This window comes from Xanthomonas hortorum, assembly GCF_040279205.1.
Classification (GTDB): domain Bacteria; phylum Pseudomonadota; class Gammaproteobacteria; order Xanthomonadales; family Xanthomonadaceae; genus Xanthomonas; species Xanthomonas hortorum_F.
Window position 1 is genome coordinate 172,856 of record NZ_JBEOLS010000001.1, and the last position, 51,749, is coordinate 224,604.

Here is a 51,749-nt window from a genome sequence, read left to right on the forward strand (position 1 = left end):
TCGTCCATGCGGTAGCTGATCTCGCCGGCATCGTGCCGGCGTGCCATTTCCAGCTGCGCGGCGATGACGCCTTGCAGGCGATCGCGGATGCGATAGACCGCACTGGCCAACTGCACGGTTTCGTCCTTGCCGGTGACCTTGATATCGACGTCGAGCACGCCGCGCGACAACTGCTCGACGGCGGCAACTGCCCGCTGGATCGAGCGTGAAATCGCGTTCCCCAGTAGCATCGCGATGCTCACGCCAGCCAGCGCGATCAACCCCAACGCGATCGCCGACAAGGTGATCGCGCGCGTGTTGGTGGCCTGTTGCTGCTGATAGCGCAGCTTGGCGGAGGCGGCCAGCTCGTCACGCAAGGTGGCAAGCCCGGCAAAGGTGGCGTTGGCGTTGTCCTTGACCTGGGTCCGATTGACTTCAGCGCCGCCGGCGATATCGCCAGCTTCGATCAACTCGATCTGGCGCTGCATCCCCGCTTGCATCAGCGCATAGCTTGCCGTGATCTTTTGCAGCTGGGCGGTGTGCTCGGCTTCCTGGCTCAGCAACTGCTTGAGTTCCACGATGCTGGCCGCGACTTGCGTGAAGCGCGTTTGGTTTTCCTGCTTCCATTGCGTGATCAGCTCGGGCGTGCCGATAGCGATCATGCGCAGGATGTTGATATCCACCCGGGTCAGCTGACCGTCGATGCTGCTGGCAAGCGCAGAGCCGGTGAAGTCGCGATTGTAGAGCGTGCCGACATTGTTCTTGGACGTGTGCAGGCTGTTCAACAGGAACAGACACAGCAGGATGCTCGGAATCAGCGTTCCCAACAATGCCAATATAAATTTGCTTTTGATCGTGGGTAGCATGCTGGGACCTGGGGAAGAAGCGGAGGAGTGGGAGGAGCCGGCGAGTGACTGGCCTGCCCGAGCAACCTGAGGCGTTGTCGCCAACGTCGACCGGCCTGCTTGGTTCGCTAGCGCTTGCCGAGGTGTCTCAATCCGTTATCGGCAGATTTCACAAGATCTTGACTCGATGACGAGCTGAGTAATTCGCTCCGTCAGGCCGGGCATCGGTTTTAGTGGCGGCAAGTTCGCAGCTGAGATCTTTCATCGAGTCGAAAGCCGTCTCGACTTCAAGGGAAAGCGATCTTGCCAACGCACTGTCGGCAGCGCTCGGTGATGAAAAAGCATCGCTTCAGAGGTTCGCGCAACGCCTCTGCCATACGGTTCAGTAATGTCTTGGCGAATCTTGCGCGCAGCCGGTACAAACCCGTGCATTGCGGATAGCCTGTGCATCTTGAAAGGGATTGCGTGCGGAAATGACGGAGCAGTTGACCGAGCAATGGATGACGGCAGTGACCGATGCGCTGAGCGAATTGCAGGCATCAAGAGTCGCGCAAGGGGCGATGCTGGAAGCAATGCTTGCTTCGCATCCCGAACCGGCCTTGCTCAGACTGTGCTGGGATCGCCTGGCGGCATCGCTGATTGCCACAGTGGCGCAACGCAAAGCGTCGTCGACAGTGGAAAAACCCATTGAGTCGCACACGTTGGAGCAACTCGCCTTCTGGAACGAGCGGTTCACCCGGTGCTTCCCGCCTGCTTAGGCGGCAGCTACTGCAAGTCGGCCCTGATCGAGGCAATGCGCATCGAAGCGCACGCGCCCATCGCTGGAGACCTCGCACATCGCCATCCACTGCCTGGCGTGATCATGCGCGGCGATGCGGTCGGCGAACGCATCGCCCGGCACACGGTACCGCTGCAAGGTAATGCCGCCAGATTTGCTGAGCAGCAGTTCAGCCGAAAACTGCCCTTGGCCGGGCGTGACATGCGCGGTGAGCTGATAGTCGCCCACGTGCCGAATCGATGACATTCCCAATCGTGATCCTCCTTGACCTTGGTTAATTAGCGCTTTTGGCGTCCATGCCTGCGGGCCGACGCCGATGGTCCATCAGCCTGCAGGCCGCCGATTCTGCCAGAAAATCACTCGCATCGCTGTCAGGAACCACGAGCGGGGCCGTAAGGGAATTCCTTCACTACAACAACGGCGCCCGCTTGGCGAAGCGCTGCGCGCCGACCAGTGCCCAGGCGTGGTCGCTGATCTTGTTGGTCGCGATCACGCAACAGCCGCTGTCGAGACAGTCGTTCCAGTTGTCTTCGCTATTGGCGAGATACGCACGGATGATGACCTCGGGTCTGCCGACGCAGGCCTTGAATGTCTTCATCCATTGATCGCGATCAGAGTGGAAGATGTGGAAGTTGAAAAAGACCCGGTGAGGATCCGAGGGATTCTCGGCGGCATCGGTGTCTTTGTCGGCGAAGCACAGCCGCGATTTCGGCGCGGTCTCCGCATAGGTCTGCTTGTCCTGTTTGTTGCCGGTCACGCAGACAAGAAACGTGTTCTTCAAGTCTTCAATGAAGGGCCAGCCATTCTTTTCGGCGCCAAGTGCCAGCGTCTGTTGTGACCCCATCAGTTCGCCAGGTGTATAGATGCGCGGCAGCCTGTCCTTGAGATACGCATCCAGTTGATCAGGGAAGTCTTTGGTCGCAGTGTGTTTGAGGTCCAGGTGCAAGGTGATCACGTCGTGGCCGTCATTTTCTTTCGACCACACCGCCAGGTCGCTCAAAAAGCCGGAGAGCTGACGGTAGTGCTTATCGTAGGAACCCTTGTGGCCAACCGACCAATCCAGGCCATCGTCGGATTGGGCGATATCCAGTTCCAAACCGCCACACCCGCAATCGTAGTGATTTTTCGGGTTCCAGGTGATCTGCTGGCGCAGGGTTTCGTCGCGCTGATAACTGTTGTGCGAGGCCTTCATGGAGACGTCGTTGTAGCGCAACCGACTGATGCTCACATCCGCCAGGGTGACGTCGATCCGTCTCAGATCGGCGTCGCCGGGCGAGCTGCGGTGGCCCACTGCCGCAATCTGCAGATCGGCCGTTTTCGATGTGCCGGCCAGGCCGCTGCCTTCCTGCGGGTCCTTGATGCTGTTGATGTTGAGCGTCGCGATGACCGTGGAGGTCGCGCTATCGATGAGGTCGATGTCCAACTCACCATGGTGGGCGGTCTTGGCCTTCACGGTATAGGTCTGTTTCGAGTCTGCTTCGATGGTTTTGCCATCGATGGAGTCGCCGTCGCCTTCCACCCAGTAATTCCGGGTTACGTGGGTGACGATGGTGTAGCTGGAGCGGTTGTCGATTGTGACCGTGGCCGGGCTGGACATGGGAATCTCCACCGTGACGCGGGGACGGTCGACTCTACGCATGAATCGGCCTCGATGTCGGGTGCTGGCTTTTGGTAATCGATCGCTAGAAGAAGTCTGCTAAGGCATGCATCGAAATGACATCGATTGCAGAAAGTAACTTCCTGAAAAACCCCGATAGCACGCTTCGTGATTTCCTTGCCCATGGTCAGGAACCTCCTGATTGAGCGCATCGCCGATGGTGGTCATAGTTGTGGCCATGATCGAGCGAGCACCATGACTACGACACATCCTCAACTCATCGGCGCCCTTCTCAAGGGCATGCGTCGCGCCGAGTCCGCACACGCTGCATCGATCGCCTATAGCGCCGGCATCGCCAGGCAGATGAATAGCGGCTACGGCACGCCGGCCGATGCCGGCAGGGTGCTGGAGATGTTTGCGCTCGACCCGGAACAGATTCGAGAGCTGGGCCTGGTGGGGGTGGAGGAGCTGGGCGAGACGGTGTGCCACGCCTGGTCGATCAATGCCGGGGAGCCGGAGCGGGTGATGCAGTGGTTTTCCGCGCCGAGGGTCGAGTTCGTGGGCAAGCACTGCAGCGAGTTGATCCGTGCCGGGCGGATCGGGCCGGTGCTGAGCATGGCCCGGGAGCATGCGCTGCTGGGCCCTCGCTGACCGCTTCCAGACTCGCGCAGGCCACAGCGCTTTACGCTAGCCGGCGCAACGGCAATACTCGTTGATCCGCCCAACGTCAGTTTTGCCAATGCGCCAGGTTCCGCCTGCTTCACCCTCCGCCGCCGCCAAAGCCCAATTGCTGGAAGAGCTGCGTAAGCTCGAACAGGAAGAAGCCCAGCTGAAATATGCCCAGACACTGGAAGCCTTTGACCAGGTCGTCGAAGTGCTGACCCAGTTTGGTGGCCGCTTCAACGCAAAACAGAAAAGCCAGATCGCGTCCCTCGCAATGACCGGCAAGTCCAAGGGCCCGCTATCGTCCACCGGTGAAGTCGTGGCCAAGTACTGGATTCCGCATTCCGGCGAGACATGGTCCGGGCGTGGCCGTACCCCGCGCGCCTTCAAGGCCTGGGAAGGCACCAGTTCGTACAAGGAATGGAAAGCCAATCATCCGGACAAGCGGTTTCCGCTCTATCCAGGTTGAAGCTCTGTTCCAGCTTGAGCGCTGTCTGAATTTGTCTGTTTTTTCGATAAAAGCGTGTTGGTCGTTGCAATGATTGATTGAATTTTGCTGCGCCAAAGTTTGACCGCTTTGTTTAAAGTGCCAAAAGAGAGCGCGTCACCGAATTCTCGCGTGCCTTCATCCAACTGCCGTCGCGGTATCAGCAGGACTGAGAGCGGCTGACAAAACGTAGCAGTAGTTTTGTCGGTCGTTCTGAAAGTCCGCCAGCCATTTGGATCCTGGCATCGTTGATATGGCTGGTTTCTAAAGCGCACAAAAAAGCTCGCTGTCTGCCAGATATCAGCAGACAGCGAGCCTGTGTCACCTCTCGAACAACGTTACTGGTCGCTCTTGCACTCGAAGACCGACACGCTGCGTGGCGGGGCCAGGAACTCGCTGGCGCCGGCCGGCATCATGTCCACTTCCAGTGCTTCGTCGGTGGAGAGCACCAGCTTCCAGTGCACCGGTTCATCGGACGAGGGCAGGGTGAAGGTCACCCCTTCGTGGTAGGCATTGATGACGATCAGCAAGGTGTCGTCGTTGGCCAGTTCCTTGACGCCCGAGGTCTGCGCCTTGCCTTCCAGCAGCAAACCCACCGAGCGTGCACCGGCATCGGTCCAATGCGCGTCGTCCATCTCGGTGCCGCCGGGATTGAGCCAGGTCAGATCGCGCAGGCCGGCCTCCTCGTTGTACTGGCCGTTGAGAAAGCGACCGCGCGACAGGATCGGGTAGCGCTTGCGCAAGCCGGTGAGCGCCTTGACGAATTCGGTCAAACGGCCATCGGTCGGGTCGTTTTCCCAATCCAGCCAGGTGATCTCGTTGTCCTGGCAATAGGTGTTGTTGTTGCCGCCTTGCGACTGTGCGCGCTCGTCGCCGCTCAGCAGCATCGGCGTGCCTTGCGAGAGCAGCAAGGTAGCGAGCAGGTTTTTCATCTGCCGCTCGCGAATCTGCAGGATCTCCGCGTTGTCGGTATCGCCTTCTTCGCCGTAGTTGCACGAGCCATCGTTGGACGAACCGTCCCGATTGTCCTCGCCGTTGGCGATGTTGTGCTTCTCGTTGTAGCTCACCAGATCGCGCAGGGTGAAACCGTCATGCGCAGTGATGAAGTTGACCGACGCCCATGGGCGGCGACCGCGCCGATCGAACAGATCGGCCGAACCGGTAAAGCGGGTGGCAAACTCGGCGAGCTTGCCCTCTTCGCCCTTCCAGAATTCGCGCGCATTGTCGCGGAATTTGTCGTTCCACTCCGACCAACCCGGCGGGAAATGACCCACCTGATAGCCACCGGGGCCGCAATCCCACGGCTCGGCAATCAGCTTGACCTCCGTGAGCAGCGGGTCCTGGTTGCAGGCATCCAGGAAGCCGCCACGCTGATCGAAACCGCTCGGCTCGCGCCCCAGGATGGTGGCCAGGTCGAAGCGGAATCCGTCCACATGCATCTCGCCGGCCCAATAGCGCAGCGAATCGTTGACGAACTGGATCACACGCGAATTGCTTAAATTCAACGTATTACCGGTGCCGGTGTCGTTGATGTAGTAGCGCTTGTCTTCGGCAAGACGATAGTAACTGGCATTGTCGATGCCCTTGAACGACAGCGTCGGGCCCAGCTCGCTGCCTTCGGCGGTGTGGTTGTAGACCACGTCCAGAATCACTTCCAGGCCCTGCTTGTGCATGGCCTTGACCATGTCGCGGAATTCATCGCGATGCCCGCTGGAGAGATAACGCGACTTCAGCGCAAAAAAGCCGATGGTGTTGTAGCCCCAGTAGTTGCGCAGGTCCTTGTCCAGCAGATGCTGGTCGTCCAGATACGCATGCACCGGCAACAACTCGACGGCAGTGACGCCAAGGTCCTTGATGTACTGCAGCACCTGCGGCTGCGCCAGGCCGGCAAACGTGCCGCGTACCGCCTCCGGCACCTGCGGGTTGCGCATGGTGTAGCCACGCACGTGGGTTTCGTAGATCACCGTTTCGTTCCACGGCTTGAGCAGACGTGCGTCGTCTTCCCAGTCGTAGGTGTCTTCGACCACCACGCACTTGGGCATGAAGGGCGCACTGTCGCGCTCGTCGAAGCTCAGGTCGCCATCCGGGTGACCCACGGTGTAGCCGTAGAGTTCGTCCGCCCAGACCAGATCGCCATCCAGCTCGCGCGCATAGGGATCCATCAGCAACTTGTTGTGGTTGAAGCGATGCCCCTCGGTCGGCGCGTACGGGCCATGCACGCGGTAGCCGTAGCGCTGGCCCGGTTTGACGTCGGGCAGATAGCCGTGCCAGATCTCGTTAGTGTATTCGGGCAGATCGACCCGCGTCTCGGTGCCTTGTTCGTCGAACAGACACAGCTCCACGCGCGTGGCATGCGCAGAAAACAGCGCGAAATTGGTGCCTGTTCCATCGAAGAGCGTGCCACGCGGGAACGGGCGCCCCTGGCGGATGCGGGAGGGGTTGGCATAGGCCGCGCTTGCTGGACGTCGCATTGAGAGTCTCGGGTGCGCCGGCATGCCGGCATTAGGGGACTCAAGCATTGCGGTTTTGCCTGTGCAAAACGCGTCACGGCGGCAGGGGCATGGCGTGAGGGCGACATGCGGCAGTCGCTGCGCTCGCCTGATCACTGCGCAGCGCGGCTGGACGTGGGCGTGCCCACGCAATGCTGCGCCGAGTGGGTCGAGCAGCACTGGCGTCGGTGCTTGTTGGCGCATTCGGCACAGACATAGGCACAGATAACGTGCATGCGCGCAGCATCCAGCGCAATGCATGTGCGCATTGCTTGAGCGCCGCGCGGCCGCCCTGCTAGCATCCAGACCACTGAGGTTGCGCAACACTTGCGTCGCTTCGATAGCGTTGCCGAGCAGCTTTCGCCTTTCCCTCCTCGGGGCCGTCGCACACCAGTTGGATCGAAGCGTGCAGGGCAGGGTTGCAGCCCACACGCGCGATCGACTGGCAGACGTACGGACTTGGGTCACTTCGTCACTAGACTCCGACCATGTCCAGGCCGCGCCGCGCACCCTCCGCGATGAAAATCGCCATCCTGTCCCGCAACAGCAAACTGTATTCGACCCGCCGTCTCATCGAGGCCGGGCGCAAGCGTGGGCACACGGTACGCATCCTCGACCCGCTGCGCTGCTACATGCGTATCGCCGCCGATGGCTTCAGCCTGCACTACAAGGGCAAGCCGATCACCGGATTCGACGCGGTGATTCCGCGCATTGGCGCCTCGGTCACGCGCTATGCCACCGCGGTGTTGCGCCAGCTCGAATTCATGGGCAGCTACACGCCCAATCCCTCCGACGCCATCCTGCGCTCACGCGACAAGTTGCGCGCGCATCAACTGCTGGCCGCGCAAGGCATCGACATGCCGGTGACCGTGTTCGGCGACAACCCCGACGACACCCAGGACCTGCTCTCCATGCTCGGCCCGCCGCCGCACGTGGTGAAGTTGAACGAGGGCACCCAGGGCGCCGGGGTGATCCTTACCGAGAAGGCCAGCGCCTCGCGCGGCGTCGTCGAAGCCTTGCGTGGGCTGTACGCCAACTTCATCGTGCAGGAATTCATCGGCGAGGCCGAGGGCGCCGACCTGCGCTGCTTCGTGGTCGGCGACCGGGTGGTCGCCTCCATGCGTCGCCAGGCCGCCGAAGGCGACTTCCGCTCCAACCTGCACCTGGGCGGCACCGCCGCAGTGGCCGAAGCCACGCCGCAGGAGCAGGAGGTGGCGGTGCGCTCGGCGCGCGCGCTGGGCCTGGCGGTGGCCGGCGTGGACCTGATCCGCTCCAATCGCGGCCCGCTGGTGCTGGAGGTCAATTCCACCCCCGGCTTGGAAGGCGTGGAAGGCGTCTGTGGCGTGGATGTGGCCGCCGCGATCATCGAGCACCTGGAGCAGACGGCCCGTTGATCGAGGATTTAACATTTTTATCAAAAAATAACGAAACCCTAATCCTTGCCCCGCTAGCCTCTCCCGACCGTAGCTCCGCTCTCGGCAGTGACGGTGATCGGGATGCATTTTTGGCCCGGGTGCTTAGCGGCACCTGGGCCTTTTTGTGATGGCTTGCCGGGATTGGGGTTCACGTCTACATTTCCTTACTCAATCAGCGACGGAACCACCAGCAACGCTGAGCATCACGCAGTACGTTCGGCGGCCGAATGGCGCCAACTGCTGAAACAACCAAGACGACCGCGCGGCTGCAACGGCACCTTGCCATACGCAGCCGGGTACACGACCCAACAATGAGGTTCCAGTGCGCATTCTAGTAATTGAAGACAACAGCGATATCGCCGCCAATCTTGGCGACTATCTCGAAGACCGCGGCCACACGGTGGATTTTGCAGCTGACGGCGTCACCGGCCTGCATCTGGCTGTGGTACACGAGTTCGACGCCATCGTGCTCGATCTCAACCTGCCCGGCATGGATGGCATCGAGGTGTGTCGCAAGCTGCGCAACGAAGCGCGCAAGCAGACGCCGGTGCTGATGCTCACCGCGCGCGATTCGCTGGACAACAAGCTGGCCGGCTTCGACTCCGGCGCCGACGACTATCTGATCAAGCCGTTCGCGCTGCAGGAAGTGGAAGTGCGGCTCAACGCACTCTCGCGGCGCGGCAAGGGTGTGCACACCCGCGTGCTGGAAACCGGCGATCTGGAATACAACCTGGATACGCTGGAAGTGCGCCGCCGCGGCAAGCTGCTGCAGCTCAACCCCACTGCGTTGAAGATCCTGCAGTCGCTGATGGAGGCGTCGCCGGCCGTGGTCACTCGCCAGGAGCTGGAAACTCGCGTCTGGGGCGAAGAACTTCCGGATTCGGACTCGCTGCGCGTGCATATCCATGGCCTGCGCGCGGTGGTCGACAAGCCGTTCGACGTGCCGATGATCCAGACCCGTCACGGCATCGGTTACCGCATCGCCTCGCCCGATGCCTGAAAGCAATAACGGCGCGCGGCCCGCCCGCAGGCGTGGCCGCTACCGGCGGCGCCTGCGCAGCCGCATCATCCTGTCGTTCGTGCTGTTGGGCTTCTGCCTGACCACGCTGTTTGCCTTCGCCACCAACTGGGCGCGCTCGCGCGTGGAAAACCAGTTGGTCGAAGACGTGATGAACCGCAATATCGACGCCTTCGCGCAGCGCTTCTATTCCGACCCGTTGCGTAACCCCGATCTGCCGGTGCAGCAGATGCGTGGGCGGGTGGTCAAAAGCGACAAGTTCGAAGCGCTGCGCCTGGAGCAACCCGAGTGGTATCAACTGCCCGACGGCATCCACACCATCTCCGGCGTGGACGAGGGCGGCAACGCGTACTCGTATAAGTTGGCTGTGCGCAAGACGCCGAGCGAGTGGTTCTTCCTCGCCTACGACATGACCCAGACCCTCAAGGGCGAGATCCAGCTCAAGCGCACCCTGATGCTCTCAGTGCTTGTTTTCAGCGGGTTTTCGTTGGTGATCGGCTGGTGGTCCGCCTCCAAGGTGATGCGCCCGGTGTCGGATCTGGCCGCGCGCCTGCGTGCCTACCGTGGCGGCACCAGCGAGCCCAAGCCGTTGGCAGCGCACTTCCCCGATGACGAAGTGGGCCAGCTCGCAGAAGCCCTGGACGATTACTCGGCCCGCCTGACCGAAGTGGTGCAGCGCGACCGCGAATTCAACGCCGACGTCAGCCACGAACTGCGTACCCCGCTGGCGGTGATTCGCGGCGCCACCGAACTGCTGCTCAGCAAGCCCAATCTCGACGAAAAGATGCTGCAACGCCTGCAACGCATCCAGCGCGCCGAACTGCAGTGCAGCGACCTGATCGGCTCGCTGCTGCTGCTCTCGCGCAACGAACGCGGGCAGGGCAGCAGCAATGTCGCCAAGGTGGCCGAACAACTGATCGACGCGCACCGCGCCCAACTCGGCGGCAAACCGCTGGAACTGCTGCTGGAAGGCGAGCGCGACTTGGTCATCGACGCGCCCGAATCCGCATTGTCGGTGGCGCTAGGCAATCTGATCGGCAACGCGGTCAAGTACACCCAGGACGGCCAGGTGCGCGTGCGCGTGCTGAGCGATGCGGTGGAAGTGATCGACTCCGGCCCCGGCCTGAGCGAAGAGGACGCCGCCAAACTGTTCCAACGAGGCTACCGCGGCACCCACGCCGGCCACTCGCAAGGCGGCGGCATCGGCCTGTCGATCGTCAGCCGCCTGTGCGACTTGTACGGCTGGCGCGTCAGCGTACGCCCAGGCCAGGAGCGCGGCGTCATCGCAACACTGGCGTTCCATCGCTAACCAACCACCCGCTTGCGTAGGAGCGCACCCGGGCGCGACGGCCTTACAAGTATGGCTCGGCGACGCAATAGATAATATCTTTCCCTACTCGACCCGCAACGCATTGCCCGGCAGTTCAGACCAGTCCACAGGCACTCAACGTTGCAGGTCGGACAGGTCCGATGGCATCAGTTGGCGGTAGTGCAGCACCGTCAGGATTTCCACCTGCGTTGGCGTAACGCGGTAGATCAGTCGGTAAGGGCGTTCCAGCAACTCCCGCACCTCAGCGGGTGCGTAGCGTGGCAGCGCTCTGCCCATCGCGGGCGAATGACCCAGCTCCAATGCGCGCCGCGCCAGGGCGACTGTCACCGCTTTCGCCATGGATGGTGAATGCTCTTTCAGATAGGCCTGGATTTCCAGCAGCCTGACGTGGGCGCTTGGCGTCCAATACACCCTCACGCAGACAATTCAAGCTGCCGAAGCACATCCTCAGCAGCAATCAACTGCCCGCCATCTGCCTCTTCGATCCCCTTTTCAATAGCCCGGTGCAGTGCGGCTTGGTAGATCAGGTCCTCCCAGCGTGCATCTTCCGGCAACGCATCCACCAGTTGGTGAGCTTGCTGTTTGAAGAGAGCGGACATGGCAGGCATCTCACGAAGAGTTGGTTCGATTCTAGTCCCCCAGCTGCGGGAGAGCCAGAACCGCTGGGGACGATCGCCGTATGCGGAGGGCAGTCGCTCATGGCGTGTGGGCGCGTACAACCGTCACAACCAATTCTCCCTCGCGCGCAGTGATTTGCAGCTTGCAACCGACCGCAAACCCCAACTGCTCCAGCCACAGCCCGCGCAAGCGCACGCTGGGAATGCGCTGGCTGTGCGGCCGGCCCGGCTCCGCCTCGTAGAACGCATAACCCACCGTGCAGCGCGTGGGCGTGCGCGCCTTGCGCGGTGGGCGCGGCGGCAGATCGTCCACGCGGCGCCTGGGGCGACGGTCGAAGTCGAGGTTGTCCACATCGAACGTGGGCGATGGAACCAGCCGCACGGGCTGTGCATCGATCGCGCGCTCAGGCTGCTTGGCGGTAGCGGTGCGTTTGGCATCCGGCTTGGACTGCTTCGAGGTTGGAGACTGCGCCCGGCTCATCGCCTCACCTCCACAAACACCATGGGGTGATGAAGCCCACTAATCTGCACTATCGATACATTTGCCATGACAACCCCTCCTTCGAAGAACAGGCACCGTCGCCGGCCAGCGACGGGATGTCGGGAGGTTAGAAACCGCTCATAGCCGGCGGGCGTATTCCTCCCGGAGGAGTGTTGTATTAGCCGCCCTCCCGACGCAGGCATCGCGTCGGCTTGCACCTGCAGGCAGGCACAAAAAACCCACCAGTTTGACGGAGGTGGGTACCGCTATGAGAGGAGTTTCTACGCTCCTTGAGGCAGAGGTTGCTACTGGTTGTTTGGGATGTCAATTGCGGGGAAGTAAATCAGGCGAAAGGTGAGTTCCTTGATTCCGGCTTCGAGTGCATCACGCTGTTAGTGGCGCGTGCCACAGGTACCGGCAGGCCTGCTGTGCAGGAATAGTGGATTCGATGCATTGCATCCAAATCATTTTTCACCGATGTGATGGTGGCCGTGCAGCCGTGGCGCATATCGCATACGGGAGTATCAAACGTTAGTTCTCGATTCGATGGGTTTGAAGCGCCGCTCTGTAATTCGCATCTAGTCGCTGCGCGTGTTGCGCCAGCTGGTCCGTATTGCCCTCATTGCTTGCCACATCATCGGCAATGGCCAGCCGTTGTGCGCGAGAGGTTTGTGCTGCAATCATCTGATCGGCAAGGGCTGACGTACTGCCGTCGCGTTGCATCAGGCGGGCGTGTTGAAGCGCAACCGGTACGTCGACGACCAGGATGCGGTCGAGCCAGGGATAGGTCGCCCGTGCCCCTGCTTCAGCGAGTAAGGGGATTGCCACGATAGCGTAGGGATGATTAGCCGCTTTCGCCGCGCGCTGCAGTTCGGTGCGAATGGCAGGATGGGTGATCGCTTCGAGCGCTTTCCGCTCGGCTGGATCCGCGAAGACGATTTTGCGTAAAGCTTGCCGATCCAGCGTGCCATCCGGCAACAAAATGCCTTGGCCAAAGCGGTTTGTGATGGCATCAAGTATGAGACCAGGCGCCACCACCTGCCGCGCAACGACATCGGCATCGATCACGGGCACACCCAGCTTCTCGAACTCAGCGGCAAGGGCGCTCTTGCCAGAAGCAATACCGCCAGTGAGGCCGACGATGAAATCGCTCATCGCCGTGCCCCGATCAACGCAGGCCTGCGAAGTGCAGGTAGCCGTCCACCAGATCGTTACCCCAGAAGAACACCACCCAGCCGGCGATGGCCAAATAGGGGCCGAACGGGATCGGGGTGGCGCGGTCGCGGCCCTTGGCCACCAGCCAGATCGAGCCGAGGATGGCGCCGACCAGCGAGGAGATCAGGATGATCGGCAGGATGCCTTTCAGCCCGCACCAGGCTCCAAGCGCGGCTAACAGCTTGAAATCGCCGTGACCCATGCCTTCCTTGCCGGTGAGCTGCTTGAACAACCACCACACCGTCCACAGCGAAACATAGCCGACCGCCGCGCCCAGCAGAGCGGGCTTGGCTGGCATGTAGAGGTTGTCCATCGAGCCGACCAGGCCCAGCCACATCAGCGGCAAGGTCAGTTGATCCGGCAGCAGCTTGTGGCGCAGGTCGATGCCGGACATCGCCACCAGAAAGCAGCTCAGCACAATCGCGCCGAAGCCCTGCCAGCCGAAGCCGAAGCGCCACACGCTGGCCACGCACAGGATCGAGGTCAGCAACTCCACCAGCGGATACTGAAGCGAGATCGGCTTGCCGCTGTAGCGCGACTTGCCGCGCAGCATCAGCCAGCTGAAGAGCGGGATGTTCTCCCACCACTTGAGCTTGTCGCCGGTCACCAGGTCGTGAGAGGGCTCTACCACGATGCCCGGCGGCGGTGGCTCGTAGATGTCCGGCAGCTCCAGGATCTCGCGCGCATCGCGCCGCCACTGCCACTCCATGCGCTTGGGCAAGCGCAGGATCACCACGTTCAGGAAGCTGCCGATCAGCAGTCCCAGTCCGGCCGCGGCGGGAAAGCCGAGACCGGGATGCTGGTCGAGAAATGCCATTACGTCTTAACCCACCACTGCGCCAAGTTTGAAGATCGGAAGATACATGCCGATGACCATGCCGCCTACGACCGTGCCAATGAAAACCATAATCATAGGCTCCAGTAGACTACTAAGCGCGTCGACTGCATTGTTGACTTCTTGTTCGAAGTATTCCGCAACTTTAAAAAGCATTGCATCCAGTGCGCCAGCCTCTTCACCGATTGCGGTCATTTGGATCACCATGTGAGGAAATAGATTCACTTGTTTCATTGCCATGTTGACTGGATAGCCAACCGAAACATCATCGCGCATCCGTAAAACTGCTTCTTCATAAAGTTTGTTGCCTGTAGCTCCAGCAACAATACCAAGCGCTTCAACGAGAGGGACGCCAGCCTTAAAAGTAACTGCTGTCGTCCGGGCAAACCGTGCAATTGAGCTGTTATGCATGATTGTGCCGATGACAGGAACCTTTAAAATCAAGCGGTCCATGCCGTGCTGCATGCGAGGGGAGCGTTTATAGGAAAACACAAATCCGGCGATCGTGCCGCCGAGTGCGAATAGCACAACCCACCAGTAGCTCACCATGAACCGTGATGCGGCGACTATCATCTGGGTAAAAGCCGGAAGCTCCGCGCCGAAACTTTTGAAAACCTGTTCAAATTGTGGAACAACAAAAATGAGTAGAATTGCGCTGACTATTAAGGCGACTGCGACCACCATTGCGGGATAAAACAGAGCTTTCTTGATCTTGCCTTTGAGTGCTTCAATATTCTCCTTATAAGAAGCGATGGTATCCAGTACTGTTTCCAGTACGCCAGCACCTTCTCCAGCTCGCACTAGATTGCGATATAACTCGTCAAATTGGACTGGGTGTCTGCTGATCGCCTCATGTAGCGACGAGCCGCCCTCGATGTCGGTTCGAACCTGTCCTACCATTTTTTTCATACGAGGATTTTTATGTCCCTCGCCGATGATTTCTAGAGCACCTACAATGGGCACGCCAGATTTCATCATCGTTGCCATCTGGCGGCTGAAAAATGCTATGTCCTTAGGCGTGATTTTTTTACCTGCAGCTCCAAACAATGGCCTCTGCTTAGGCTTCACTACAGATGGTGAAATGCCTTGCCGACGTAGTTCGGCACGCAGCATTGTTACATTGCGAGCAGGCTGCTCGCCTTTCATTTTGATGCCGCGTTTGTCGGTGCCCTCCCACACGAAAAGCTGTTGGGCAGTAATTCCCGGAGTCTGCTTGTTGAGGGTGCTGCGTGCGACTGCCATAAATTGTCCCCTTCGGCCATCCCCAGGCCGTTGCTTCTCTATAGTAGCGTGTTTAGGTTGCAATGGTTGCTGCGATGGCTGGCAAATTTTGACGAAGGCCTTGGCGCAATGTGACGTTTAGCGTCACATTGCGGGGCTGATCGCAATGCCGGAAGCGTAGTGCGCGCTGCAAGGTAGACCCATGTAATGATGCACTCCTGCAGAGTCTTGAGTTCATTTCTGAGGTTTGGCATGAAATGTGCTTGATTGGGGATGCAGCTCGTAAAGCGTAAGTAGCAAGGCTTATCTATCACTCTCTAGGGGATCTCAATGAAGAAGCAGCAAGGTTTTACACTTATTGAACTAATGATCGTGGTGGCGATCATTGCTATTCTTGCGGCCATTGCTCTTCCGGCCTACCAGGATTACACGATTCGTGCCAAGGTTTCGGAAGGTATCGTGCAGGCATCAGCGGCTAAGTTGGCTGTTGCGGAGACCGCATCATCTTTGAATGGCTTGGCTAACGTGACTGCCGCCAACGCGGGATATACTTTCACCGCAAACTCCACCACTAATGTGGCGAGCATCGGCGTAGGCGCGAATGGCGTTATCAATGTTGTCACGCGTAATACGGGTGCTACCGTGCAGCCAGCCATCCGTTTGACTCCGGCTCAGGCAGATGCAAATGCACCGATCGTGTGGGCCTGCAGCTTAGTTGCCGGTGAGGCGAAGCACGTTCCCGCCACTTGCCGCACCGCTGCTCCTGCTGCTGCTCCGTAAGAGTTGTCGTTAGAATGGCGGGGAAGCATGGCTTCCCCGCCATTCTCTATTATCTGAATCTATAATTTTCTCGCTTGTTTGTACGCTTTTGGCATGATTGGTTAAGGACTGAATGAGACGGTTTTGATCTGCGCCAACATCTAGGGGCAAAAATGAATTCGTTGATGACCGCTAACCTGGCAGGCATAACCGGAATCGCTCGTCGCTTAGTTCAGGACGGCGCGTTGGAGGAGTCCGTAGCACGCACTGCGATGGACCAGGCCAGTCAAGCAAAAATCCCGCTGCCGCAATGGTTTGCGGAAAAGAAGATTGTTTCAGCAGCTCAACTAGCAGCAGCCAATGCAGTTGAGTTTGGTATGCCGTTGATGGACGTGTCGGTGTTCGACGCAAGCCAGAATGCGGTCAAGCTGGTGAGCGAAGAGTTGCTCCAGAAGTACCAGGTGCTACCGCTGTTCAAGCGCGGCAACCGGTTGTTCGTGGGTGTGAGCAACCCGACCCAGACTCGTGCGCTGGACGACATCAAGTTTCACACCAATCTGGTGGTGGAGCCGATTCTGGTGGATGAAGACCAGATCAGGCGTACATTGGAACAGTGGCAGGCCAGCAATGCTGCGCTCGTCTCCTCAATGGGAGACGACGACGATATGGGGGATCTGGACGTCTCCACCGGGGACGAGGACATGGGCACCGGCGGGGATTCCGGGGTCGATGCCAAGGGCGACGACACGCCGGTGGTGAAGTTCGTCAACAAGGTGCTGGTGGATGCGATCCGGCGGGGAGCCTCGGACATCCATTTCGAGCCGTACGAAGACGACTACCGGGTGCGCTTGCGGATCGATGGCCTGCTGAAGAACGTGGCCAAGGCGCCGGTGAAGCTGAGCCAGCGCATCGCGGCGCGCTTGAAGGTCATGTCGCAGCTGGATATCGCCGAGAAGCGGGTGCCGCAGGACGGGCGCATCAAGCTCAACCTGTCCAAGACCAAGCAGATCGACTTCCGTGTGAGCACCTTGCCGACCTTGTTCGGCGAGAAAGTGGTGCTGCGTATTCTGGACGCCAGTGCGGCCAAGCTGGGGATCGAGAAGCTGGGCTATGAGGCGGATCAGCAAAAGCTGTTTCTGGATGCGATCCACAAGCCCTACGGCATGGTGCTGGTGACCGGGCCGACCGGTTCGGGTAAGACGGTGTCGTTGTATACGGCGCTGGGCATCCTCAACGATGAGACGCGCAATATTTCCACGGCCGAGGATCCGGTCGAAATCCGCTTGCCTGGCGTGAATCAGGTGCAGCAGAACGTCAAGCGCGGCATGACGTTTGCTGCGGCGTTGCGCTCGTTCCTCCGCCAGGATCCGGACATCATCATGGTCGGCGAAATCCGCGACCTTGAGACGGCCGAGATCGCAATCAAGGCGGCGCAGACCGGTCACATGGTGTTGTCCACTCTGCACACCAACGATGCGCCGCAGACGATCGCGCGCCTGATGAACATGGGCATTGCGCCGTACAACATCACTTCGTCGGTGACCTTGGTTATTGCGCAGCGTCTGGCGCGGCGGTTGTGCAATCACTGCAAGCGCAAGGCACCGCTGCCGGAGCACGCGCTGCTTGCCGAAGGGTTCACCGCAGAGCAGGTCGCTGCCGGAATCGAACTGTACGAGGCGGTCGGCTGCGATGAGTGCACCGAGGGCTACAAGGGCCGTACCGGTATCTATCAGGTGATGCCGATGACCGATGAGATCGGCGCGATCGTGCTGGAAGGCGGTAACGCGATGCAGATCGCCGAGGCGGCGCAGAGAATCGGCATCCGCGATTTACGGCAGTCGGCGCTGGTCAAGGCGGCACATGGGGTGACGAGCCTGGCGGAGATCAATCGGGTGACCAAGGACTGAGTGGTTGCCCTGTTCTGTCGTTGGCTGAGTTTTGGAAGGGTGTGGCGGCTGTGCCGACGTACCCTCATCCGCCCTTCGGGCACCTTCTCCCGAGGGGAGAAGGGAGAGGCGGTTCCGCTGACTGCGTTGGGGTATGCGCGGTCGGCGCCTTGTCTGTGTAGGTGTTCTTCCGGGTTGAGCTGCTGAGTGCGCTTTAGTTCGGCGTCGTCGCTATTGGCTGGCCGGCAAGTGCGAACTGCGCTGTTGCTCGCTGAGTGATGGGACTAGCGCTTCCTGCATCAAGGTAGAGCGCTCAATCAGGTTGAGCGCTCAATCAAGCGCGTTCGGCGCCCGACCCAATCTCACTCCATCCCCAACTTCTTCAGCTTGTAACGAAGCGCACGAAACGTGATGCCTAGCTGTGCGGCGGTTCTGGTCTTGTTCCACCGGTTTTCTTCCAGCGCTTTCTGGATCGCGGCGCGCTCGAGTTGCTCGATGTAAGAGGGCAGGGCGGCCGAGGCCGGGTCGATGTCGACCACGGCTTCGCGGGGTTCAACGGCGGCGCTGCCGGGGCTGGCGGCGAGGCGGTGGCCGCCGTGGGCGGGCAGGCGCAGATCGCTGGCGCTGATCTGGTCGTCTTCGGCCAGGGCCAGGGCGCGTTCGAGGATGTTTTCCAGTTCGCGCACGTTGCCGGGGAAGCCGTATGTGTCCAGCGCGTCGAGCGCGGATTGGGTCAGTAGCGGGATCGGGCGGCCGTGGCTGCGTGCCAGGCGCGCGATGATGGCGGCGGCCAGTTGCGGCAGGTCGCCGCTGCGTTCGCGCAGGGGCGGGACGCGCAGTTCGATCACGTTGATGCGGTAGTACAGGTCGTGGCGGAAACGGCCGTCGGAGACCAGGTCGCCGAGGTCCTTGTGGGTGGCCGAGAGGATGCGCACGTCCACCAGCGATTCGCTGGAGGCGCCGACCGGGCGCACTGATTTCTCCTGGATGGCGCGCAGCAGTTTGACCTGCATCTGCAACGGCAATTCGGCCACTTCGTCCAGGAACAGCGTGCCGCCATGCGCGGCCTGAAACAGGCCGGGCTTGTCGGCATGCGCGCCGGTGAAGCTGCCTTTCTTGTGGCCGAAGAATTCGCTTTCCATCAATTCGGCGGGAATGGCGCCGCAGTTCACCGGCACGAACGGGCCGGCGGCGCGTGCGCCTTGTTCGTGGATGGTGCGTGCGACCAGCTCCTTGCCCACGCCCGATTCGCCGACGATGTAAACCGGCGCCTGGCTGCGCGCGACCTTCCCGATGGTGGCGCGCAGGCTTTCCATCGCGCTGGAGTCGCCCAGCAGGCGGCTGGCCTGTTCCGGCGGCGGCGGCGGCGGGGCGGGGCGGTCGCGGTTGTTCAATTCCAGTGCGTGCTTGACCAGGCCGCGCAGCACGCTGATGTCCACCGGCTTGCTGACGAAGTCGAATGCGCCAGCCTTCAGCGCTTCCACCGCCAGGTCCATGCTGCCGAACGCGGTGATCATCGCCACCGGGGTCTGCGGATATTGCTTTGCGATTTCGGTGACCAGTTCGATGCCGTTGCCATCGGGCAAGCGCATGTCGGTCAGGCACAGGTCGTAGGGGTTGTTGGCCAGCAACTCGCGCGCTTCGGCCAGGTTGGCAGCGGTGCTGATGCGCAGGCCCATCCGGCCCAGGGTGAGAACAAGCAACTCGCGGATATCACGCTCGTCATCGACAACCAGGGCACTTTTGGGTTCGCTCATGGTGCGCACGATAGCCCAGCGCGATGACGGACGACAATTGTCGTCGGGGTTTGGACCCACGCAGAGCCACCACACACGTCCGTCCATCAATGCGTCGCGCTGTCACCTTGGATCCGCGTTGCAGACAATGCAGGGCAGCAATCACTCACTTCCCAAGCAAGCCATTGGGCCCCTGCAACAGGATCCGGAAACACGCGCCGCCGCCCGGCACCGAGACGTAATCCAGTTGCGCCTGGTTGGCGCGGCACAGCTCCTGGGCGATGTACAGGCCCAGCCCGGTGCCGTGCTCGGAGGTGGTGTAGAACGGGCGGAACAGTTGTGCGGCCACCGTTTCCGGAATACCTGGTCCGCGGTCGATGACATCGATCACCGCCATGCGCTCCAGGCGCTCCACGCGCAGCTTGACCCGCGCCGGTTCGTCCATGACCCGGCCGTACTTGAGTGCGTTGTGGACCAGGGCGGTCAGGATCTGGTGCAGATGCTTTGGGTCGACCAGCGCATGCACGGAGGCGCCCTGGATGCTGGCCTCCAGGATGTCGGTTTCCATCGACAGGGTCTGCCGGTACTCGACCACGAAGCGGCGCACGAATGCGGCCAGATCCAGGTTGTCCGGGTTGGCGCGCTCGCGCCGGGCCAGTGCGAGCACGCTTTCGACGATGCCGTTGGTGCGTTGGCATTGCTGGTGAATGATCTGCAGCAGGCGGCGGTCGGCATCGCCGATGTCCGGGGACTCTTCCAGCAACTGCGAGGCGTAGCTGATTGCGGCGAGCGGGTTGCGGATTTCGTGCGCCAGACTGGCAGAAAAGCGCCCCATCGCCGACAAGGTGAGCGATTCGGCGCGGCGCGACACCACCGTGGCGTCGTCCAGAAAGATCAGTACCAGGTCGCTGTCGGCGAGCAGGCGCACGAAGCGCGGCTGCACTTCCGGGCGGTCGGCGCCCAGTTGCAGAGGGGCCTCTTCTTCGCGCCAGCCGCTGCGCCAGCGTTGCAGGCGGCGTGCCAGTTCCGGGGTGAGTGCGGCCAGCGACAGGTCGGCCGGGGCGTTGCGCTGGTCGCCATCGCCCAGCAACGCCAGCGCCGCTTCGTTGGCCAGGGTGATGTGGTTGTGCGTATCGACGACCAGCACGCCGGTGCGCATGCGGCGGATGATCAGTTCGTTGATTTCGTAGAGATTGGCCACCTGCGCGCCGCGTTCTTCCGCCAGCACCTGGTTGCGGCGCGCGCGCGAGCCGATCTGTTCGCAGATGAAGGCCACCGCGACGTAGCTGGTGGCGAACATGGCCAGTTCGGCCACCGGGCGGGCGGCGCCGCCGCCTTCGAGCAGGGTCCACAGGTATTCCAGCACGATGGCGCCGCTGGCGAGCACCGCGATGCTCATGCCGTAGCGCAGGCGCAGCAGCAGCGAGGCGGCGGCGACATTGAACAGCAACATCATCGCGATGCCGGCACTGGCGCCGGGCAGGGCGTGCGTGGCCAGGGTGGCGGCGAGGATGTCGGCCAGCACCGAACAGAACACGGTGGTGGTCAGCCTGCGCTCGCTGCGGCCCCAGAACAGCAGCGGCACGGCGATGCAGAGGTACCCGATCGCCACACCGGCGGCCAGGCGCGGGTAGCGCGGCTCGGGGATGGCATCGGACAAGGGGCTGAACACCAGTGCGGCGATCAGGCCCGCCACCAGCACCCGGTACAGCGAAAAAAAGTACAGCTCGCGCTGCGGCGCTGACTGGAACCGGTCGATAAGCGATGCGCTGGATGGCAAACCGATTCCCCCGCTGGAACGAGCCGCGAGTATAGGCAGGTGCGCGGTTTACGTAGCACGTGTGCACACTGCGGCGCTGCGTGCAAGCGCTGCAATCGGGCCGGCACGATCGTCGAATTTTGCGCCGCACGGCGCGGTCAGCCACAATAGGCGGCCCGTTCGCGTCTCTTGACGTGCCGCCCTGGCGGTCTGCGTTGCACGCAGCGGTCGTTTCCTTTTCCCACGGTGACGCATGAATTTCCACGAATACCAGTCAAAACAGCTGCTTGCCGAGTACGGCATTCCCGTCCCGGCCGGTAAGGTCGCGGCTACTCCGGACGAAGCGGTCGAAGCCGCCAATTCCCTGGGCAAGGGCCCCTGGATGGTGAAAGCGCAGATCCATGCGGGCGGCCGCGGCAAGGCTGGCGGCGTCAAGTTCTGCAAGACCACCGACGATGTGAAGGCCGCAGCAGCCAAGATGCTCGGCACCAAGATGTCCACCTATCAGACCGCCGGCGTCGAGCTGCCGATCAACCTGGTGCTGGTGACCACCGCCGGTGAGATCGTCAAGGAGCTGTACCTGTCGGTGTTGGTCGACCGTGGCACCAAGACCATCACCTACATCGCTTCTTCGGAAGGCGGCGTGGAAATCGAGCAGGTCGCTGCCGAAACCCCGGAACTGATCCACGCGCTCAACGTCGATTTCGTCGAAGGCGTGCAGGGTTACCACGGCCGCGATTTCGGCTTCAAGCTCGGCCTGACCGCCAAGCAGGCCGGCCAGTTCGCCAGCATCATGGTGAACCTGTACAAGCTGTTCAACGAAAAGGATCTGGCGCTGGTTGAAATCAACCCGCTGGCGATCCTGGACGACGGCAACCTGTATGCGCTGGACGGCAAGTTCGACAGCGACGACAACGCCGCGTTCCGTCAGAAGCAGCTGGTCGCCATGCGCGACAAGACGCAGGAAGACGAGACCGAAGTGACCGCGTCCGAGCTGGACATCAACTACGTCACCATGGACGGCAACATCGGTTGCATGGTCAACGGCGCAGGCCTGGCCATGGCCACCATGGACGTGATCAAGCTCAACGGCGGCGAGCCGGCGAACTTCCTGGACGTGGGCGGCGGTGCCAACAAGCAGCGCGTCATCGAGGCGTTCAAGCTGATCCTGTCCTCGGACAAGGTCGAAGGCATCTTCGTCAACATCTTCGGCGGCATCGTCCGTTGCGACATGATTGCCGAGGGCATCATCGCCGCGGTCAAGGAAGTGGGCGTCAAGGTTCCGGTCGTGGTGCGCCTGGAAGGCACCAATGTGGAAGAAGGCAAGCAGCTGCTGCGCGACAGCGGCATGGCCATCATCCCGGCCGACAACATCAACGACGGTGCCAAGAAAGTCGTTGAAGCTGTCAAGAACGCCGCCTGATTCACGACACCGAAGGAACTATCCATGTCCGTTTTGATTAACAAGTACACCAAGGTGATCGTGCAGGGCTTCACTGGCCAGCAGGGCACCTTCCACGCCACTCAGATGATCGAGTACGGCACCCAGGTCGTCGGTGGCGTGACGCCGGGCAAGGGCGGCACCACGCATATCGACCTGCCGGTGTTCAACACCGTGGCCGATGCCGTGCAGAGCACCGGCGCCGATGCGTCGGTGATCTATGTGCCGCCGCCGTACGCGGCCGATGCGATCCTGGAAGCGGCCGCGGCCGGTATCAAGGTCATCGTGTGCATCACCGAAGGCATCCCGGTGCTGGACATGCTGCGCGTCAAGAACGTGCTGACCCGTGCCCATCCGGACACCGTGCTGATCGGGCCGAACTGCCCCGGCGTGATCACCCCGGGCGAGTGCAAGATCGGCATCATGCCGGGCCACATCCACAAGCCGGGCAAGATCGGCATCGTGTCGCGTTCGGGCACCCTGACCTATGAAGCGGTCAAGCAGACCACCGAAGTGGGCCTGGGCCAGAGCACCTGCATCGGGATCGGCGGCGACCCGATCAACGGCCTGAACTTCGTCGACTGCCTCAAGCTGTTCAACGAAGACCCGCAGACCGAAGGCATCATCATGGTCGGCGAAATCGGTGGCGACGCCGAGGAAGCCGGTGCCGAGTACATCAAGGCACACGTCAAGAAGCCGGTTGTCGGCTTCATCGCCGGTGCCTCGGCTCCGGCCGGCAAGCGCATGGGCCATGCCGGTGCGATCGCATCGGGCGGCAAGGGCACCGCCGAAGGCAAGTTTGCGGCGATGGAAGCTGCTGGCGTCAAGACCGTCCGTTCGCCCGGCGATCTGGGTGCGGCGATTGCTGCGCTGGTGAAGTAAGAAACACGCATCGCGCGCAAGCGTGTGAGTGTGAGAGAGGCCACCTTCGGGTGGCCTTTTTTATGGTGGCGATATTGGATTGCCAGGTCCGATGGCTAATTGCCGCGTTGTGTCAGTGTCTTCGTGGCCGCCGCCTGTTATGGCTTATCGGCTAATTCGCCTGGCTCGCAGCGTTCGATTTAGAGGGCGTGCTGCTGCGCCGTCTGCTCAAGCAACACCTCCACGAACGCACGCACTTTTGCCGGTCGAAAGCGCGTTGCCGGGAACACCGCATGGATACCACCGGACGGCAACTGCCACTGCGGCAGCACATGCAGTAAACGACCTGCGGCCAGATCATCGGCGACCACATAATCCGGCAGTACCGAGATTCCCGCACCCTGGCAGACCGCTTCGCGCACGGCGAGGGTGGCGTCGAGAAAGATGGCCGGCTGCACGTCCACACTCTGCGGCGCGTGCGTGGCATGCGCGAAGTGCCAGCGCTGATGATCGCGCAATGCCGTGTTGGCGATGAACGGCAGTGTGGCGATGTCCTGTGGCGCGGTGAGCCCGGCCAGCTGCGCGGTCATCGTGGAAGGCGCGACCAGCAACTGCCGGAACGCACCGATCTTGCGTGCCTGCAGGCTGCTTTCGGCCAGCCAGCCGACGCGGATCGCAAGCTCGATGTTGGCCGTCATCAGGTCCAGAGTCTGGTCGCTGAGAATCGCGTCGACCTTACAAGCTGGATAGCGCCGGGAGAAGGCCGCGATGGCCGGCACCACCACGCGTACGCCGTAGTCCAGCGGTGCGGTGAGCCTGAGCAGGCCGGACGGTTCGGCGGCGGTGTCGGTCAGTGCATCGAAGGCATCGTCGGTATCGCGCAGGATCGCCGCGCAGCGCTGATAGAACGCCTGCCCGAGTTCGGTGGTGCGCACCTTGCGGGTCGTGCGCACCAACAGCGAGGTGCGGCATTCGCGTTCCAGGCGGGCGACCTGCTGGCTCACCACCGCCTTGGTGATGCCCAGGCGCTCGGCCGCTGCCGTAAACGAGCCGGTTTCCACCACAGCGACGAAATACGCCAGCCGGCGCAGATGACCCAGGCCACCGGGGCCGGACTCGGTTCGATTGTATGTCATTGGCATACGGTATGTTTATTGCGGATGGATTTAAGAGTCAACGGAAGCGGCCTAGGATGCGTCCATCGCCACTGGATGCCGCCGCCATGTCCACCACTGTTCACTACCTCTATGACCCGCTGTGCGGCTGGTGCTACGGCGCGACGACCGTGGTCTCGGCGTTGCAGGCGCGGGCCGACGTCACCCTTGAATTGCTGCCCGCCGGCCTGTTTCTGGGCGCTGGCGCCAGGGCAATGGACGACACCTTCGCGGGCTACGCCTGGTCCAACGATCAGCGCATTGCGCAGCTGACCGGCCAGGTTTTCAGCGAGCAGTATCGTCAGCGCGTGCTCGGCGATCGTCAGCAGCGCTTCGACAGCGGCCTGGCGACGCTGGCGCTGACGGCGGTGGCGCGCATCGACCCCTCGCGCGAATTGCAGGTGCTGGAGGCGATCCAAAAAGCGCGTTATGCGGATGGCGATGATGTGACTGCATTTGGCACGCTGGCTGGCCTGCTGGAATCGCTGGGTCTGGAGCAGGCCGCAGAGCAGATCGCTGCGCCGGATGCGCCGCTGCTTGCGCTGACGCAGGCGCGCATCGACAAGGCGCAGTCACTGCTGCAGGAGTTCGGTGCGCGTGGCGTCCCGACCTTGGTTGCGCAGTCGTCTAGCAAGCGGTGGTTGCTAGATGTCGGCGCTGGTTATGGAAATCCCGAGGCCTTGCTGCAGCAGTTGGATGCTGGGCGTTTTTAGGTGTTCTGGCGCGTGGTTTCTTGCTGTCGGATTGGCTGTCTTCCGTCGCACCCTCACCCCAACCCCCGCTCCGCGCCCCGGCCCGCGCCAGTGGCGCGGGCGCACCAAGGCACACGCGCCAGTGGCACGTAAGCCGTGCCCTGGTGCCCCGGCGGGAGAGGGGCTCTCGCTCCCTTCTCCCATCGGGAGAAGGTGGCGCGTAGCGCCGGATGAGGGTACGGGCGCACGGGCTGCGCCGGCCCAGGCATCGCCTTACACGCGCGCTGATTGACGCAATTTCGATCCCGATTAACTGCTTTGACGACCAATCCATCGCCATCCAAAAAGGCCAAAACCAATGCCAACCCGACGAGACGTCATCAAAACCCTGGCTGTTGCGAGTGTCGCGACGGCCGTCCTTGGAGCGAATACCGCCATGGCTGCACAGACCACACTGACCTATCACCATTTCCCCGCCGGCGAACATGGGTTCTTCCGCGCGCCGGTGCTGATTTCCGGCGCACGCGATGCGGTGCTGATCGATGGCGGCTTTACGCTGCCCGACGGTAAGGCGCTTGCCGAGGCCATCCGTGCCAGCGGCAAGACGCTGACCACCATCTACATCAGCCAGAGCGACCCGGACTATTACTTCAGCCTGGCGCCGATCAAGGCCGCCTTCCCCAAGGCGCGCGTCATCGCCGCCTCGGCCACCATCGCTGCGATCAAGGGCAATGTCGAAAAAAAGCTGGCCACCTGGGGCCCGCAGCTGAAGGAAAACGGCCCCCAAACCTTGGCCGACATCGTGATGCCAGAGGCGTTCGACGGCCCTACGCTCACCCTGGAAGACCACGCACTGGAGATCGTCGATGCCGACGGTCTGGCCAATCGACGCTACGTGTGGGTGCCGGCGCTCAAGGCGATCGTCGGTGGCGTGCTGGTGTTCTCCGGCACGCATGTGTGGACGGCCGACACACGCGGTGCCGAAGGGCGTGCAGCCTGGCGCAAGACGCTGGACAGCATGGCGGCGCGGCAGCCATCGGTCGTGGTGCCGGGGCACATGGTGCCGGGTGCGCCAATCGATGTATCGGCCATCACCTATACGCGTGACTATCTGCTGGCCTTCGAAGAAGAGCTGGCCAGGCACAGCAACAGTGCAGACCTGATCAAGGCCATGACCGCGCGCTATCCCGATGCCGGTATGGCCGTGGCATTGCAGATCGGCGCCAAGGTCGCCACCGGCGAGATGCAGTGGGGCTGATGCAATGACGACGCCGCTGGAGATCATCCGCAACACCTACGAAAACGCGCCGGAAGAAAACGCCAGGCACCTACGCGCCGCGTTGGCGGCCGATGCGCACTGGACCGAAGCGGCCGGGTTCCCGTATGCGGGCACCTACGTCGGCGCGGACGCCATTTTCGCCAATGTGTTCGAGCGCCTGGCGAGCGAGTGGGAGGGCTATCAAGCGAAGGTGCATACCTACCTGGCCGATGGCGAGTGGGTGGCTGCGTTCGGTGTGTACTCCGGGCGTTATCGCAAGACCGGCAACACCATGCAGGCCGCGTTTGCGCATCTGTACCACTTTCAGGACAGCAAGATCGTGCGGATGGAGCAGGTAGTGGATAGCGCGATGGTGGTACGGGCACTGCAGGCAGGCTGAGCCCGTTGCCGCTGTGTGCCGAACGCGCAGCATCGGTGCGCGTTCGGCTTTTGGGATTAGCCATTGCAAGGGCCGGCACACCGTGGTGAGCCGTTATCGGTTCGGTGTGCGCGGCGCGCAGCATCCGCTATGCCTGCGTCGCGCTGCGCATTCCGTAACGCGGCCCCACATCCACCCGACAGTGCGCACCGTCTGATTGATTGCTGCTGGATGCAACGCAGGTCGCGCTATGCGGCGTGCTACGCGCACACGCATGGAATGCGGCCGAGGTCATCACCGGCTCGCCGGTCGCCGGGTCGTTCTGGTCGTCGAAGCGGGTCACTATTTGGGTGCGGCTTACCGAAACGCACTGGCGCAGCGGCGGACCGCAGCAGGTTCGCGCGCTTCTGGAATAATGCAGGCTTGGCGGCAACGCTGATCTGCATCTCGGTCTCTTGCGGGATGCGGCACAGCCACGCCTCTCCAGTTGCATCCGCATAGGCCTTCCCATGTCCCAGACGCTTCGCATCGCCATGGCGCAGTTCGACTTCCCGGTCGGCGCCGTGGCGCGCAATACCGATCGCATCATCGAGTTCATCGCGGCAGCGCGCGACGAGTTCGATGCGGACATCGTGCTGTTTCCCGAGTTGGCGATCAGCGGCTACCCGCCGGAAGATCTGCTGCTGCGGCCCGGTTTTCTAGCCCATTGCGAAGAAGCGCTCGCGCGTATCGCCGCCAACACGCGCGGGATCGTGGCGGTGGTCGGCTGGCCGCAGAGTGCCGGCAGCGTGGTCTACAACGCCGCCAGCGTGTTAAGCGACGGGCGTATCGAAGCGACGTATCGCAAGCGCGAACTACCCAACTACGCGGTGTTCGACGAGCGCCGCTACTTCGATGTGGACCCGGATGGCGACAACTGCGTGGTCACGGTCAAGGGCGTGCAGGTGGGCGTGGTGATCTGCGAGGACCTGTGGTTTGCCGAGCCGCTGGCCAGGACCGTGCAGGCCGGTGCCGAGCTGGTGCTGGTGCCCAATGCCTCGCCCTACGAGCGCGGCAAGCATGCGCAGCGCGATGCCCTGCTGGCCGAGCGCACCCGCGAGAGCGGGGCGGCGATTGCCTACCTCAACGTGGTCGGCGGCCAGGACGCGCTGGTGTTCGACGGCGCATCGGTGGTGGCCGATGGCGATGGTACCGTGCATCCGGCCGCCGCCGCCTTCGTCGATCAGTGGCTGGTGGTGGACTACGCCGCCGGCGAGCGCAGCTTTACCCCGGTGGTGTGGGTGGACGATGGCGACGAAAGCATGGATGCGCTGGCCTGGCGCGCCGTGGTGCGCGGCTTGCAGGACTATTGCCGCAAGAACGGCTTCAGCAAGGTCTGGCTGGGCCTGTCCGGCGGCATCGATTCGGCGCTGGTGCTGGCGATGGCGGTCGATGCGCTGGGCGGCGACAACGTCACCGCAGTGCGGCTACCGTCGCGCTACACCGCCAACCTATCCAACGATCTGGCCGAGGAGCAATGCCGCGCGCTGGGGGTCAAGCTGGAAGCCATTGCGATCGAGCCGGCGTTCGAAGGGTTGCTCGCCGCACTCGGCCCGATGTTCGAGGGTACCCAGCCGGATGTCACCGAAGAAAATCTGCAGTCGCGCAGCCGCGGGGTGATCCTGATGGCGCTGTCCAACAAGTTCGGCGGGCTGCTGCTGACCACCGGCAACAAGAGCGAATACGCGGTGGGTTACGCCACCATTTACGGCGACATGTGCGGCGGCTACGCCCCGCTCAAGGACCTGTACAAGACCGAAGTGTTCGGCCTGGCCAAGTGGCGCAATACCGTGGGCGGGGCGCCGGTGATTCCGCCGGCAGTGATTTCGCGCCCGCCTTCGGCCGAGTTGCGCGACAACCAGACCGACCAGGATTCGCTGCCGCCCTACGACGTGCTCGACGGGATCCTGTATCGCTACGTCGATCAGGAGCAGTCGCGCGACGACATCGTTGCGGCCGGCTATGCCGCCGATACGGTGGAGCACGTGCTGCGGCTGGTGCGGCTCAACGAGTGGAAGCGTCATCAGTCCGCGCCCGGCCCGAAGGTGTCGCGGCGCGCCTTCGGTCGCGAGCGGCGTTACCCGATCACCAATGGCTATTCCGGTCAGTAGCCCGATTGGCTATTCCGGTCAGTAGCCGGACGCGCCGGCTGCCGCTGCGGTGGCCGGCGGTTGCGCGAAGCGGGTGAGCAGGTCCAGGGTCGGCTTGGGCCGCGCCAGGTCGTACATCAGGCCGAAGTGGCCTTCGGCGCCCTGGATCGTGGTCTGGTCCAGCAATTCGTACACGTTCACTTCGGACACCACGTCGGCATAGTTGGCGCGCACGTTGCTTAGCAACTGCGCCAGGCTGTCGTAGCAGCCGCGATCGCCTTCTGCACCGCCGGTGGTATTGCCGGTGTAGATCTCTGCACAGTTCAGCTCGTTGAAGAATATCGGGGTGTTGTAGGTTTGCGCGGCGGTGCGCAGCTGGCCCAGATACAACTCGGTCCAGTAACCGGCATCGCGGTGGAAGGCGTAGTAGTGGAAGCTGATGTGATCGAAGTCGAAGCCGGCCGCCTTGGCCTTGGCCAGAAACCACAGCGAGCCATTGCGATCGCCCGGGCAACGCGCGTTGGCGCTGCGGTCGTCGCTGTTGCAGGCGGTGATGTTGATGGTGAAGCGCAGGCCGGCGCCCAGTTCGTTGGAGGCCTGGCGCATGCCCAGATACATCGTGGTCATCGCCGCGATGCGGGCATCTGCCTCGGCGCGCACCAGATCCTGTTCGTTGCCGATCTCCCAGACCTTGATGTCGGCCGCATAGCGACGTGCCAGCTGGTAGCCGATCTCGCGCGACATCGGGTAGACCATCGGGCGCAGCGTGATGCCGTACTGACGCGCCAGTGGGACCAGGGCATCCAGCGTTGCGTAATCGCGCGGGTCCACATCGAACCGGTAGCTGCGCAGGTTGCGCGCGGCCAGCAGTTTGAAGCGTGCCTCGGCCTGGGCCATGGGGTAGCCGGGGCGATTGTCGTGGGCGTTGACGCCGTAGACGATGGGCGCCGCAGTAGCGGTCGCGGTCAGTGTCGCCAGCAACAGCATGAGCATCAATGGGACGATGGAGCGAGACATGCGGCCTCCTTGGCTGGCACCGGTGGGGGAGTCGGATCTTCTTCGAGGCCGAGTATAGGCAGCGCGCATGCGCGGTTCGGTGACCTGGTGCCAGGTCTGGCGACGTGCTCGCAAGGCCGCAGGCGGTCGCGCTCAGCGGTGCGATAACGCGTGGGATACCGCCGTGCAGCTACGTCATGCTGGGCGGTCAGTCGCCCGGTGGATCAGAGGTGACCGTCGTTTGGCACCGCAAGTGCCTGCGGCAATCGGCACGCTGCCATCGCAGGCGTGTTGCTGCATCCGCATTGCCGCAATAAAAAAGGGGCCTTGCGGCCCCTTTTGGGTGTTCAGCTGCGTCCGCTGTCTCAGTCGCGACTCATCTGCGAGTTGCGCTCGCCGCTGGCGGCGGATTTCTCGCCAGCGAACGGGTTGAGCTTGCGGATGGCCCACGGGTACTTCGGCCAGTTGCCGGTCAGCCACGGATGCTGCGGGCTGTTGAGCTCCAGCACGCGGCGCGCGTCGGCGGCCAGGGTCTTGTTGCCCAGGTGGGTGTAGGCCTCGGCCAGCACCGCGACTGCGTCGTACTGGTAGGCGCTCTGCGGATAGGTTTCCAGCAGGTAATTGGCACGACCGGCCGCCGAGACCCAGGCATTGCGACGCAGGTAGTACAGCGCGTTGTCCAGCTCATGCTGGGCGAACACGTCGCGCAGTTCGATCATGCGCTTGCGCGCATCCGGCGCGTAACGGCTGTTCGGGTAGCGGTCGGTGACGGTGTTGAAGTCGTTGTAGGCCTGCTGCGGCGAGGACAGATCGCGACGGCTCGGGTCCAGCGACCACACGCGGCGCAGGAACACCGTATCGCGGTTGCTGTTGGCCAGCCCGCGCAGGTAATACAGATACGAGATGTTGCGATGGGTCGGGTAGGTACGGATAAAGCGGTCGACGCTGGAGACGGTGTCGTCGTGCTTGCCGGCCTTGTACTGCGCATACGCAGTCTCGATCATCGCCTGCTCGGTGTACGGGCCGTACGGGTACTGGGCGATCAGGCGCTTGTAGCTGGCTTCGGCGCCGGCCCAGTTGCCTTTCTCCATCAGGCCGTGGCTCTTGCCGTACAGCTGCTCGACCGGCATGCCTTCGTCGGGATTCTTGTTCTTGGCGCCGCGGTGGCAACCGGTGACGACGAACGCCATCACCAGCATGAGGGCAATCAGGCGCGCAGGCGCGGAAAACGTGGACCGTCGGATCATGGGTCTGGGCAGGACGCATCAGGAAAACGAGAGCGCGATGATAGCCTAGTGGCCTGTCCGGCGACTGACTCCCGCCGCCCGGACCCCAAATTCCCGCTTTTGCCTGAGTGCCTGTGTCCATGTCTGACCCATCTGCCGAACCCCTCGACCCGTCCATCCGCCAGGCCATCGTGCCCGACAACGCCGCAGGGCGCCGTTTCGACGCGGTGCTGGCCGAGCTGTTCCCCGAATTCTCGCGCTCGCGGCTGTCGGAGTGGATCAAGTCCGGCGATGCGCTGCTGAACGGCGAAATGGCACGTCCGCGCGACACCTTGCGCGGCGGCGAGAGCGTGCAGGTGCAGGTGGTGCTGGAAATCCAGACCCGTTCCGAGCCGCAGGACATCCCGCTGAGCGTGTTGTACGAAGACGACCAGGTGCTGGTGATCGACAAGCCGGCCGGGTTGGTGGTCCACCCGGGCGCCGGCAACCCGGACGGCACCCTGGTCAATGCGCTGCTGTTCCGCGACCCGGCGCTTGCGGCCGTGCCGCGTGCCGGCGTGGTGCATCGTCTGGACAAGGACACCAGCGGCGTGATGGTGGTGGCGCGCACCGTGCAGGCGCAGACCGCGCTGGTGGAGCAGCTGTCCGCGCGCGATGTGCATCGCCAGTATCTGGCGGTGGTGGTGGGCGCGCTGGTCTCCGGCGGCACCGCCAATGCGCCGATCGACCGCCACCCGCGCGATCGGCTGAAGATGGCGGTGCGCGACGACGGCCGCGATGCGGTCACCCATTACCGCCTGCGCGAGCGCTTCCGTGCGCACACCGCGCTGGAATGTCGCCTGGAAACCGGGCGCACCCATCAGATTCGCGTGCATATGGCACATCTGAAATCGCCGATCGTCGGCGACCCGCTGTACGGCGGCGCGCTCAAGTTGCCCAAGGGCGCCAGCGACGAATTGGTGCATGAATTACGCACCTTCAAGCGCCAGGCGTTGCATGCCGAAACCCTGGAATTCCTGCATCCGGTCAGCGGCGAGCCGGTGCGTGCCAGCGCGCCGGTGCCGGTGGATCTGCAGCGGTTGATGACCGCGTTGCGCGAAGACAGCGTGCGCGCCGCCGAGCAGGCACGCCGCTAAGGTGGCAGCCGTCGCGCCGTTCGTGTTGCCGGCCAACTGGCCGGCACCGCCGCGCATCCACGCACTGACCACGCTGCGTTACGGCCTGGGCGAATCGCAGGCGCCGTTCGACACGCTCAACCTCGGCAATCGCAACGCTGCCGACGGCGACGCGCCGGAACGGGTGGAGCGCAACCGGACGCTGCTGGTCGAGGCGCTGGCACTGCCCAGCACGCCGCACTGGCTGCGCCAGGTGCATGGGGTGGAAGTGGTGCGCTTCGCTGCGCCGGCAGTTGCGACCGGCGAGCAGATCAGTGCGGCGGACGATGTCGCGCCGGGTGCACGGGAAGCGGTTGCCGATGCTTCGGTGACCGACGTGACCGGCGTGGTGCTGGCGATCCTCACTGCCGATTGTTTGCCGGTCGTGCTCGCCGCTGGCGATGGCAGCGAAGTCGCCGCCGCACATGCGGGTTGGCGCGGGTTGGCCGACGGCATGCTGGAGCGCAGCGTGGCGGCCATGCGCACGCCGCCGCAGCACGTGGTGGCATGGTTGGGGCCGGCAGCGGGGCCGCAGGTGTACGAAATCGGGCAGGACGTGTTCGACGCCTTCGTCGCGCACGATGCGCAGGCGCAAAGCGCATTTGTCGCCACACGCCCGGGGCATTGGTTGGTGGATCTGTACGCGCTGGCACGTCAGCGCTTGCAGCATGCGGGTGTGCCGGCTGGCGCCATCCATGGTGGCGGGCTGTGCACCATTTCCGACCCGCAACGCTTCTTTTCGCATCGCCGCGATCGCCGTAGCGGGCGCATGGCCACGCTGGCCTGGATCGCGCCCTGAGCATGCCGTTGTTCGCGCAGGTGCTGGGGCAGGGCGCGTTCGCGCAGCTGCCTGCGCCGGTGCGTGCGTTGCATTCGGTGCAGCAGCGGCAGACCTTTGCCGGTCGGGCGCAGATCCAGCGTGGTCGCCATCTGTTGGTGCCAGTGCTGGCGTTGCTGAGCCGGTTGCCGCGCAGCGGCGAAGTGGAGGTCGAAGTGGAGTTTCTTGCCGACGCGAATGGCGAGCGCTGGCATCGCTGTTTTGACGGCCTGCCGATGCACTCGCGCTTGTGGCGGCACGGCAACGGCTTGCGCGAACATCTGGGCGCGGTGCGCTTCGAATTTGCGCTGCACGCCGATACGCAGTCGCTGTACTGGCAGGCCACCCGGGTGTGGGCGTTCGGCTGGATTCCGCTGCCTGCGCGCTGGTTCGAGCAAGTGCGTTGCCGCGAGCATGCCGACGCTGGCCGCTATGGATTTCTGGTTGACGTGCACCTGCCGCTGGTCGGCCCGTTCATTCGCTACGAGGGTTGGCTTGAACCGCGTTGATCCACCGCTCGTTGAGGTGCCTCACGTGGAGTTGCCTCACTCGGAGCCCTCTCACTCGAAGCCGCCCTGCGGTAAGCCAGTCGAAGCGCGCGCGACCATCGTGTTCGATGGCGTGTGTCTGCTGTGCAATGGCTGGGTCAAATTTCTGCTGCGCCACGATCGGCGTGGGCGTTATCGCTTTGCCGCAATGCAGGGCCAGGCCGGACGCGCGCTGTTGTTGCAACACGGTCTGGATCCGGACGACCCGCTGTCGTTTCTGCTGGTGGATGCCAGCGGCGCGTGGACCGACAGCGATGCGATCGTGCGGGTCCTGGCTGGCTTAGGCGGCATCTGGCGGCTGGCCACGGTGTTGCGCGTGGTGCCCAGCGGCGTGCGCGACATCGGCTATCGCCTGATCGCACGCAATCGCTACCGCTGGTTCGGTCGCACCGAGCATTGCATGCTGCCAAGCCCCGAGCAGCGTGCACGGTTTCTTGATTAGCGCTTATCTCAGCGAGCGAGCTCCGCGTAGGAGCGCACTTGTGCGCGATGGGCGTTACCGATAACGCCTCATCGCGCGCAAGCATGCTCCTACGATAGCGCCCCGATTTTCACGATGGCTGGTTATTCGGTCGCATGTGTTGGATCTGGAACTGCGGACCGGCACATTTGCTTGTCGTAGGAGCGCACCTGGGCGCGATGGGCGTTACCGCTAAAGCCCGTCGCGCCCAGGTGCGCTCCTACGGTCATTCCGCGATCCCAAGCGTCTTGGGTGCACCAACAACTTACGCCGCCGCGTTTCCAAAACTTGCACGCACTACGTTTGCGTTGCCGCTATGGGCAGGCTGCAGGCGGAAGATCGACACCGCATCGGCCAGCTCCACTGCCTGTTCTTCCAGGCTGCGTGCAGCGGCGGTGGCTTCTTCCACCAGCGCGGCGTTGCGTTGGGTGACTTCGTCCAGTTGCGCGACCGTGCGGTTGACCTGTTCGATGCCGCTGGATTGCTCGGCGCTGGCGGCGGTGATCTCGCTCATGATGTCGGTGACGTGCTTCACCGAGCCGACGATCTCGCGCATGGTCGCGCCGGCGCGGTGCACCAGGCCCGAGCCCAGTTCGACCTTGTCGGTCGAGTCGGCGATCAGCGTCTTGATCTCCTTGGCCGCATCGGCCGAGCGCTGCGCCAATGCGCGCACTTCCGAGGCGACCACAGCGAAACCACGGCCTTGTTCGCCCGCGCGTGCGGCTTCCACTGCGGCGTTGAGCGCCAGGATATTGGTCTGGAAGGCGATGCCGTCGATGACGCCGATGATCTCGCCGATCTTGCGCGAGGCGGTGCTGATCTGGCTCATCGTGGACACCACATCGTCCATCACCTTGCCGCCGCTCTGCGCCACTTCGCCGGTGCCCACCACCAGGCGATTGGCCTGCAGCGCGCTTTCCGCATTCTGCTTCACGGTGGAGGTGAGTTCTTCCATGGAGCTGGCGGTTTCTTCGAGGTTGGCGGCCTGCTGCTCGGTGCGTTCGGACAGGTCGGTGTTGCCGGCGGCAATTTCCACCGCGGCCTGGCGAATGGTGTCGGAGGCAACCTGGATGCCGCCGATGATTTCGGTCAGACGGAGCACGGTCTGGTTGGTGTCGTCGCGCAGGCGCGCAAAGATGCCGTGCGCATCGCCCTCCACACGCTGGGTGAGGTCGCCTTCGGCCATTGCGCCGATCACGCGTGCCAACGCGGCCAGGTGGGTTTCCACCGAGTCGTAGATGCGGTTGATGCCCTGGGCCAGCGACAGCAGTACACCGTCCATGCCGTCCATCTGCATGCGCCGGCTGAAATCGCCGACCGCGGCTGCATCGATGATCTGGATCAGCGCCTGCTCGGCGTTGACCTGCGCGGTGACGTCCATCCACTGCGCGATGGTGCCCAGCTTGGTGCCGTCGGCGGCGATGATGGGGCTGTAGACGAAGTCGATCTGGCGGCCGAAGAATGGCGCGCGCACCGCTTTGGAAGCGGTCAATGCGCGCATGCGGTCGATCGCCGCCTGGCTGTCCGGGTAGATGTCGCCGATGCTGCCGCCGACGAAGCCTTCGGCATGGAAGCTGGGGCGGAAGCTCTGCACATCCGGCTCGATCAGCTTGAGCATCGCGAGCAATTTGCGATTGGCGAACAGCACCTGGCCGTCGTCGTCGGCGATGCGGATCATGGTGTCCAGATCGTCCAGCGCCTTGATCACGAACTGGCCATGGCGCAGGCCTTGTTCCATCACGTCGATGCGGATGGCCAGCTTGTCCTGGGTCGCCTGCAGCGCATGCAGCAACGGCGCAAGCTCGCCGGATGCGTTGCGCAGCTCCACGCGCTGGAAGCGCTCATCGCCCATCGCCGCGACCACGCCGATCGCCTGCTGCAACTGTGCGCTGGTGCGACGGCGCGACCACCACCACAGCCCTGCACTGGCGATGCCCAACACCAGCAGTGCCGGCAACATCCGTCCCAGCCCGCTCCAAAAACCACCGGGCACCAGCGTGGCGGCGTAGAGCGTCAGCAGTACCAGCAGCCCGATGTGTGCAGCGGCGGGAAGCCAGGCCATTCCGGTGGCACGCGCAAGGCTCCTGCCGGCAGATGGGCGGGGGACAGCGGTGGCATCGTGTGAAGGCAACATAGGCTGGGTCCGACTAGGTGATCTGGGATGGGTCTGCGTCCGGCAGGAAATACGCGGCAATGGGGGTATCGGCGGCTGAGCCCGAATCATGACGGCGTGAAATTGCCGTTCGTCGGAATGTGGGCGCTAAGCGGACGAAATCGCCGATGTGATTGATTTGGAAGCGGTTTCAGTGCGGTTTGGTATGTGATGGAATGGTTGTGCGGCGTCGGTATCTGATTTCCCAAATGTAAATTTCGAGTGAAATACCACTGGCTGGTTTCATGCTGGAATCGCCTTTGCGGCGGGCGTGTTAGAAGCGCGCGCACGCCTCCCATCAGCCGCGACACTCGCAACCGCTCTTACGATTCCCACTCCCATTCCCACAAAAAAACCGACCGTCTCGCGACGGTCGGTTCAATCTGTTGCACTCACTAACGCAGTGTCGGCCGATTACTTGGCCGGCGTGGCCTGCGCATCGTCCGGCAACGCCCAGGCGATGACGCTGTCGCCGGACTTGGTTTCCATGCGGTCGTGTCCACCCACGGCGGCCACGATGTACTGCTTGCCGTCGATGGTGTAGCTCAGCGGGGCGGCCTGCGGGCCGGCAGGCACGCGGGTCTCCCAGACCTGCTTGCCGGTGCGGGTGTCGAAGCCGCGCATGAAGTCGTCCAGGGTCGCGCCGATGAAGGTCACGCCACCAGCCGTGGCCAGCGAGCCGCTGTTGTTGGGCGTGCCGATCTCGAACTTGGTCTTGGACGGGATGCCCATCGGGCCCTGGTCGTAACCGGTGCCCAGCGGACGCCGCCAGATCACCTGCTGCGTGCGCAGGTCCACGCCGGAGATGTAGCCCCACGGCGGGGCGACGCACGGGGTGTTGAGCGGCGACATCCACGGTTCCTTGCGCGCGCCGTAGGCCAGGCCTTTCTGCGCCATGTAGCCGGGAGTCTTGCTCTTGCCGTCGAACACCGAGACCACGCCCAGCTCGTTCATTTTCTCGCGGGTATAGACCTGCAAGGTGTACGGCAGGCGATTGCTGTTCATCACCATGATGCCGCGCTGCAGATCGACCGAGACGCCGCCCCAGTTGATGCCGCCATGGTTGCCGGTGAACGCCAGCGAGCCTTGCAGGGTCGGCGGGGTGAACATGCCTTCGTAGCGCAGCTGCTTGAACTGGATACGGCAGGCCAGCTGGTCGAACGGGGTCATGCCCCAGGCATCGGATTCGATGATGGTTTCGTACTCGCGGCTCGGCGCGCCAACCGTATTAGGCATGCCCGGCGAGATCGGCTGCGTGGCAGCGGTAAAGTCGCCGTGATCGGTACCTTGCGGCACGGCGATCTGCTTGACCGGCATGATCGGCTCGCCGGTGGCACGGTCCAGCACGAACACCTGGCCGGACTTGGTGGCCTGGATCACCGCAGGACGGGTACCGCCGCCAGCGACCGGCCAATCGACCAGGTTCGGCTGCGGGCCGATGTCGTAATCCCACAGGTCGTGGTTGACGGTGCGGAAGTGCCAACGCTCCTTGCCGGTGGCCGCGTCCACGGCGACCAGCGAGGCGGTGTATTCCTCATCCTGCGGCGTGCGGCCCTTGCCGAAGAAATCGCCCGAGGCATTGCCGGTGGGCAGATAGACCAGGCCCAGCTCGTCGTCGGCGGACATCAGCGACCACACGTTCGGGGTGGAACGGGTGTAGGTCTGGCCGGCCGGCGGCTCGGCGGTGATCGCCGGGTTGCCCAGGTCCCAGGCCCAGCGCAGCTGGCCGGTGAGCGCATCGAAACCGCGCACCACGCCCGAGGGCGCATCGCCTTCCTGGCCGTCGCGCACCTGGCCGGTGGGCTGGATCACCACACCGCGCATCACCACCGGCGGCGAGGTCGGGCCGACGAAGCCCGGCTTGGTGTTGCCGGTGCCGGCATTGAGATCGACAAAGCCGTTATTGCCGAAGCTGGCGCACAGCTTGCCGGTCTGCGCGTCCAGCGCGCCGAGGCGGCCATCGACCATCGGCCAGAAGATCCGGGTCGGGCATTCGGCGGTGCCTGCCGGCGCCTGGTAATACGACACGCCACGGCAGGTGGTGGCGGCAACGCCGGCCATCGCCTTCGGGTTGGTCTGCGGGTCGAAGCGCCAGCGCTCCTTGCCGTTGGCCGCTTCCACCGCGATCACCTTCTGGGTCGGGGTGCAGATGTAGAGCAGGTCGCCGACCTTGAGTGGGGTGTTCTGGAAGGCGTAGCCCAGCTTGGAGCCGGCCGGCTTCAGATCGCCGGTATGAAATTCCCAGGCCACCTTGAGCTGCTTGGCGTTTTCCGGGGTGATCTGCGCGCCCGGTGTGTAGTGGTTGGACAGGTTGGAGCCGGCGTACGCGGTCCAGTTGCTGGCATCGTGGTTAGCCGCGACGTTGCCGTCCGGGCTGGGCACGTTGGCGCGGCTGAACGGGGTTGCGTTCTCGGCCGGCAGCTTGGAGGCATCGGCCAGTTCGACATTGCGCGGTACCAGCAACGGCCACAGGATCAGCGCTGCACCCAGGATCGGCAGCACGCCGGTCACCAGCACATAGCCCAGACCCGACAACGGCTGCATGCGCCGACGCGCCACGCCCCAGAACGGCAGCAGCACCAGGCCGAGCACCGACATCATGGCCAGCCGCGGGACCAGGCCCCAACCATCCAGGCCCACTTCCCACAGCGCCCACGCGATGGTGGCCGCCAGCGTGGCGCCAAACAGCCACAGGCCGGCACGCTTGCCCAGCGCCAGCAAGGCGCCAGCCAGGAACAGGCCGATGCCTGCCAACAGGTAGTACCAGGAACCGCCAACGGCAACCAGGCGGCCGCCTTCGTAGGCAAGCACCGCACCGAGCACGGCGATCACCACCGCATAGGCCACCAGCAACCAGGTGCCTAGCCCACGTTTTGAGGATTGATCAGTCATTTTGAGATATCAGGAAGGACCCAGGCACCGGCAGACGGTGGCGAGTCGTGGAGGGAGAAAGATCACAGGCTGGCAAAGGGCGGCCCCGATCTAAAGAACAACGCCCTAAACAAGAACGTCAGGATATGAACGCGCAGCCCCTCCCAGGGTCCTCAGCGCTAATCATGTGAATATTTTAGACCGCAAATACCCGCGTGTCCGTGACGGAATGAGAACCAGCGTTCCAACCTGCATGGATGGAGTGCTGAAATTGCTCAAATCTGTAAGGAATGGGGTTGCTGTTGGTGCCAGACGGTCTTGGTGGCATTCGTGTGCGGCGACGAATGCATGATGCTGCCATAGCTCTATTTCGCTATTGACTCGATCGGCTGAGCGAGGATTCGGGATTCGGGAATGGAGATTCGTAGAGCTGAGGATTTTTCACTCTTACGTGCACACGTACCCTCATCCGCCCTTCGGGCACCTTCTCCCGGTGGGAGAATGGATGCGCCAGTGCGCGGCGCATCTGTGTGCTGGTAGCGCGTGTGCGCTGTGAGCGTAGTGCTGCTAACGGAAACCAGATTCAAATATCGGCCAGTGCCTGCAAATAGCGCTGGCGCCAGTGGTTGATGTTGTTCTTGCGCAGGTGATCCATCATCGCCCGCCAGCGCTCGATGCGCGTGGCCAACGGCATGCTCGCCGCAGTCGCAATCGCATCGGCTACGCCATCCAGATCGTGCGGATTGACCAGCAGCGCCTCTTTCATCTCGTCGGCCGCACCGGCCAACAGCGACAGCACCAGCACGCCCGGATTTTCCGGATCCTGCGCCGCCACGAATTCCTTGGCGACCAGATTCATGCCATCGCGCAACGGCGTGACCAACCCCACCGAAGCGGCGCGATAGAAACCGGTCAACGTGGCATGGCTGAAGTTCTGATTGACGTAGCGCAGCGGCGTCCAATCCGGCTCTGCATGGCCACCGTTGATATGGCCGGCGATCTGCTCCAGCTGCCCGCGCAGCTGGCGATACTCGTTGACGTCGCCGCGCGACACCGGCGCGATCTGCAGATAGGTCAGGCTGCCGGATTGCTCCGGATAGCGCTCCAGATAGCGCTCGAATCCCTGGAAGCGTTCCGGCAGGCCTTTGGAATAATCCAGACGATCGACGCCGATCGCCAGCTGCCGGCCGCGCAGACTTTCGCGCAGATCGCGCACCGCCTGCTTGCCGACCGAGGCCTTTGCCTGGTTGGCGATCAACTCGGTATCGATGCCGATCGGGAAGGAGGCGGCGCTGAAACGACGCCCGCCAGGGCCTTCGACAATGTCGCCTTCGAGAATGCGCCCACCGCCGAACAGACGCACGTAGGCCTTGAAGCGCTCCGCATCGCGCTGGGTCTGAAAGCCGACCAGATCGTACGCATAGAACGTACTGAACAAACGCGCGTGATCGGGCATCGCCTGCATCAGGTCGGCCGAGGGCATCGGCACGTGCAGGAAAAAGCCCATCTTGCAGCCCACACCAAGCTCGCGCAGCATCGCGCCCAGCGGAATCATGTGGTAATCGTGGATCCACAGCGTGTCGCTGTCTTTCAGCAACGGCGCCAGTTTTTCCGCGAACAGCCGATTGACGCGCATATAGCCTTCGCGCGTGGCGCGGTCGTAATCGACCAGGTCCAGACGGAAGTGCAGCAGCGGCCACAGGGTGCGATTGGCGAAGCCGTTGTAGTACGAATCGATGTCGCGTTTGTTGAGGTCCATGGTGACGAACTTGATGTCGCCATCGGTCTGCTCATGCATGCCGCCGCTATCGCCGCGCACGGTCTTGCCGCTCCAGCCGAACCACACCCCACCACGCTCCTTGAGCGCGGCCAACAAGCCAACCGCCAGGCCGCCCGCACGGTTTTCGCCGGGCACTGCAACGCGGTTGGATACCACCACCAAACGACTCATGACGCCTCCTGCCAGCTCCGCGACAAGCGCATTGCTGCAATGATCAAACCCACATGCGAATAGGTCTGGGGGAAATTCCCCCAGGCTTCGCCGTCTTCAAACGATAGATCCTCGGACAGCAAGCCGAGGTGATTGCGGCGCGAGAGAATGCGCTCGAACAGTTCACGTGCTTCGTCCTTGCGACCGATCGCGGCCAGCGCGTCGATGTACCAGAACGTGCAGATGGTGAAGCTGGTTTCCGGCGCACCGAAGTCATCCGGTGCGATGTAGCGATACAGCGCATCGCCATGCTTGAGCACGCGACCGACGGCTTCCACGGTGCGCACGAAGCGGCTGTCGTCGTTGCCCACGATGCCGATATCGGCCAGCAACAACAGCGAGGCATCCAGGCGATGGCCACCGAGCGTGTCGGTGAAATGGCCGTGTTCGTCGCTCCAGGCTTCCGTCAGCACGCGCTCGCGAATGCTGTCGGCACGTTCGCTCCAATACACGCTGCGCTCCGGCAGCACCAGGCGGTCGGCGATCTTGGACAGGCGATCGCAGGCGGCCCAGCACATTGCAGCGGTGTAGGTGTGCACTTCGGCGCGGCCGCGGAATTCCCACAGGCCGGCATCGGGCACGTTGTGCAGCGCGTACGCGCGCTCGCCCAACGGTTCGAGCCGGCGGAAGGTGTCCGCATCGCCTTGATCCTTCAGACGCAGATCGAAGAACAACTGCGTGGAAGCCAGCACCACGCTGCCATACACATCGTGCTGCTTTTGAATCCAGGCCAGGTTGCCGCGTCGCACCGGGCCCATGCCGCGGTAGCCGTCCATGGTGTCGACTTCGTGCTCTTCCAACTGCGATTCGAAACCGATGCCGTACAGCGGCTGCAAGGTGCCGTCGCTGGTGGCGATATTGAAGATATAGCCGATGAACTGCTCCATCGTGCGCGTGGCGCCCAGGCGATTGAGCGCGCGCACTACGAACGCGGCATCGCGCAGCCAGCAATAGCGGTAATCCCAGTTGCGCGGGGTATTGGGCGCTTCCGGGATCGAGGTGGTCATCGCCGCGATGATGGCGCCGCTGTCTTCGTACTGGCACAACTTGAGCGTGATCGCGCTGCGGATCACCGCCTCTTGCCAGTCGAGCGGAATCGACAGATAGCGCACCCATTCGCGCCAGTATTCTTCGGTGCGTTCCTGCGCTTCCTGCACGTAACCGGTGAGCGAGCGGGTCAGCGATTCGTCCACGCCCAACACCAGATTGACCGGGTGGCTGAGCACGAACGGCAAGCCATCGCGCACGAAGCGCACCGGCACATCGGTGGTCAGGCGCAGGGTGAATTCCGGCAGTACCCAACGGATGTGATTGCTGCCCCAGGTGGTTTCCGGCGTGCGGCCGCCCCAGTCGGCCAACGGGCGTGCGCGCACGATGATGCGCGGGTTACCGGCCAGCGGACGAATCTGCCGGATGATGCTCACCGGCCGATAAAAACGCCCGTTATTGCGCCAGCGCGGTGCGAAGTCGATCACTTCCACTTCGCCACCGTGGCTGTCGCGCAACACGGTGCGCAGCACGGCGGTGTTGGGCAGGTAATGCTGCTCGCTGCTTTCGAAGTCCTCCAGCTCGACGGCGAAGTCGCCGCCGTCGCCCTTGGGCGAAAGCAGCGAACAGAACGCCGGGTCGCCATCGAAAGCCGGCAGGCAACTCCACACCACACGTGCCTGCCGATCGACCAATGCACCGAAACTGCAGTTGCCGATGACGCCCAGATCCAGGTTTGGCTCGGTCATGGAGTGCGAACGATCCTTTTGAAGAGAAGAGGGTAAGGCGCGCGGCTCTCAGGCTGGGCGCGCGTTGCGTTGCAACCACGCATGCACATCGGCAGTGCCATCGACGCGGAAGCGCGCGCTGGTCTGGGCGCGATCGCCGACCAGCACGCTCCAGCCGCCGAGGCGATTGGCTGCTTCGAAGCCGAATTCGTCGGTGAGGTCGTCGCCGACGAACACCGGGGTGCGGCCGGCGAATGCGCCGTGCTGCATCAGTTGTTCGACCGCCAGGCCCTTGTTGCTGCCTTCGGGAACGAATTCCACCACGTGGTCGCCAGGCTGCAGGCGATAGCCGGAAAGTTGTGCGATTTCCTGTTGCGCGAAGGCCAGAACATCGGGACCGGCGAGCGGCTGTGCGCGCCAATGCAATGCGACGCTGACGCCTTTGTCTTCGACCAGCACGCCGGGGTGTTGATGCGTGAGTGCGGCGGCGCGCCGATGCAAGCCATGCAGCCATTCGGAGGTGTCCTGCGGCATCGCCGCGCGTGCGGCAATGTCGCTGCGCAGTTCGTGTCCGTGCAGGCCGGCGGCCGGAAGCAGCAACGGCGCGAACAAGGCGTCCAGTTGCGACAGCGGTCGGCCGCTGACCAGTGCCACGGCGCCCTGCAGGCGGTCACTTAGCTGCCCGATGGCCGCGCGGACCTCGGGCAGGAGCCGCACAGCCTCGGGGCTGTCGGCAAAGTCGATAAGGGTACCGTCCACGTCCAGAAACAATGCGCAGGCATCGTCCAGCAATGGCGGCGACGGAAGGGGGGAGTGCACGTCTGCCATCGCGCTAGTGTGCGCAAGGCGATGTGATATTCAGGTTATGCAACAGCGGGGAGTGGGGATTCGGGAGTGGGGATTCGCGATGCGCCGCCCTTTGCAAATCCCGAATCCCCAATCCACCCATCCCGGCGTCAGAACGAGTAGCGCACCCGCCCATACCAATACGCGCCGTTGCTGCCGATCGGCGAGAGCACGTCGTAGGGCAGGTTGCCGAAGTAGGCGATGTCGTCGATGGAGCGGTCCGAGTAGTTGTCCAGGATGTTCTGGCCACCGATCGCCAGGGTCCACTGTGTGCCCAGGTGGTACTCGGCCTCCAGATCCAGCTGCCATTCCGCACCGTAGGTCTGGCGTGGCACGAAGCCGCCGCCGAAATCGAACACGCGCGTTGCGCTGCCATAGCGGTTGACGCGCGTCTGCAGGTTCCAGTGCTCGTTGTTCCAGTTGGCCGCCAGTGCGGCGCGTGTGCGTGGCGCGGCATCGGTGAGCGTGTTGCTCTCTTCCACGCCGAACAGCACGTAGTCCGGGTTCAGTGCCAGCAGCTGCGCCGGGGTGCCGATGACGTTTTTCAACTCGGTCTTGGCATAGCTGTAAGTGCCGGTCAGCAGCAGGTCGCCGCCAAAGGCGTACTGGCGCCAGTTGCCGACCAGCTCGGCGCCGCGGGTGCGGGTGTCGGCGGCGTTGAGGAAGTAGCTGGCGCTCTGCACGCCGGTGACGCCGAAGTTCTGCTGCACAAAATCCGTCAACGTGTCGCCGGTGATGTCTTCGGACAGTGCGATGCGGTCGTCGATGTCGATCTGGAAGAAGTCCAGCGACAGGTCGAAGTGATCGCCCAGCTGGCTGGTGAAACCCAGGCTGTAATTGAGCGATTTTTCCGGCTTCAGATCGGTGGCGCCGAGCGCGCGTGCGATCGGGTTGTTGACCGACAGCAGGCGGCCCTGGGTCAGGCGGCCGGCGGCGTCGTAGCCGGTGGAGGTGGCTTCGTAGCCGATCTGGCTGAGCGAGGGCGCACGCACGTTGTTGGAGATCGCGCCACGCAGCGCGAACGCCGGTGCGAACGCATAACGCGCCGCCAGCTTGCCGGTCCATTGGCTGCCGAAATCCTGGTAATGCTCGTAGCGGCCGGCCAGGTCGGTGGAGAACTTGTCGCCGAACTGGCTGGACACGTTGGCGTAGGCGCTGGCCACATTACGCGACAGATCGGCCTCGTCCTGCGGGGTGAGGCCGCCGCCGGCCTGCGAGCCGGTGGGACGATCGGTGAACGGGCCGGCCGCATAGCTGGCCGGATCGCCGGCGTGGGTGCGGTATTGCTCGCGGCGGAATTCGGCGCCGGTGCCGAAGGTATGGGTGGCGCCGGCGGCATCGAACACGCGGGTCAGATCCAGGTTGCCCACGGTCTGCGCAAAGGCGAAATCGCCGGTCTTGAAGCGGGTGGTGCTGCCCGGGCCGAGCGAGGCGTTGAGCGAGTTGCGCAACCGGTAGGTGAAGTCGTTGCGGCCGTAGTTGACGCTGGCGTCGTAGTCCCAGTTGCCCAATTGCCCGCGGGCGCCGGCGACGACCTGCAGATCGCGATTCTCGCCTTCGGAAATCGGGCGGTAGCCGTTGGGGTAGATCTCGCGCCAATTGGCGCTGCCATCCGGATAACGGAAGTAATTGGCGCCTTCGGTATCACGCTGGTTGTAGGTGCCGAAGGCGTAGAACTCGCCGTTGGCGCTGAAGGGAATCTTGGTGTTGAGCCAGGCGTTCAGGCCTTTGGTGGCGCCGTCGCCGAGCACGTAATTGCGCTGGCCAGCCAGCGCCAGATTGGCCGGGGTCTGTTCTTCGAACGAGGGAATTTGATCGAAGCCGGCGCGGTTGGTGGCCTCGCGATTCTTCAGCTCCAGGCCCACCTTGAAAAAGCCGCCGTCATCGCCGAGCAGGCTGCCGACCTTGGCGCTGGCGTAGCTGGTCTGGCCGTCGGTGACGCGGCGATTGATCGGCTCCACATCGGTGTTGTAGGCGCCGAAGCTGGCTTCCAGCTCGCCGCGCTCGGGGTTGTCGTCCAGGATCACGTTGATCACACCGGCGATCGCGTCCGAGCCGTACTGCGCGCCGGCGCCGTCGCGCAGCACTTCGATACGCTTGATCGCGTTGATCGGGATGGAATTGAAATCCACCGGCGTGGTGCCCTTGCCGATCTTGCTGTCGGTATTGACCAGCGCCGAGGTATGCCGGCGCTTGCCGTTGACCAGCACCAGCACCTGATCGGGCGAGAGCCCGCGCAACTGCGCGGCGCGGATGTGGTCGGCGCCACCGGAGTTGGACTGGCGCGGGAAATTGAACGAGGGCAGCAGCGCCTGCAGCGCGCTGCCGAGCTCGCCGTTGACCACGCCGGCCTTGCGGATGTCTTCGGCGGTGAGCACGTCCACCGGCACGGTCGATTCCAGCACGGTGCGGTCGCTGGCACGGGTGCCGGTGACGATCACCGTGTCCAGCGTTGGGGCGCCGGGAGCGGCCTGCTGGGCCTGTGCATTGGCGCTCAACACGGCGGCGACGGCCAGGCCGATAGCCGAAAGGGTGGGGCGGGTCATTTCTCTCTCCTGCGACAGCAACTGCGAACGCGCCGCGCGGTCGGCGTCCGGCCGGGCAGGGGCGCAAAGGGGTTCGGATCGTCCACATTCATCCGGATGGAGAGATGTTATCGCGTTGTTCAGACGCGTGCGAGATGGCACAGTGCGCGCACGCCGGCATCAGCTGATGCCTGGCCCTGCATGAGCCCGCCCCCGATCCGTCGTAAACGTACCCGTTGTGGAGAAGTCGATGAAGTTGCTGCCGTCCTGCCTGCTTGCCGCCATGCTGGCGTTGTCCGCCTGCGCCACCACCCCCGGCGGCGCGCCGGGCTCGACCACTGCCAGCCTGCAAGGCGATGCGGCGCGGCCAGCGACCGCCCGCGGCTGGGTGCGCAGCGAGCTGTACTTTGGCGTGGGCGAGGAAACCGGCCCGGCCGATCGCCCGCAGACCCGCACGATCGATGAGACCCAATGGCGCGCCTTCCTGGACAAGGAAGTGACGCCGCGCTTCCCGGATGGGCTGACCGTGTTCGACGCCTACGGCCAGTGGCTGTTCCGCGGCGCCAAGGAGCCGAACCGGCTGGGCACCAAGGTGCTGGTGATCCTGCACGAGGACAGCCCGCAGCGGCGCAACGATATCGAGGCGATCCGCCTGGCGTGGAAGCAGGCCACCGGTCACCAGTCGGTGTTGTGGTCGCGGCAGGCGGTTGAGGTGTCGTTCTGAGTCTGCTGACCACGCGCCTTGAACATCTTCGCCGAATGCGTGTGAGTGCTGCACGCGCGCTGTTATTCGCCGCGCTTGGCGGGCCGTCGTTCGCGTCCTTGGCACGCGACACCAGCGTGCAGGTGCAGATCGACGCGCACACGCGTGCCACCGCCACACTGGTCGGCGCACGCCTGCAGGTGGTGTTTAGTCCAGGCGGCAAGGAGCAATGGTTCGACGCGAACGTGGACGACGGCGAAGGCGGCACGGGCGTGGACAGCGACGACTACAACTTCGATGGGCACCCAGATCTTGCGGTGTCGGCGATGCTCGGCCAGGTCAACGAGGCGGTGCTGGTATTTGTGTTCGATCCGGCGCAACGCCGCTTTCGTGCACTGACCGCGCCCACGCGCCCGGCGGTGCAATGCGAAGGTTTCTTCAACCTCACGCCCGACAAGCAGCAGCGCAGCTTGACCAGTTCCTGCCGCAGCGGGCCGATGTGGTACGCCGACGTCTATCGCTACGCCGCCGATGGGCGGCTGTATGTGGCCAGGACACAGCAGCCGATCGCCTCGCCCGACATCCAGACCTTGCTGGATCCAGGCACCGGCGATGGCATGCCGCTCTCGGTGTGGCCGCGTTACGACGCGCGTGGGGCGAAGCTTTCAAGCGAGATCGGCACCACCCTGGACGCGCCGATGCCGGTGCAACTGCGCGTGCAGGTGGCGCGTCTGCCGCTCTACGCCACCCCTACGGCGACCAGCACCAAGCGCTATCTGGTGCAGGGCGATCGGGCCGACGCGCTGGATGTCAGCGCCGATGCCACGCGCGTGCAGGTGCGTTATCGCAGTGCCGGCCGCAGCGACAGCGTCGGCTGGATCGAGGTCGCTGCGGCGATGCAGGAGCGGACGCAGTAGCGCCTGTGGGCGTCAGTGTGCCGGCAAGCGCCGGACGGGCGCACCCTTGCATCGACCAGCGCAACGACACGCTCTGATCCGTCGCGCCGCTGTCGCGCATGCGGGGCAGCGGCTACCATCGGGCGATCCCCACGCTTCCTGGCTCCCATGTCGGCCTCTTCCTCGCGTACTGCGGCATCGCCGCGCTGGTTCGTCGCCGGCGACCTCAATGGCTTCTTCGGCCTGGTCGTCGACAATCTCTCCATCCTCGGCTTCATCGCGATGGCGCTCATCGGGATATTCCAGTTTCCCGCTGACGTGATATTCGAACGCATGTTTCCTGGCACCGCGTTCGGCGTGCTGGTTGGCAATTTGCTCTACACCTTGATGGCGCGGCGGCTGGCCGCACGCAGCGGGCGCGACGACGTCACCGCGATGCCGCTGGGCCTGGATGCGCCCACCAGCATCGGCATGGCATTGCTGGTGCTCGGCCCGGCGTTCGTCGGCTTCAAGGCGCAGGGGCTGGACCCGCAGGCGGCCGCCATCGCCACCTGGAAACTCGGCATGGCCTCGCTGGTGGTGATGGGCCTGCTCAAGCTGGTGCTGTCGTTTGCTGGCGAGGCGGTCACGCGCGCGCTGCCGCGTGCGGCGCTGCTCGGTTCGATCGCGGGCATTGCGTTGGTGCTGATGGGCTTGCTGCCGCTGCTGGAAACCCTGCGTTCGCCGGTGGCCGGCTTCGTTACCTTGGGCCTGCTGTTGTACGTGCTGCTGGCCAAGGGCCGGTTGCCGACCAAGTTGCCGGGTGTGCTGGTCGCCTTCGTCATCGGCACCGCGTTGTATTACGGGCTGGGACTGGCCGGACTGGGTGCGCCGGGTTTTGCAGTGCCGGACTGGGCGACGCCGAAGATCGTGTTGCCGCTGCCGAACCTGGGCTTTATCGAAGGACTGCCGGCCACGGTGGCGTACCTGCCGTTGCTGCTGCCGTTCGGTCTGTTGATGGTGGTGGGTGGCATCAATGTCAGCGAGAGCGCACGCGCGGCGGGCGACGACTACCGCACCCGCGACATTCTGCTGGTGGAAGCCTTCGCCACACTGGTCGCAGGCGTGTGCGGCGGCGTGGCGCAGACCACGCCGTACATCGGCCAGCCTGCGTACAAGCATATGGGCGCGCGTTCGGGCTATACGTTGCTGACCGGCTTGTTCGTCGGCATCGGCGGCATGCTGGGTGTGATCAGCGGGCTGGTGCAATGGGTGCCGCTGGCGGTGCTGGCACCGATCATCGTGTACGTGTCGATCGACATCACCACGCAGGCGTTTCAGGCCACGCCGAAGCATCATGCCGGCGCGATGGTGTTGGGCTTTCTGCCTTCGGTGGCGTACCTGCTGACCATCAAGGCGCCGGGCTGGATCCCGCCGGAGCAATTGGTTGCGCTGACCATCAAGCTCGATGGTCACGGCTTGCCGGAGTTGGCGGTGATCTTCGCGCTGGGCAATGGTTTCATCATCACCGCGATGCTGTGGATCGCAGCCGTGGCGGCGATGATCGACGGCCGGCTGCGACGCGGTGCGGTGTTTTTGCTGGTGGCCGCTGGCCTGACGTTGTTCGGCCTGATCCATTCGGTGGACCCGCGCGGCGGCATCTATCTGCCGTGGTCGCTGCAAGGGTTGGCGCGGGTGATCAGCTGGCAGTTCGTCGGTGCCTATGTCGCGCTGGCGGTGACGTTGTTGCTGCTGTCGCTGCTGCCTGCACGCAAGGAAGCATTGCAATGAACTATCGCTCGGCCGCATTGCGGATAGTGGTTGGTGGCGCCCTGTTGCTCGGTGCAAGCGGTGCCTGGGCGGCCTCGTTCGATTGCAAGCAGGCAAGCACTGCGGTCGAAAAACGGCTGTGTGCGGTGCCGGCGCTCGGTGATCTGGACGATCAGTTGGACGAGTCCTATCGGGCGCTGGTGGAGACTACGCCGCGCAGTTCGGTGGCAAGCGTGCGCGATCAGCAACGGGCGTGGCTGCGCCAGCGCAATGCCTGCGCGCAGGACACCAAGCTGGACGACTGCCTGCAGCGCTCATTGAAGGCCAGAGCCGATGTGCTGGCCAAGGCGCTGACTGCACAGCAACAGGCATTGGATCGCATCATTGCCAGCATTCCTACGGCGCCTGCCGACGCGGCGCGCCAGTTGCAGGGCTATGACACGCCGCTGGCCTCGGCGTGGCTGGCGTATCTGCATCAGTTTGTCCCCGCCGCGGGCGTGGATGCGAAGCTGGCGAGTGCGCGGTTTGAAAGTGCGCGCAAGGCGCTGCGCAAGGTCGACGACTTCGCCGCATCCTTGCTCGACGATGTGCATGGCATGCCCGCCATGCAGGTGCAGGAACGCGTGCTGACATTGCTGCGGATGTGGATCGAACGTGACAACAGCGATCATCGTCCTTACGTGCATTGCTTCATCTTCGCCGCAGTGGGCGAGCCGGCGTATGAAGCGTTCGGGTCGCTGTATGGCTCCACCCGTGACGGGTTCGCGCCGATCTGCGAGCCGCCGGGCGGTTTGTTTGCATTGGCCAGCTGGAAGCAGCTGGATGCCGGCTTCGACGGGTTGATCGAGGCCCTGAGCAAGGACGCAGGCACCATTCGCTACGCGAGTTACGCCGAGTGGAAAATCATCGCGCTACGCGCGTCGGTGTCGCCGTTGTTGTATCTGACGCCTGCACTGCGCAAGAGCTACGGCGACGATCCGGACAAGGCGATTGCGGCCTGGAACGGGGAAGACAGCGATTGGCCGGCGGCGCAACGCAAGGCCGTGCGCGCGTTGCTGCCGAAGGTGCGTGCCGACACGGCAGCGTGGCTGGTACGCGAGAAGCGCCTGCCTGCGACACAGGCCGATCAGGTGGCTGCCGCGATCGTGGCGGCTTGGGTGAATGCGCGGCTGGATTTCGCAAGCTGAGCGCGGCGGGCACACCTACTTCGCGGATATGAGACGGCTGGCGTTGTTGCTTTCTGCGGCAACGCCGGGCGTCCTGGTCCGAGACTAGGTAATGTGGATAAGCCGAAGCCGAAGCCGAAGCCTGCGGTCTGCGGCTTGGCTGCAGGGCCCTTGCCCGCCCACCATCGCGGGACACGCCGCAAGTACGTCCGTGTAGCAACTGTGTTGATCAGGGCCTCAACCCGCGACCTTTGAGCGGTTTCCTTCAGGCGCGTTCATCGGTAGGTGCCGGCCGCTGGCCGGCACGCTTTTTTGCGTTTGCGCATGGCCGTCAAATGCGCTCAGGCGGGCTGCATGGCGGCTCTTTCATCGCGCACGCGCGCATTGAGGATGACCAGCATCTTGCGCATCACCGCCACAAGGGCGACCTTGCCCTCCTTGCCGCGTGCCCGCAGCGCTCTGTAAAAATCGCGCAGACGTGGCTCGTGCCGAGCTGAGGACATGGCCGCCATATACAGCGCCTGTCGGATGTCGGCTCGGCCTCCGCCAATCCCGCGTTTACCTCGCATCGCGCCGCTGTCGCGCGAGAGCGGGGCAACGCCAACCAATCGGGAGATCTGCTTTCCGCTGAGCCTCCCAAGCTCTGGTAACCGGCACGCCAGCACGGCCAGCAGCACCGGACCGACCCCTTTGAGCGTCTTCAACGCAGCCAGGTGCGGTTGCTCGGTGAGTAGCGTCTTCAGCTGCCCGGCGATCAGTTTGTCTAACCGCGCCACACTGCGCACAAGCTGGTTCACGTTGCCCTGCAGCAGCTTGCGTAGCGCTTTTTCCGCAACCTGCAGCAGCTGCTGCCTTGCTGTTTTCAACAGATCCACCAGTTGCCGACGGGCACGCACATGCTCGCCCAGATC

44 protein-coding genes (1 of these 44 cut by a window edge) are annotated in these 51,749 nt (G+C 63.5%); 22 read left to right on the plus strand and 22 right to left on the minus strand.

Annotated features, from left to right (window positions below):
* Positions 1 to 845 carry the 5' portion of a methyl-accepting chemotaxis protein gene (locus ABS769_RS00700; protein WP_350498044.1) on the minus strand. The gene continues 1,402 nt to the left of window position 1, outside the view, so 845 of the gene's 2,247 nt are visible here — the first part of the coding sequence; the start codon lies at positions 843 to 845; the stop codon falls past the left edge of the window.
* Between the two features lie 452 nt (positions 846 to 1,297).
* Between ABS769_RS00700 and ABS769_RS00705 the strand changes: the two genes are divergently transcribed.
* Positions 1,298 to 1,582 (plus strand): hypothetical protein, encoded by a 285-nt coding sequence (locus ABS769_RS00705; protein ID WP_317061816.1) that lies wholly within the window; start codon positions 1,298 to 1,300, stop codon positions 1,580 to 1,582.
* Here ABS769_RS00705 and ABS769_RS00710 read toward each other — a convergent pair.
* Together ABS769_RS00710 and ABS769_RS00715 are read right to left on the minus strand one after the other, a co-directional pair.
* Entirely contained in the window at positions 1,579 to 1,848 is a 270-nt protein-coding gene (locus ABS769_RS00710) for a hypothetical protein (protein WP_176339293.1), read from the minus strand. The genes ABS769_RS00705 and ABS769_RS00710 overlap by 4 nt on opposite strands.
* A gap of 163 nt (positions 1,849 to 2,011) precedes the next feature.
* Positions 2,012 to 3,199, minus strand: a complete 1,188-nt coding sequence (locus ABS769_RS00715; RefSeq protein ID WP_317061815.1) for a hypothetical protein — start codon at positions 3,197 to 3,199, stop codon at positions 2,012 to 2,014.
* A gap of 255 nt (positions 3,200 to 3,454) precedes the next feature.
* On the opposite strand from ABS769_RS00715, the gene ABS769_RS00720 reads away from it, so the two are divergent.
* Both ABS769_RS00720 and ABS769_RS00725 read left to right on the plus strand, forming a co-directional pair.
* Complete coding sequence (locus tag ABS769_RS00720) at positions 3,455 to 3,850, plus strand: hypothetical protein (protein ID WP_317061814.1); 396 nt, start codon at positions 3,455 to 3,457, stop codon at positions 3,848 to 3,850.
* 88 nt (positions 3,851 to 3,938) lie between these two features.
* The gene (locus tag ABS769_RS00725) at positions 3,939 to 4,331 is read left to right on the plus strand and encodes an H-NS histone family protein (RefSeq protein ID WP_055824272.1); all 393 of its coding nucleotides are present in this window, start codon (positions 3,939 to 3,941) and stop codon (positions 4,329 to 4,331) included.
* Between the two features lie 356 nt (positions 4,332 to 4,687).
* On the opposite strand, the gene glgX is transcribed toward ABS769_RS00725, so the two are convergent.
* Positions 4,688 to 6,820, minus strand: coding sequence for a glycogen debranching protein GlgX (glgX, locus tag ABS769_RS00730; RefSeq protein WP_317061812.1), 2,133 nt, complete (start codon positions 6,818 to 6,820; stop codon positions 4,688 to 4,690).
* Between the two features lie 506 nt (positions 6,821 to 7,326).
* Between glgX and rimK the strand changes: the two genes are divergently transcribed.
* From rimK to ABS769_RS00745, 3 genes are all read left to right on the plus strand, one after another.
* Positions 7,327 to 8,232: a 30S ribosomal protein S6--L-glutamate ligase gene (gene rimK / locus ABS769_RS00735; protein ID WP_167387213.1), complete on the plus strand. Its 906-nt coding sequence runs from the start codon at positions 7,327 to 7,329 to the stop codon at positions 8,230 to 8,232.
* Between the two features lie 343 nt (positions 8,233 to 8,575).
* On the plus strand, positions 8,576 to 9,253 hold the full coding sequence (locus tag ABS769_RS00740; RefSeq protein ID WP_006448355.1) for a response regulator transcription factor: 678 nt from the start codon (positions 8,576 to 8,578) through the stop codon (positions 9,251 to 9,253).
* The gene (locus tag ABS769_RS00745; protein ID WP_023904912.1) at positions 9,246 to 10,580 is read left to right on the plus strand and encodes a sensor histidine kinase; all 1,335 of its coding nucleotides are present in this window, start codon (positions 9,246 to 9,248) and stop codon (positions 10,578 to 10,580) included. Before ABS769_RS00740 ends, ABS769_RS00745 begins: the two co-directional genes overlap by 8 nt.
* Positions 10,581 to 10,715: 135 nt before the next feature.
* On the opposite strand, the gene ABS769_RS00750 is transcribed toward ABS769_RS00745, so the two are convergent.
* The 6 genes from ABS769_RS00750 to ABS769_RS00775 all read right to left on the minus strand — a co-directional run bounded on the left by ABS769_RS00750 (position 10,716) and on the right by ABS769_RS00775 (position 14,991).
* Positions 10,716 to 11,018, minus strand: a complete 303-nt coding sequence (locus ABS769_RS00750) for a type II toxin-antitoxin system RelE/ParE family toxin (RefSeq protein WP_317061811.1) — start codon at positions 11,016 to 11,018, stop codon at positions 10,716 to 10,718.
* A complete protein-coding gene (locus ABS769_RS00755) occupies positions 11,015 to 11,200 on the minus strand; it encodes a hypothetical protein (protein ID WP_006448358.1) in 186 nt (61 codons plus the stop codon). The genes ABS769_RS00750 and ABS769_RS00755 overlap by 4 nt, the downstream gene beginning before the upstream one ends.
* A gap of 97 nt (positions 11,201 to 11,297) precedes the next feature.
* Positions 11,298 to 11,699: a SymE family type I addiction module toxin gene (locus ABS769_RS00760; protein ID WP_317061809.1), complete on the minus strand. Its 402-nt coding sequence runs from the start codon at positions 11,697 to 11,699 to the stop codon at positions 11,298 to 11,300.
* Positions 11,700 to 12,230: 531 nt separating this feature from the next.
* Positions 12,231 to 12,854 carry a dephospho-CoA kinase gene (gene coaE / locus ABS769_RS00765; RefSeq protein WP_317061805.1) on the minus strand — a complete coding sequence of 208 codons (624 nt, stop codon included), beginning with the start codon at positions 12,852 to 12,854 and terminating at the stop codon, positions 12,231 to 12,233.
* Between the two features lie 13 nt (positions 12,855 to 12,867).
* A complete protein-coding gene (locus tag ABS769_RS00770; protein ID WP_317061804.1) occupies positions 12,868 to 13,731 on the minus strand; it encodes a prepilin peptidase in 864 nt (287 codons plus the stop codon).
* A gap of 6 nt (positions 13,732 to 13,737) precedes the next feature.
* Entirely contained in the window at positions 13,738 to 14,991 is a 1,254-nt protein-coding gene (locus tag ABS769_RS00775; protein WP_317061803.1) for a type II secretion system F family protein, read from the minus strand.
* 309 nt (positions 14,992 to 15,300) lie between these two features.
* On the opposite strand from ABS769_RS00775, the gene ABS769_RS00780 reads away from it, so the two are divergent.
* On the plus strand, positions 15,301 to 15,750 hold the full coding sequence (locus ABS769_RS00780) for a pilin (protein ID WP_317061802.1): 450 nt from the start codon (positions 15,301 to 15,303) through the stop codon (positions 15,748 to 15,750).
* A 152-nt stretch (positions 15,751 to 15,902) separates the two neighbouring features.
* Positions 15,903 to 17,636 carry a type IV-A pilus assembly ATPase PilB gene (gene pilB, locus ABS769_RS00785; protein ID WP_317061801.1) on the plus strand — a complete coding sequence of 578 codons (1,734 nt, stop codon included), beginning with the start codon at positions 15,903 to 15,905 and terminating at the stop codon, positions 17,634 to 17,636.
* Between the two features lie 341 nt (positions 17,637 to 17,977).
* On the opposite strand, the gene ABS769_RS00790 is transcribed toward pilB, so the two are convergent.
* Together ABS769_RS00790 and ABS769_RS00795 are read right to left on the minus strand one after the other, a co-directional pair.
* The gene (locus ABS769_RS00790; protein ID WP_430544157.1) at positions 17,978 to 19,372 is read right to left on the minus strand and encodes a sigma-54-dependent transcriptional regulator; all 1,395 of its coding nucleotides are present in this window, start codon (positions 19,370 to 19,372) and stop codon (positions 17,978 to 17,980) included.
* A gap of 145 nt (positions 19,373 to 19,517) precedes the next feature.
* Positions 19,518 to 21,131: a sensor histidine kinase gene (locus ABS769_RS00795; RefSeq protein ID WP_176338867.1), complete on the minus strand. Its 1,614-nt coding sequence runs from the start codon at positions 21,129 to 21,131 to the stop codon at positions 19,518 to 19,520.
* A gap of 232 nt (positions 21,132 to 21,363) precedes the next feature.
* Between ABS769_RS00795 and sucC the strand changes: the two genes are divergently transcribed.
* On the plus strand, positions 21,364 to 22,533 hold the full coding sequence (sucC, locus tag ABS769_RS00800; RefSeq protein ID WP_006450728.1) for an ADP-forming succinate--CoA ligase subunit beta: 1,170 nt from the start codon (positions 21,364 to 21,366) through the stop codon (positions 22,531 to 22,533).
* A 24-nt stretch (positions 22,534 to 22,557) separates the two neighbouring features.
* On the plus strand, positions 22,558 to 23,433 hold the full coding sequence (sucD, locus tag ABS769_RS00805) for a succinate--CoA ligase subunit alpha (RefSeq protein ID WP_317061799.1): 876 nt from the start codon (positions 22,558 to 22,560) through the stop codon (positions 23,431 to 23,433).
* A gap of 179 nt (positions 23,434 to 23,612) precedes the next feature.
* Here the strand turns inward: sucD and ABS769_RS00810 are convergent, their stop codons facing one another.
* On the minus strand, positions 23,613 to 24,548 hold the full coding sequence (locus tag ABS769_RS00810; protein ID WP_317061798.1) for a LysR family transcriptional regulator: 936 nt from the start codon (positions 24,546 to 24,548) through the stop codon (positions 23,613 to 23,615).
* Positions 24,549 to 24,634: 86 nt separating this feature from the next.
* On the opposite strand from ABS769_RS00810, the gene ABS769_RS00815 reads away from it, so the two are divergent.
* The 4 genes from ABS769_RS00815 to ABS769_RS00830 all read left to right on the plus strand — a co-directional run bounded on the left by ABS769_RS00815 (position 24,635) and on the right by ABS769_RS00830 (position 29,045).
* Positions 24,635 to 25,279: a DsbA family protein gene (locus ABS769_RS00815; protein WP_317061797.1), complete on the plus strand. Its 645-nt coding sequence runs from the start codon at positions 24,635 to 24,637 to the stop codon at positions 25,277 to 25,279.
* A gap of 415 nt (positions 25,280 to 25,694) precedes the next feature.
* Entirely contained in the window at positions 25,695 to 26,516 is an 822-nt protein-coding gene (locus ABS769_RS00820) for an MBL fold metallo-hydrolase (protein WP_238601887.1), read from the plus strand.
* A 4-nt stretch (positions 26,517 to 26,520) separates the two neighbouring features.
* A complete protein-coding gene (locus tag ABS769_RS00825) occupies positions 26,521 to 26,916 on the plus strand; it encodes a nuclear transport factor 2 family protein (protein ID WP_317061796.1) in 396 nt (131 codons plus the stop codon).
* 488 nt (positions 26,917 to 27,404) lie between these two features.
* Positions 27,405 to 29,045 (plus strand): NAD+ synthase, encoded by a 1,641-nt coding sequence (locus ABS769_RS00830; protein WP_317061795.1) that lies wholly within the window; start codon positions 27,405 to 27,407, stop codon positions 29,043 to 29,045.
* Positions 29,046 to 29,063: 18 nt separating this feature from the next.
* Here ABS769_RS00830 and ABS769_RS00835 read toward each other — a convergent pair whose 3' ends face one another.
* Together ABS769_RS00835 and ABS769_RS00840 are read right to left on the minus strand one after the other, a co-directional pair.
* Positions 29,064 to 30,041: a hypothetical protein gene (locus tag ABS769_RS00835; RefSeq protein ID WP_317061794.1), complete on the minus strand. Its 978-nt coding sequence runs from the start codon at positions 30,039 to 30,041 to the stop codon at positions 29,064 to 29,066.
* Positions 30,042 to 30,385: 344 nt separating this feature from the next.
* Entirely contained in the window at positions 30,386 to 31,267 is an 882-nt protein-coding gene (locus ABS769_RS00840; RefSeq protein ID WP_006450711.1) for an outer membrane protein assembly factor BamD, read from the minus strand.
* Between the two features lie 119 nt (positions 31,268 to 31,386).
* Here ABS769_RS00840 and rluD point away from each other — a divergent pair, with 119 nt between their 5' ends.
* The 4 genes from rluD to ABS769_RS00860 are packed head-to-tail and all read left to right on the plus strand — an operon-like array spanning position 31,387 to position 34,207.
* Complete coding sequence (gene rluD / locus ABS769_RS00845; protein ID WP_023904896.1) at positions 31,387 to 32,382, plus strand: 23S rRNA pseudouridine(1911/1915/1917) synthase RluD; 996 nt, start codon at positions 31,387 to 31,389, stop codon at positions 32,380 to 32,382.
* Between the two features lies 1 nt (position 32,383).
* A complete protein-coding gene (gene pgeF, locus ABS769_RS00850) occupies positions 32,384 to 33,199 on the plus strand; it encodes a peptidoglycan editing factor PgeF (RefSeq protein ID WP_317061793.1) in 816 nt (271 codons plus the stop codon).
* A 2-nt stretch (positions 33,200 to 33,201) separates the two neighbouring features.
* A complete protein-coding gene (locus ABS769_RS00855) occupies positions 33,202 to 33,726 on the plus strand; it encodes a DUF4166 domain-containing protein (protein WP_317061792.1) in 525 nt (174 codons plus the stop codon).
* Complete coding sequence (locus ABS769_RS00860) at positions 33,650 to 34,207, plus strand: thiol-disulfide oxidoreductase DCC family protein (protein WP_430544156.1); 558 nt, start codon at positions 33,650 to 33,652, stop codon at positions 34,205 to 34,207. Before ABS769_RS00855 ends, ABS769_RS00860 begins: the two co-directional genes overlap by 77 nt.
* Before the next feature lie 283 nt (positions 34,208 to 34,490).
* Here the strand turns inward: ABS769_RS00860 and ABS769_RS00865 are convergent, their stop codons facing one another.
* From ABS769_RS00865 to ABS769_RS00890, 6 genes are all read right to left on the minus strand, one after another.
* On the minus strand, positions 34,491 to 36,359 hold the full coding sequence (locus ABS769_RS00865) for a methyl-accepting chemotaxis protein (protein ID WP_317061791.1): 1,869 nt from the start codon (positions 36,357 to 36,359) through the stop codon (positions 34,491 to 34,493).
* 432 nt (positions 36,360 to 36,791) lie between these two features.
* The gene (locus ABS769_RS00870; RefSeq protein WP_317061829.1) at positions 36,792 to 39,230 is read right to left on the minus strand and encodes a membrane-bound PQQ-dependent dehydrogenase, glucose/quinate/shikimate family; all 2,439 of its coding nucleotides are present in this window, start codon (positions 39,228 to 39,230) and stop codon (positions 36,792 to 36,794) included.
* Between the two features lie 601 nt (positions 39,231 to 39,831).
* On the minus strand, positions 39,832 to 41,199 hold the full coding sequence (otsA, locus tag ABS769_RS00875; protein ID WP_023904889.1) for an alpha,alpha-trehalose-phosphate synthase (UDP-forming): 1,368 nt from the start codon (positions 41,197 to 41,199) through the stop codon (positions 39,832 to 39,834).
* Complete coding sequence (locus tag ABS769_RS00880) at positions 41,196 to 42,974, minus strand: glycoside hydrolase family 15 protein (RefSeq protein WP_317061790.1); 1,779 nt, start codon at positions 42,972 to 42,974, stop codon at positions 41,196 to 41,198. The genes otsA and ABS769_RS00880 overlap by 4 nt, the downstream gene beginning before the upstream one ends.
* Before the next feature lie 48 nt (positions 42,975 to 43,022).
* Positions 43,023 to 43,781 carry a trehalose-phosphatase gene (otsB, locus tag ABS769_RS00885; protein ID WP_317061789.1) on the minus strand — a complete coding sequence of 253 codons (759 nt, stop codon included), beginning with the start codon at positions 43,779 to 43,781 and terminating at the stop codon, positions 43,023 to 43,025.
* Positions 43,782 to 43,909: 128 nt separating this feature from the next.
* Positions 43,910 to 46,345 carry a TonB-dependent receptor plug domain-containing protein gene (locus ABS769_RS00890; protein WP_317061788.1) on the minus strand — a complete coding sequence of 812 codons (2,436 nt, stop codon included), beginning with the start codon at positions 46,343 to 46,345 and terminating at the stop codon, positions 43,910 to 43,912.
* 229 nt (positions 46,346 to 46,574) lie between these two features.
* Between ABS769_RS00890 and ABS769_RS00895 the strand changes: the two genes are divergently transcribed.
* From ABS769_RS00895 to ABS769_RS00910, 4 genes are all read left to right on the plus strand, one after another.
* Entirely contained in the window at positions 46,575 to 47,048 is a 474-nt protein-coding gene (locus ABS769_RS00895) for a DUF3574 domain-containing protein (protein WP_006448806.1), read from the plus strand.
* Positions 47,049 to 47,083: 35 nt separating this feature from the next.
* Entirely contained in the window at positions 47,084 to 47,944 is an 861-nt protein-coding gene (locus ABS769_RS00900; RefSeq protein ID WP_317061787.1) for an FG-GAP repeat protein, read from the plus strand.
* A 147-nt stretch (positions 47,945 to 48,091) separates the two neighbouring features.
* Positions 48,092 to 49,693, plus strand: coding sequence for a hypothetical protein (locus ABS769_RS00905; RefSeq protein WP_317061786.1), 1,602 nt, complete (start codon positions 48,092 to 48,094; stop codon positions 49,691 to 49,693).
* Positions 49,690 to 50,859, plus strand: coding sequence for a lysozyme inhibitor LprI family protein (locus ABS769_RS00910; RefSeq protein ID WP_317061785.1), 1,170 nt, complete (start codon positions 49,690 to 49,692; stop codon positions 50,857 to 50,859). The genes ABS769_RS00905 and ABS769_RS00910 overlap by 4 nt, the downstream gene beginning before the upstream one ends.
* Positions 50,860 to 51,179: 320 nt before the next feature.
* Here the strand turns inward: ABS769_RS00910 and ABS769_RS00915 are convergent.
* The coding region (locus ABS769_RS00915; RefSeq protein WP_350498045.1) for a transposase at positions 51,180 to 51,749 on the minus strand (570 nt) is incomplete at its 5' end.

Excerpts from the sequence above, each read along its gene's own strand:
- coaE (WP_317061805.1), bottom strand. The coding sequence starts at position 12,854 with ATGAGCGATTTCATCGTCGGCCTCACTGGCGGTATTGCTTCTGGCAAG.
- ABS769_RS00745 (WP_023904912.1), top strand. The coding sequence starts at position 9,246 with ATGCCTGAAAGCAATAACGGCGCGCGGCCCGCCCGCAGGCGTGGCCGC.
- ABS769_RS00855 (WP_317061792.1), top strand. The coding sequence starts at position 33,202 with ATGCCGTTGTTCGCGCAGGTGCTGGGGCAGGGCGCGTTCGCGCAGCTG.
- ABS769_RS00780 (WP_317061802.1), top strand. The coding sequence starts at position 15,301 with ATGAAGAAGCAGCAAGGTTTTACACTTATTGAACTAATGATCGTGGTG.
- ABS769_RS00860 (WP_430544156.1), top strand. The coding sequence starts at position 33,650 with ATGGATTTCTGGTTGACGTGCACCTGCCGCTGGTCGGCCCGTTCATTC.
- ABS769_RS00910 (WP_317061785.1), top strand. The coding sequence starts at position 49,690 with ATGAACTATCGCTCGGCCGCATTGCGGATAGTGGTTGGTGGCGCCCTG.
- ABS769_RS00815 (WP_317061797.1), top strand. The coding sequence starts at position 24,635 with ATGTCCACCACTGTTCACTACCTCTATGACCCGCTGTGCGGCTGGTGC.
- ABS769_RS00710 (WP_176339293.1), bottom strand. The coding sequence starts at position 1,848 with ATGTCATCGATTCGGCACGTGGGCGACTATCAGCTCACCGCGCATGTC.
- ABS769_RS00905 (WP_317061786.1), top strand. The coding sequence starts at position 48,092 with ATGTCGGCCTCTTCCTCGCGTACTGCGGCATCGCCGCGCTGGTTCGTC.
- ABS769_RS00825 (WP_317061796.1), top strand. The coding sequence starts at position 26,521 with ATGACGACGCCGCTGGAGATCATCCGCAACACCTACGAAAACGCGCCG.
- ABS769_RS00810 (WP_317061798.1), bottom strand. The coding sequence starts at position 24,548 with ATGACATACAATCGAACCGAGTCCGGCCCCGGTGGCCTGGGTCATCTG.
- ABS769_RS00760 (WP_317061809.1), bottom strand. The coding sequence starts at position 11,699 with ATGAGCCGGGCGCAGTCTCCAACCTCGAAGCAGTCCAAGCCGGATGCC.
- otsB (WP_317061789.1), bottom strand. The coding sequence starts at position 43,781 with ATGGCAGACGTGCACTCCCCCCTTCCGTCGCCGCCATTGCTGGACGAT.
- ABS769_RS00775 (WP_317061803.1), bottom strand. The coding sequence starts at position 14,991 with ATGGCAGTCGCACGCAGCACCCTCAACAAGCAGACTCCGGGAATTACT.
- ABS769_RS00755 (WP_006448358.1), bottom strand. The coding sequence starts at position 11,200 with ATGTCCGCTCTCTTCAAACAGCAAGCTCACCAACTGGTGGATGCGTTG.
- otsA (WP_023904889.1), bottom strand. The coding sequence starts at position 41,199 with ATGAGTCGTTTGGTGGTGGTATCCAACCGCGTTGCAGTGCCCGGCGAA.
- rimK (WP_167387213.1), top strand. The coding sequence starts at position 7,327 with ATGTCCAGGCCGCGCCGCGCACCCTCCGCGATGAAAATCGCCATCCTG.
- ABS769_RS00890 (WP_317061788.1), bottom strand. The coding sequence starts at position 46,345 with ATGACCCGCCCCACCCTTTCGGCTATCGGCCTGGCCGTCGCCGCCGTG.
- ABS769_RS00820 (WP_238601887.1), top strand. The coding sequence starts at position 25,695 with ATGGCTGCACAGACCACACTGACCTATCACCATTTCCCCGCCGGCGAA.
- ABS769_RS00830 (WP_317061795.1), top strand. The coding sequence starts at position 27,405 with ATGTCCCAGACGCTTCGCATCGCCATGGCGCAGTTCGACTTCCCGGTC.
- sucC (WP_006450728.1), top strand. The coding sequence starts at position 21,364 with ATGAATTTCCACGAATACCAGTCAAAACAGCTGCTTGCCGAGTACGGC.
- ABS769_RS00835 (WP_317061794.1), bottom strand. The coding sequence starts at position 30,041 with ATGTCTCGCTCCATCGTCCCATTGATGCTCATGCTGTTGCTGGCGACA.
- ABS769_RS00725 (WP_055824272.1), top strand. The coding sequence starts at position 3,939 with ATGCGCCAGGTTCCGCCTGCTTCACCCTCCGCCGCCGCCAAAGCCCAA.
- ABS769_RS00790 (WP_430544157.1), bottom strand. The coding sequence starts at position 19,372 with ATGAGCGAACCCAAAAGTGCCCTGGTTGTCGATGACGAGCGTGATATC.
- ABS769_RS00895 (WP_006448806.1), top strand. The coding sequence starts at position 46,575 with ATGAAGTTGCTGCCGTCCTGCCTGCTTGCCGCCATGCTGGCGTTGTCC.
- glgX (WP_317061812.1), bottom strand. The coding sequence starts at position 6,820 with ATGCGACGTCCAGCAAGCGCGGCCTATGCCAACCCCTCCCGCATCCGC.
- ABS769_RS00900 (WP_317061787.1), top strand. The coding sequence starts at position 47,084 with ATGCGTGTGAGTGCTGCACGCGCGCTGTTATTCGCCGCGCTTGGCGGG.
- ABS769_RS00880 (WP_317061790.1), bottom strand. The coding sequence starts at position 42,974 with ATGACCGAGCCAAACCTGGATCTGGGCGTCATCGGCAACTGCAGTTTC.
- ABS769_RS00865 (WP_317061791.1), bottom strand. The coding sequence starts at position 36,359 with ATGTTGCCTTCACACGATGCCACCGCTGTCCCCCGCCCATCTGCCGGC.
- ABS769_RS00720 (WP_317061814.1), top strand. The coding sequence starts at position 3,455 with ATGACTACGACACATCCTCAACTCATCGGCGCCCTTCTCAAGGGCATG.
- rluD (WP_023904896.1), top strand. The coding sequence starts at position 31,387 with ATGTCTGACCCATCTGCCGAACCCCTCGACCCGTCCATCCGCCAGGCC.
- pilB (WP_317061801.1), top strand. The coding sequence starts at position 15,903 with ATGAATTCGTTGATGACCGCTAACCTGGCAGGCATAACCGGAATCGCT.
- ABS769_RS00840 (WP_006450711.1), bottom strand. The coding sequence starts at position 31,267 with ATGATCCGACGGTCCACGTTTTCCGCGCCTGCGCGCCTGATTGCCCTC.
- sucD (WP_317061799.1), top strand. The coding sequence starts at position 22,558 with ATGTCCGTTTTGATTAACAAGTACACCAAGGTGATCGTGCAGGGCTTC.
- ABS769_RS00715 (WP_317061815.1), bottom strand. The coding sequence starts at position 3,199 with ATGTCCAGCCCGGCCACGGTCACAATCGACAACCGCTCCAGCTACACC.
- ABS769_RS00770 (WP_317061804.1), bottom strand. The coding sequence starts at position 13,731 with ATGGCATTTCTCGACCAGCATCCCGGTCTCGGCTTTCCCGCCGCGGCC.
- ABS769_RS00705 (WP_317061816.1), top strand. The coding sequence starts at position 1,298 with ATGACGGAGCAGTTGACCGAGCAATGGATGACGGCAGTGACCGATGCG.